46 protein-coding genes and 1 riboswitch (2 of these 47 running past the window's edge) are annotated in these 57,671 nt (G+C 61.7%); of the genes, 13 read left to right on the forward strand and 33 right to left on the reverse strand.

All coding sequences use genetic code 11. The annotated features are described in order from the left end of the window. On the forward strand, window positions 1–168 hold the final stretch of the coding sequence (locus PQG80_RS11150; protein ID WP_271751389.1) for a TetR/AcrR family transcriptional regulator. Its footprint begins 468 nt before the window's first position; 168 of the gene's 636 nt are visible here — the last part of the coding sequence; the start codon falls outside the window, past its left edge; the stop codon is at window positions 166–168. Between the two features lie 74 nt (window positions 169–242). Here the strand turns inward: PQG80_RS11150 and PQG80_RS11155 are convergent, their stop codons facing one another. The 8 genes from PQG80_RS11155 to PQG80_RS11190 all read right to left on the reverse strand — a co-directional run bounded on the left by PQG80_RS11155 (window position 243) and on the right by PQG80_RS11190 (window position 9,987). After that, the gene (locus PQG80_RS11155) at window positions 243–1,535 is read right to left on the reverse strand and encodes a 6-phospho-beta-glucosidase (protein WP_271751390.1); all 1,293 of its coding nucleotides are present in this window, start codon (window positions 1,533–1,535) and stop codon (window positions 243–245) included. Continuing rightward, the gene (locus PQG80_RS11160; RefSeq protein WP_271751391.1) at window positions 1,535–2,527 is read right to left on the reverse strand and encodes an N-acetylglucosamine kinase; all 993 of its coding nucleotides are present in this window, start codon (window positions 2,525–2,527) and stop codon (window positions 1,535–1,537) included. The genes PQG80_RS11155 and PQG80_RS11160 overlap by 1 nt, the downstream gene beginning before the upstream one ends. 89 nt (window positions 2,528–2,616) lie before the next feature. Next, entirely contained in the window at window positions 2,617–4,284 is a 1,668-nt protein-coding gene (locus PQG80_RS11165) for an extracellular solute-binding protein (protein ID WP_271751392.1), read from the reverse strand. Between the two features lie 104 nt (window positions 4,285–4,388). Beyond that, the gene (locus tag PQG80_RS11170; RefSeq protein WP_271751393.1) at window positions 4,389–5,285 is read right to left on the reverse strand and encodes a carbohydrate ABC transporter permease; all 897 of its coding nucleotides are present in this window, start codon (window positions 5,283–5,285) and stop codon (window positions 4,389–4,391) included. A 16-nt stretch (window positions 5,286–5,301) separates the two neighbouring features. Beyond that, window positions 5,302–6,237: an ABC transporter permease gene (locus PQG80_RS11175; protein ID WP_271751456.1), complete on the reverse strand. Its 936-nt coding sequence runs from the start codon at window positions 6,235–6,237 to the stop codon at window positions 5,302–5,304. Between the two features lie 139 nt (window positions 6,238–6,376). After that, the gene (locus PQG80_RS11180) at window positions 6,377–7,249 is read right to left on the reverse strand and encodes a helix-turn-helix domain-containing protein (protein WP_271751394.1); all 873 of its coding nucleotides are present in this window, start codon (window positions 7,247–7,249) and stop codon (window positions 6,377–6,379) included. A gap of 179 nt (window positions 7,250–7,428) precedes the next feature. Then, complete coding sequence (locus PQG80_RS11185) at window positions 7,429–8,100, reverse strand: phosphatase PAP2 family protein (RefSeq protein ID WP_271751395.1); 672 nt, start codon at window positions 8,098–8,100, stop codon at window positions 7,429–7,431. Window positions 8,101–8,124: 24 nt separating this feature from the next. Next, a complete protein-coding gene (locus tag PQG80_RS11190) occupies window positions 8,125–9,987 on the reverse strand; it encodes an LTA synthase family protein (protein WP_271751396.1) in 1,863 nt (620 codons plus the stop codon). A gap of 245 nt (window positions 9,988–10,232) precedes the next feature. Between PQG80_RS11190 and PQG80_RS11195 the strand changes: the two genes are divergently transcribed. The 4 genes from PQG80_RS11195 to PQG80_RS11210 all read left to right on the forward strand — a co-directional run bounded on the left by PQG80_RS11195 (window position 10,233) and on the right by PQG80_RS11210 (window position 15,417). Beyond that, complete coding sequence (locus PQG80_RS11195; protein ID WP_271751397.1) at window positions 10,233–10,535, forward strand: hypothetical protein; 303 nt, start codon at window positions 10,233–10,235, stop codon at window positions 10,533–10,535. Between the two features lie 205 nt (window positions 10,536–10,740). Next, window positions 10,741–14,028, forward strand: coding sequence for a DEAD/DEAH box helicase (locus PQG80_RS11200; protein ID WP_271751398.1), 3,288 nt, complete (start codon window positions 10,741–10,743; stop codon window positions 14,026–14,028). Between the two features lie 117 nt (window positions 14,029–14,145). Next, window positions 14,146–14,628 (forward strand): copper amine oxidase N-terminal domain-containing protein, encoded by a 483-nt coding sequence (locus PQG80_RS11205; protein WP_271751399.1) that lies wholly within the window; start codon window positions 14,146–14,148, stop codon window positions 14,626–14,628. Window positions 14,629–14,877: 249 nt separating this feature from the next. Beyond that, window positions 14,878–15,417, forward strand: coding sequence for a hypothetical protein (locus PQG80_RS11210; RefSeq protein ID WP_271751400.1), 540 nt, complete (start codon window positions 14,878–14,880; stop codon window positions 15,415–15,417). Between the two features lie 160 nt (window positions 15,418–15,577). Here the strand turns inward: PQG80_RS11210 and infC are convergent, their stop codons facing one another. The 11 genes from infC to PQG80_RS11265 all read right to left on the reverse strand — a co-directional run bounded on the left by infC (window position 15,578) and on the right by PQG80_RS11265 (window position 28,795). Then, window positions 15,578–16,069 (reverse strand): translation initiation factor IF-3, encoded by a 492-nt coding sequence (gene infC / locus PQG80_RS11215; RefSeq protein WP_271751401.1) that lies wholly within the window; start codon window positions 16,067–16,069, stop codon window positions 15,578–15,580. 64 nt (window positions 16,070–16,133) lie between these two features. After that, window positions 16,134–17,297 (reverse strand): acyl-CoA dehydrogenase family protein, encoded by a 1,164-nt coding sequence (locus tag PQG80_RS11220; protein ID WP_271751402.1) that lies wholly within the window; start codon window positions 17,295–17,297, stop codon window positions 16,134–16,136. A 20-nt stretch (window positions 17,298–17,317) separates the two neighbouring features. Further along, complete coding sequence (locus tag PQG80_RS11225) at window positions 17,318–19,285, reverse strand: ATP-binding protein (protein ID WP_271751403.1); 1,968 nt, start codon at window positions 19,283–19,285, stop codon at window positions 17,318–17,320. Between the two features lie 74 nt (window positions 19,286–19,359). Then, window positions 19,360–20,601: a DUF445 domain-containing protein gene (locus PQG80_RS11230; RefSeq protein ID WP_271751404.1), complete on the reverse strand. Its 1,242-nt coding sequence runs from the start codon at window positions 20,599–20,601 to the stop codon at window positions 19,360–19,362. A gap of 128 nt (window positions 20,602–20,729) precedes the next feature. Further along, the gene (locus PQG80_RS11235; protein WP_432432745.1) at window positions 20,730–22,652 is read right to left on the reverse strand and encodes an LTA synthase family protein; all 1,923 of its coding nucleotides are present in this window, start codon (window positions 22,650–22,652) and stop codon (window positions 20,730–20,732) included. A 397-nt stretch (window positions 22,653–23,049) separates the two neighbouring features. After that, complete coding sequence (locus tag PQG80_RS11240; protein WP_271751457.1) at window positions 23,050–23,772, reverse strand: amino acid ABC transporter ATP-binding protein; 723 nt, start codon at window positions 23,770–23,772, stop codon at window positions 23,050–23,052. A gap of 8 nt (window positions 23,773–23,780) precedes the next feature. Further along, window positions 23,781–24,386: an amino acid ABC transporter permease gene (locus tag PQG80_RS11245; protein WP_271751458.1), complete on the reverse strand. Its 606-nt coding sequence runs from the start codon at window positions 24,384–24,386 to the stop codon at window positions 23,781–23,783. A gap of 144 nt (window positions 24,387–24,530) precedes the next feature. Then, window positions 24,531–25,373: a basic amino acid ABC transporter substrate-binding protein gene (locus PQG80_RS11250; protein WP_271751406.1), complete on the reverse strand. Its 843-nt coding sequence runs from the start codon at window positions 25,371–25,373 to the stop codon at window positions 24,531–24,533. Window positions 25,374–25,630: 257 nt separating this feature from the next. Further along, on the reverse strand, window positions 25,631–26,953 hold the full coding sequence (locus tag PQG80_RS11255; RefSeq protein ID WP_271751407.1) for an ABC transporter substrate-binding protein: 1,323 nt from the start codon (window positions 26,951–26,953) through the stop codon (window positions 25,631–25,633). Window positions 26,954–27,065: 112 nt separating this feature from the next. Next, window positions 27,066–27,905, reverse strand: a complete 840-nt coding sequence (locus PQG80_RS11260) for a carbohydrate ABC transporter permease (protein WP_271751408.1) — start codon at window positions 27,903–27,905, stop codon at window positions 27,066–27,068. Further along, window positions 27,905–28,795 (reverse strand): carbohydrate ABC transporter permease, encoded by an 891-nt coding sequence (locus tag PQG80_RS11265; RefSeq protein ID WP_271751409.1) that lies wholly within the window; start codon window positions 28,793–28,795, stop codon window positions 27,905–27,907. The genes PQG80_RS11260 and PQG80_RS11265 overlap by 1 nt, the downstream gene beginning before the upstream one ends. Window positions 28,796–28,903: 108 nt before the next feature. On the opposite strand from PQG80_RS11265, the gene PQG80_RS11270 reads away from it, so the two are divergent. Further along, a complete protein-coding gene (locus PQG80_RS11270) occupies window positions 28,904–30,889 on the forward strand; it encodes a cache domain-containing sensor histidine kinase (protein WP_271751410.1) in 1,986 nt (661 codons plus the stop codon). After that, window positions 30,886–32,529: a response regulator gene (locus tag PQG80_RS11275; protein ID WP_271751411.1), complete on the forward strand. Its 1,644-nt coding sequence runs from the start codon at window positions 30,886–30,888 to the stop codon at window positions 32,527–32,529. Before PQG80_RS11270 ends, PQG80_RS11275 begins: the two co-directional genes overlap by 4 nt. A gap of 15 nt (window positions 32,530–32,544) precedes the next feature. On the opposite strand, the gene PQG80_RS11280 is transcribed toward PQG80_RS11275, so the two are convergent. After that, window positions 32,545–33,942 carry a hypothetical protein gene (locus PQG80_RS11280; RefSeq protein WP_271751459.1) on the reverse strand — a complete coding sequence of 466 codons (1,398 nt, stop codon included), beginning with the start codon at window positions 33,940–33,942 and terminating at the stop codon, window positions 32,545–32,547. Window positions 33,943–34,164: 222 nt separating this feature from the next. Between PQG80_RS11280 and PQG80_RS11285 the strand changes: the two genes are divergently transcribed. The 3 genes from PQG80_RS11285 to PQG80_RS11295 all read left to right on the forward strand — a co-directional run bounded on the left by PQG80_RS11285 (window position 34,165) and on the right by PQG80_RS11295 (window position 35,954). Beyond that, window positions 34,165–34,383, forward strand: a complete 219-nt coding sequence (locus PQG80_RS11285) for a hypothetical protein (protein WP_271751412.1) — start codon at window positions 34,165–34,167, stop codon at window positions 34,381–34,383. Between the two features lie 66 nt (window positions 34,384–34,449). After that, window positions 34,450–34,965 carry a L,D-transpeptidase gene (locus PQG80_RS11290; protein ID WP_271751413.1) on the forward strand — a complete coding sequence of 172 codons (516 nt, stop codon included), beginning with the start codon at window positions 34,450–34,452 and terminating at the stop codon, window positions 34,963–34,965. A 176-nt stretch (window positions 34,966–35,141) separates the two neighbouring features. Then, window positions 35,142–35,954 (forward strand): hypothetical protein, encoded by an 813-nt coding sequence (locus tag PQG80_RS11295; protein WP_271751414.1) that lies wholly within the window; start codon window positions 35,142–35,144, stop codon window positions 35,952–35,954. Between the two features lie 122 nt (window positions 35,955–36,076). Here the strand turns inward: PQG80_RS11295 and PQG80_RS11300 are convergent, their stop codons facing one another. The 13 genes from PQG80_RS11300 to PQG80_RS11360 all read right to left on the reverse strand — a co-directional run bounded on the left by PQG80_RS11300 (window position 36,077) and on the right by PQG80_RS11360 (window position 55,088). After that, a complete protein-coding gene (locus tag PQG80_RS11300) occupies window positions 36,077–36,280 on the reverse strand; it encodes a cold-shock protein (RefSeq protein WP_090118053.1) in 204 nt (67 codons plus the stop codon). A 420-nt stretch (window positions 36,281–36,700) separates the two neighbouring features. Next, window positions 36,701–36,916 (reverse strand): cold-shock protein, encoded by a 216-nt coding sequence (locus tag PQG80_RS11305; RefSeq protein WP_271751415.1) that lies wholly within the window; start codon window positions 36,914–36,916, stop codon window positions 36,701–36,703. Window positions 36,917–37,151: 235 nt separating this feature from the next. Beyond that, entirely contained in the window at window positions 37,152–37,622 is a 471-nt protein-coding gene (locus PQG80_RS11310) for a hypothetical protein (RefSeq protein WP_271751416.1), read from the reverse strand. 72 nt (window positions 37,623–37,694) lie between these two features. Further along, window positions 37,695–37,931, reverse strand: a complete 237-nt coding sequence (locus PQG80_RS11315) for a DUF6953 family protein (RefSeq protein ID WP_271751417.1) — start codon at window positions 37,929–37,931, stop codon at window positions 37,695–37,697. A gap of 41 nt (window positions 37,932–37,972) precedes the next feature. Then, on the reverse strand, window positions 37,973–39,031 hold the full coding sequence (locus PQG80_RS11320; RefSeq protein WP_271751460.1) for a LacI family DNA-binding transcriptional regulator: 1,059 nt from the start codon (window positions 39,029–39,031) through the stop codon (window positions 37,973–37,975). Further along, window positions 38,934–39,560 carry an NUDIX domain-containing protein gene (locus PQG80_RS11325; protein ID WP_271751418.1) on the reverse strand — a complete coding sequence of 209 codons (627 nt, stop codon included), beginning with the start codon at window positions 39,558–39,560 and terminating at the stop codon, window positions 38,934–38,936. Before PQG80_RS11325 ends, PQG80_RS11320 begins: the two co-directional genes overlap by 98 nt. Before the next feature lie 148 nt (window positions 39,561–39,708). Continuing rightward, entirely contained in the window at window positions 39,709–44,073 is a 4,365-nt protein-coding gene (locus PQG80_RS11330; RefSeq protein ID WP_271751419.1) for an RCC1 domain-containing protein, read from the reverse strand. A 202-nt stretch (window positions 44,074–44,275) separates the two neighbouring features. Next, the gene (locus PQG80_RS11335; protein WP_271751420.1) at window positions 44,276–48,142 is read right to left on the reverse strand and encodes a galactose-binding domain-containing protein; all 3,867 of its coding nucleotides are present in this window, start codon (window positions 48,140–48,142) and stop codon (window positions 44,276–44,278) included. Between the two features lie 575 nt (window positions 48,143–48,717). After that, window positions 48,718–50,535: an APC family permease gene (locus PQG80_RS11340; protein WP_271751421.1), complete on the reverse strand. Its 1,818-nt coding sequence runs from the start codon at window positions 50,533–50,535 to the stop codon at window positions 48,718–48,720. Between the two features lie 100 nt (window positions 50,536–50,635). Further along, a riboswitch (cyclic di-AMP (ydaO/yuaA leader) is annotated at window positions 50,636–50,797 on the reverse strand. Window positions 50,798–51,125: 328 nt separating this feature from the next. Then, entirely contained in the window at window positions 51,126–51,920 is a 795-nt protein-coding gene (locus PQG80_RS11345) for an ABC transporter ATP-binding protein (protein ID WP_271751422.1), read from the reverse strand. Beyond that, window positions 51,913–52,863 (reverse strand): ABC transporter permease, encoded by a 951-nt coding sequence (locus tag PQG80_RS11350; RefSeq protein ID WP_271751423.1) that lies wholly within the window; start codon window positions 52,861–52,863, stop codon window positions 51,913–51,915. The genes PQG80_RS11345 and PQG80_RS11350 overlap by 8 nt, the downstream gene beginning before the upstream one ends. A gap of 16 nt (window positions 52,864–52,879) precedes the next feature. Continuing rightward, on the reverse strand, window positions 52,880–53,962 hold the full coding sequence (locus PQG80_RS11355; RefSeq protein WP_271751424.1) for an ABC transporter substrate-binding protein: 1,083 nt from the start codon (window positions 53,960–53,962) through the stop codon (window positions 52,880–52,882). A gap of 163 nt (window positions 53,963–54,125) precedes the next feature. Then, entirely contained in the window at window positions 54,126–55,088 is a 963-nt protein-coding gene (locus PQG80_RS11360) for a catalase family peroxidase (RefSeq protein WP_271751425.1), read from the reverse strand. A 227-nt stretch (window positions 55,089–55,315) separates the two neighbouring features. Between PQG80_RS11360 and PQG80_RS11365 the strand changes: the two genes are divergently transcribed. The 3 genes from PQG80_RS11365 to PQG80_RS11375 form a co-directional block, all read left to right on the forward strand. Next, on the forward strand, window positions 55,316–56,104 hold the full coding sequence (locus PQG80_RS11365) for a glucosamine-6-phosphate deaminase (protein ID WP_271751426.1): 789 nt from the start codon (window positions 55,316–55,318) through the stop codon (window positions 56,102–56,104). A 129-nt stretch (window positions 56,105–56,233) separates the two neighbouring features. Further along, on the forward strand, window positions 56,234–57,013 hold the full coding sequence (locus tag PQG80_RS11370; protein ID WP_271751427.1) for an SIS domain-containing protein: 780 nt from the start codon (window positions 56,234–56,236) through the stop codon (window positions 57,011–57,013). 48 nt (window positions 57,014–57,061) lie between these two features. After that, window positions 57,062–57,671, forward strand: the 5' end (the start) of a protein-coding gene (locus PQG80_RS11375; protein WP_271751428.1) for a family 20 glycosylhydrolase. It continues 1,229 nt past the right edge of the window; the window shows 610 of its 1,839 coding nt (coding positions 1–610); it begins with the start codon at window positions 57,062–57,064; the stop codon falls past the right edge of the window.

Consider the following 57,671-nt stretch of genomic DNA (forward strand, 5'->3'; position numbering starts at 1 on the left):
TCCCCGGCAGCCGCCGAATCGGACGACGGTCTGCGCGCCAGGTGCGCGGCCCAAGCGCATATCATGCTCTGCTCGCTCCAACCGGCAGGGGTCATCCATATGCGCGAATCGCTCGGACTCAGCGTTCAGGAGATCGTAGACCAATACCGCGGACTGTTCGCCCGATAAGAGCGGTCCGCGACGCAAAGAGGACGGCGCATGCATGGCTGCGCCGTCCTCTTCGATTTTTTCATCCGATCCGCTTATCCGCGGAAAAACGAAGGCAGATACGCCCGGTTCGCCGCGAGCATCTCGTCCAGCATGCGTTCCGCGTCGTTCGCGCACGGCACGAGCGGGTGATGGGCCAGGGCGAGCAGCGCCTTGCCCTTGTCGCCTTCGACCGCCGCCTCGATCGCGAGCCGCTCATAGGTCTTCACGGCATGGATCAGGCCGACGACCGAATGCGGCACGGTCGCGAGCGGCACGGGCACCGGCCCCCCGGCGCCGACGACGCAGTTGACCTCGATGCAGGCGTCGTCCGGCAGGAAGTCCAGAATGCCGTCGTTGCGGACGTTCAGCGTCTGCACGTCCCCGGCGTCGTTGTGCAGGGAGACCATCAACTTGACGGCGGCTTCTGAATAATAGGCGCCGCCGCGCTGTTCGAGCTGCTTGGGCTTCTCCGATAGATGCTCGTCGCGGTAGATCTCGAACAGCTCGTTTTCCAGCCGCTTAACCGTCTCCGCCCGCGTCTCTCCCTTGGCGGCCGCAGCCTGCTGCTCGGCCAGCATCTCCCGGTGCAGGTAAAAATACCTCAGATAATACGACGGAATCGCGCCGAGCGAGCGCAGCAGCGATGCGTTCCAACCGAATTGCGGCACGTTCTTGGCGGAGTAGCCTTCACGGTCGCCCAGCAGCTCCGGCAGCTTCGGTACGCCGTCCACCTGAATGACGCTGATCCAATGCAGATGGTTGAGACCCACGAATTCGCAATGAATCCGGTCTGCCGGCACGCCGTAGAGGCCGGACAGCCACTTATAGGCGCCGATCGGAGAATTGCATAGTCCGACGGAGCGGATGCGGGAATGCTTCAGAATCGCTTCCGTCACCATCCCCGCAGGGTTGGTGAAGTTCAGCAGCCAGGCGTCCGGGCACAGCTCCTCCATGTCGCGCGCGACATCGAGCAGCACGGGGATCGTCCGCAGCGCCTTCATCATGCCGCCGGGACCGGTCGTCTCTTGCCCGATCATCCCGTAACGGAGCGGGATCGTCTCGTCCCGCGCGCGGGCGTCGAGCAGACCGACCCGCATCTGGGTGGATACGAAGTCCGCGCCGTCCAGGGCCGCTCTCCGGTCCAGGGTCAGTTCGACCTTGATCGGCAGTCCTGCGCGCTCCACCATCCGCCGCGCCAGGCTGCCGACGATGTCCAGCTTCCACTTACCTTCCGGAACGTCGACCAGGACGATCTCCCGGACCGGCAGCCGGTCGTAATTGGCAATGAATCCTTCGATGAGTTCGGGCGTGTAGGACGAGCCTCCGCCGATGACCGCTACCTTCATCAGTCCGATCCTCCCTGGACGGCGGCCGCCTGAACCGGCAATGCCTCCGTCAGATTGTCGTATACCTCCGGCGGGATCTCGAGCCCCGACCGGTCCATCGCGAGCAGCAGCGCGCCGCCCGCCGGCTCGATCGTCAGCACGCGCAGGCTGCACCTCGGCGCGATTGCGCGCGCCGCGTCTTCGATATACGGCACCACATAGCGGCTGTCCCCGCGGGTCAGCACGCTGCCGACCAGCACGACGTCGAAGCGATCCGCTTCCATGCCGAGCCGGCGGATCGTCGCCTGAGCGGACAAGCCGAGCTCGACGCCCTGGCGCCGCAGAATCGCCCGGGCCGACTCGTCGCGGTCCGCGACCTCGAACAGCAGCTTGACGAGATCGCGCGGGATGCGCGCGTCGCGGTCGAGAAAGTCGTGGAACATCGCTTCGACCGAAGGGAAGCCGAGCGCGGCCGGCACCGCCTCCGCGAGCAGCGTCGGCTCGCTCCGGCCCTCCCATGCCCGGATCGCGGTCCTGAACGCCTCTACGGCCAGCTCCCCGCCGCCGCCGAAGTCGCCGTATTCGTAGCCGAAGCCGCCGCACTGGAACGACTCGCCCCGCTTGTTCACGCCGTAGCAGTTGGTGCCGCTGCCGCATACGAGCACGACGCCGTCCGGCTGCCGCGTACCGGCGCGAAGACCGATGACCGTATCGCACACGATATCGTGCGCATCGAGCCCCAGATCGGCCATCATCGGGCGCAGCACGCGGAAGTCCGCTTCCCTGTCGGCGCCCGCGAGCCCATAGACGGCGTACGCCACCTCGCCGCGCGATACGTTCGCGCGAGCCAGCGCTTCATCCACGGCGGCGCGTATATTCGCCTTGGCAGGCTCCGGGCCCAGCTGATGGTTGCCGCATCCGCCGTAACCCCGGCCGACGATCTCGCCCCGCTCGTTGCAGACGAGCGCGAGCGTCTTGCTGCCGCCGCCATCGACGCCCAAATAGTATTTCAAGCCGTTTCTCTCCCCTGAATGCGGGCCGTAACCGGCCGCCGCGACGCGGGTCGCGGGACCGGGCCCGCAACTTCTGATATGAATTCGGATTATTTTTGCAGCTTGCTCCGGTTGTCCTGCCACTTCTTCGTCTTGTACGCCAGCAGCTTGTCGTAGCCTACCGTCTTGGCGTCTGCGTTCGCTTTATCCAGAATCGCGTACACGTCTTCGTCGCTCTTCCCGTTCAGAATCGCCTGCGCAAATGCCTTTTCGTATATCTCCTTCACGCTCTGCGCCACGATGCCTTCCGGGGAATCGCCGGCCGGATCGAGGTTGACGTACTCCGTCGTGTTGAACTGCGTCTTCCAAGTGATCTCCGACTGCCATTTGGTCTCCCAGCTCTTCAGATCCTCGGGCAGCGTCGACTCGAACTTCATCTTCGCGTTGTCCACGTACACGGTGTTGCCTACCCATTGGAGATTGACCGTGTCGTTCATCAGCTTGTCGCGGCCCTTCGTATCGCTCGTGAACTTGTCGGTGAACTTAGGCTTCTCTTCTTCGTCCGTGCCGTCCCAATACAGCCCTGGCGGCCCCCACATGATGACCCGCTGGCCCTCCGGCCCCGTCATCCAGTCGAGGAAGGCGAAGATCGCTTCGGGGTCCTTGGCTTTCTTGGTGATGACGCTCACGTTCCAGCCGAGCTGGTTGTAGGAGCCGGTGAAGATCTTGTTCTTGTCCAAGCCTTCCTTGTGCACGGGCCAGATCATGATGTAGCCTGCATCCGGATCTTCCGCCTTCAGCAGGGAGTTGCCGATGGCGCCGAATTCGGTCGGACTCGACGCGGCGTACACCGCTACCTTGCCGGTCACGATATTCTGCTCGACCTGATCTAGAGGCTGCGTGAAGGTGTCCGCGCTCATCAGCTTCTCTCGGTACAGCCGGGAGCCGAACGCGACGCCTTCCCGGAACGCCGTGTCCTCGAATACCGACGCCAGCTGGTCGCCTTTGGGCGAGGCCAGCATGGCGACGCTGCTGAAGTCGTACGGATGATTCTCCGCGAAGGCCGAGGACAGCACGGTGATCGCTTCGGCCTTCTGGCCGCCTTCGAACGGGATGACCTCCGGGTACTTCTCCTTGACGAGCTTCAGATAACCGTAGAGATCCTCCGTGGTCTCCAGCTTGGGGGCGCCCAGATCGTTGTAGATTTTTTTGTTGACCAGGTAGCCCGCGTTGCCGTTCGGCTGCGTCGTATACCAGTTCGGGAATTGATAGATCTTGCCGTCCGGGGAGCGGAGCATCTCGAGCGTAGACTCGCCCGCCCATTTCTTGAGATTCGGATACTTCTCGAGGTAATCGTCGAACGCGACGAGCATGCCGGCCTCGCGCAGCTTCTCCACGTCGGCGCCCCGCTCCATCCAGATCACGTCGGGCAGCTCGTTCGAGACGATCATCGTGCTCAGCTTCTGCGCCGCGTTGCCGCCCGAGCTGACCGGCACCACGTCGACCTTTTTGTTCGCCTTGATCCACTTGGAGGCTTCGTCTTCGCCCCAATTCGGCATCGTATACCAGTCGTAGTGCCCGTAGAAGGAAAACGACAGCGGCTTGTCGCCCAGGTTGTAGACGCCGCCCTCCGCCTTCGCGGTACTCGATCCTCCCGCGGAAGCTTCGCCGGACGAAGACGCCGCGCCCTCGTTCCCCGAAGAACACCCCGACGCGATCAGCGCGGCCGCCAGCACGCCGGACAAGGCGAGCGAAGCGCGTTTGTTGAGACTTTTCATATGGATCCCCTCTCCCTTCGAACCATGTGATCTATGCGGCACCCGCCCGCAGACGGGAGCGCGGCCTAGGCGACGATGCGCCGTTAACCCTTCCCTAGCGACAGCTATTCCTTCAGCGAGCCTACCAGGACGCCCTTGACAAAGTACTTTTGCACGAACGGGTACACGCACAGAATCGGGAGCGTCGCCACCATCATCGTCGCCATCGAGAGCGACTTGGTGGTGACCGTCCGCATCTTGTTCAACCGCCCCTGGGCGGCCGAGTTCAACTGCGACATCTGCTCGCTCATGATGTTCGAATTCAGGATCTGCTGCAGCTTGGTCTGTATGGGCAGCAAGTCCGCATTGCTGATATAGATGCTCGGCGTAAACCAATCGTTCCAGTGGTAGACGGCGGTGAAGAGCGAGAGCGTCGCAATGACGGGACCGGACAGAGGCAGCACGATCCGGAACAGCACGCCCCAGTTGGAGCTGCCGTCGACCTTGGCCGACTCCTCCAGCCCGGGCGGCAGACCGAGGAAAAAAGTCCGGAAGATAATCATGTCCCACACGCTGATCAGCCCCGGCACCACCATCACCCAAAACGAATTGAACATGCCAAGCTCGCGGATGAGCAGAAACGAAGGAATCAAGCCGCCGCTGAAGTACATCGTGACGATGCAGAACACCATGTAGTACTTGCGGCCGATGAGCTCCCGCCGCGTCATGCCGTAAGCGAATATCGCCGTTGCCAGCATGCCGCAGAAGGTGCCCGTTACTGTTCGCAATATGGAGATGAGGAAGGCATTCACCAGGCGCGTGTCCTCAAATACGATCCGGTAATTCGCGAGGGTGAATGCTCGCGGCCAGAACGTCACCCCGCCCTTCACCGTGTCGATGCCTTCGTTAAAGGAGATGACGGCCGCATTCCAGAACGGATAAAAAGCGGCGAAGCCCAGTATCGCGAGCAGCGCGTAAATGACGGCGAGCAGCGCGCGGTCGCCTGCGGTTAACTTGATCATGACGAACCCCCTCGTCCTACCATAGGCTGTTCCCCGATCTGCGGGCCAGACGATTGGCGGCCACGAGCAGCCCGACGCTGATCAGCGCCTTGAACAAGCCGGCGGCCGTCGCGTAAGAGTAGCGGGAATTCTGGATGCCGATGCGGTATACGTACGTGTCCAGGACGTCGCTGACGTCCCTCAGGACGGGATTCGAGGCGAGCAAGAGGATGTTCTCGAATCCCGCGTTCAGCAGATTGCCGATGGCCAGGATGAGGAAGACGACGATGACCGGCAGGATCGCGGGCAGCGTGATCGAGAACATCTGGCGCAGCCGGCTCGCGCCGTCTACGGCGGCGGCCTCGTGCAGATGCGGATCGACCCCGGCGATGGCCGCGAGGTAGACGATGGAGGAGAAGCCGATCTCCTTCCACACGTCGGTGGCGACGAGGATGGTCCAGAAGTATTCGGGCAGAGAGAGGAAGTTGATCGGCTCGCCGATGAGGTTCAGCCGCTGCAGCAGGATGTTGAGGCTGCCATTCTCGGTCGACAGAAGGGATGCGACGAGACCGGACACGATGACCCAGGAGAGGAAGTGCGGCAGGTAGCTGATCGTCTGGATCGTCCGCTTGAAGACGCGTCCGCGGATCTCGTTCAGCATGAGCGCCAGCAGGATCGGCGCGGGGAATCCGATCAGCAGCTTCAGCAGGCTGATGACGACCGTATTGCGGATGACCGTCCAGAACTCGGGGGCGCCGAAGAACATCTCGAAGTGCTTGAGGCCGACCCACGGACTCCCGAAGAAGCCCTTGAACAGGCTGTAGTCCTGGAACGCCATCAGCACGCCGTACATGGGGATGTAGCTGAATATCAGCAGAAAAGCCAGGCCCGGCAGCACCATCAGCTGGATGTCCCACTGCCGGAGAAACCGCGCAGGTCCGGACGGCTTGCGGTCTCCGTCCTGCCGCGCCATGCGGGTGTCGGTAAGCGCCATACGCCATCATAGCCCCCCGTCGGTGATTTCCTTTATCTTACCTGCCGGGGGGCGGCGCCTCTGCGCCAAATCGACCGAAAACTGATACTATCTTACTGTTTTGACCGCGTGCCGGAGATCAGGACATCTTGCAGCGGACGGTCCGGGGGGAGCAGCCGTATTGGCGATTGAACAAGCGGTTGAAATTGGACAGCGTGCGAAAGCCGCATTCCAGGGCGATATCGAGGATCTTCCGGTCGGTGGATTCCAGCAGATTGACGGCCTGTTCGAGCCGGAGCTGGATGAGATAGACTTGCGGGGGCACGCCTACCGTCCGCCGGAAAACGTCGCAGAAACGGGACGGGCTGAGATAAACGCGTTCGGCCAATTCCTGAAGCGTCCAGGGATGGGCCAGATCGGTCTCCATCGCGTGGATGACGCGGCGGATCTTCTCCAGCTTGCCCGCGCCGAGCGCCGCCCCTCCGCCCTGCCGGGGAGCGCGGAAGTCGCGGTTCACGTAAGCCAGGAATTGATGCAGGCAGGCATAGACGAGCGAGGTATGCGAGCGCTGCGCGCCGATATGCTCCGCCTGCATCTCCAGCAGCAGCGAACGGAGCGTGCCGATCCGGGGATGCGCGCGATCGAGCAAATTCGAGAAGCTCACGCCCATCTCCTTGAAGGGAGCCAATATCTCGGGGTCGTACCGGAGCGTGCCGGTCAGCCAGGAGCCGTCGAACGACACGACTTGAAGCACCAGATCGCGGGTCTCGTAGGCGCAGTGCAGATCGTTCGAATTAATGAGGAGGATATCTCCCTGCCGGAATTCGAACCGTTCTCCGTTGATGATGTAATAACCCGCGCCGGACTTGATCATGTTGATCTCCAGCGCGTCATGCCAGTGCATCCGCTGATAACCGGAGTCCACGCCGACCGTGTCTTCGATGAAAATCGGAAAGCGCCGGTTCAGATTCGTCTTTTCGCGCGGAATATCGGATGATTCAATCAGTGTCATTTTAGCTCCCTCCTCTTAGATTAATCCCTTCGCTTTACTATTCTTAGAATAATTTGATGTTAGGTTATCTGTCAAACACCTGTCTTTCCGTTCCTTCAATCCATATGTAAGCGCTGTCTATATAAGACGAAAAAAAACGCCAATCCTTTTGGATTCGCGTTCGCTTCATGATTTTCCTGCTAAGAGCCGTACATCGCTTCCTCGGAACGTCCGCCGACCGACGTCCTCCCCGTCATCCAGCTCTCTGCCGCGATGACCGCACGCAGCACGAGCTCGACGAGTACCACGGCCGCGATGAGATCAAGCAGCACGTGCTGCTTGATGAACTGGGTCGAGAGCATGATCAGCCCCGAGCCGATGCCGATCAGCGACAGGCTAAGGCGCGTCTTGAAGCGGCTGCCCGCGAGAATGCGGAATACCATGTAGCTGGAGAAGCAGTGGATGCTCGGAAAGCAGTTGAACGGCCGATCCCGATGATAGATGTAGGCGACAAGCCGCGTCAGCGGGTCGTGACCGACGAGCGCCGGCCGCGGCACGGTCGTCTGGAAGACGCTGTAGACGAAGTAGCAGACGAGCGCGCATAACGTGTACGTCGCGATCGCGCGGTAGAATGTCAGCACGTCCTTGGAAAAAAAGTAGAGCAAGCACGCGTAGATGAACACGATCCACACGGCATACGGAACGGCAAACCACTTGACGAAAGGCACCGCGCGGTCGAGCGGCGTCGATAGGTGCCACACGCGACCGTGCACCCGGTTCACGGCCGCATAGATCATCCCGAGCACCGGGAAGATCAGCATCGCGAGCAGCGGCGCGAACCTCTTGCCGTATGCCCTAGAATTCGCAAGCATAGCCGTTCCCTCCTCCCCGATCCGTTACTTCCGGTCCGGCAAGGATCGGATGTATCCGTCGGACATGCTGAGCAGCTTCATCGCGTTGTCGTAGTTCGCGCGGCTGTCGCCCCCCGGCGTCTCGCCCGCGCCGCCGAATCCGAGCGTGCGCCCGTCCTCGAAGCCCGTGCCGGAGATGAATATGCCGCTGTCGTCGACATAAGAGCCCGTCGGCAGATAATATCGTTCCGGCAGCAGATTGCCGGTTGAATTGAGCAGATCTTGGCCAAAATGAAGATGATCGGACATCGGCAGTCCCGCTAGATTCGCGATCGTCGGAAAGATATCGGATTGCCCGCCGACCGTGTCGATCGTGCGGTGCTCGGCCGCCCCTGCGGGCAGCTTGATCAGCAGCGGGATGTTGAGCATGTCGGTCAGCTCGTAATCCCGGCCCAGCAGCTCCTTCATGAGCTTTTTCTCCCCGGACGTCAGCGAGTAGATCGGCAGACCTTGATGGTCTCCGTACAAGACGATCGCGGTATCGTCCCACAGCCCGCGCGCCTTGAGGTCGGCGATCAGCTGGCCGAGGGCGAAGTCCGCATAGTTCTGCGCGCGGATATAGTCGCCGACGAGCGTGCCCTTGAAGCGGTCCGGCAGCTCCATTTTGTACTTGCGCGACGGAATCTTGTACGGATGGTGGCCCGACATGGAGATCAGCTGCGCCAGGAACGGCTTGCCGCCGGCCGCCATCTCCGCCAGCTTCGCCGTGGACTTGGCGTACAACACTTCGTCGGAGGCGCCGAACATCACGGTATCCTCGTCGCCGAACAGCTTTTTATCGTAATAGTTCTGCCAGCCGAGCGCCGGATACAGCTCCGTGCGGTTCCAGAAGACGGCGTCGTTGGTATGGAACGTAGCGGTGTCGTAGCCGTTGGTCCCGAACAGGCGCGGCATGCTGGGCAGCTCCTTGCCTGCGTACTCCTGCGAGGCGGCCCCGTGGCTCGGCACGAAGTACGACGTGTTCACGACGAACTCGGCGTCCGCCGTATTGCCTTGGCCGACCTGCTGATAGAAGCGGTCGAAGTAGAGGCTGTCGCCGACCAGCGCATTCAGGTTGGGCATGATGACCTGGCCGTCCACGGACTTGCCGATCAGGAAGTTCTGCAGCGCCTCGATCTGGACGACGAGCACGTTTTTGCCGCCGGCCTTGCCCCAATAGAGCGGCGTTCCGGATGGCGGCGCATAGCCCTTGAGCTCGTCGATCCGCGCCTGCGTGAGGCCCGAGACGTCGACGTCCTTATCCTTGGACGGCGCGAACGCGGCATAGACCTCGTAGTTGATGATGCCCATCTTCTCGGCCTGCACGACCTCGTTCATGCTGTGCCGGTACGGCCAGACGGTAAAAATGCAGGCGGCCAGCGACAGCAGGCCGATCACCGCAAGCACGCTGCGCCGCTCGCGGTTCTTGAGCCCGCGTCCCCAGGCGCGGAATCGCTTGCTCGCGCAAAGCAGAATCAGCAGCGCGACGAAGTCGGTGTAAATGAGCAGGAAGTACGGATGGAGAAGGGAGAACACGCTGCCCTTGACCTCCGTCACCTGGTTCACCTGCTGAAGCGCATGGTAGGTGACGATGACGCCGAAATATTTGTAATACATAATCACGGCGAAATAAACCGACGTCAACACGCCGTTCGCCGTCAGGTACAAACCGAGCTTGCGCCGGGGCGCGAGCAGCTCGATCAGGCAGAATACGACCCAGACGGACGGAAGCCCCGTCGCGAGCGGCGGCCAGAGCCTCCAGCCCTCGAAGATCACATACCCTGCGAGGTACATTTTCAGAATCATCAAGAGGGAAAAAAACACGAACGGCTTCATAAGCCAGTACCGCACCCGCTGCCACGCCATCATAAATATAAGACCGTCCCTCTATTTAAATGTAAATTATAAATTTAAATGTAAACGCGGAGAAATCAAAATATAAACGCAAAGTCAAATTCGCCGGCCCAAATCAACTTCATCATTATAGTCTTTTGCCGCCTCCAAATAAAGCGATGCATGCAATTGCCAGCCGCCGCCGGGACGAGGACGCTCGCACGCTTCGCGCTTGGTAAAAATAAGCTATAATGTGGACATACGAAAGGAAGTGAGCGAACGTGGCCATTCGGTATACAAGACCCTACGACGAGATTCTGGATGAGCTGTCCGAGGCGCTGGCGACCATCCCGGACTGTTACGATACGTTCGAGATGGATGAACAGGATTGGGCGGACCTGACCCAGGCGGAAAAGGACGTGTGCATCCGCACGCTGGCCGACGACCTCTTCTACGTACTCGGCGCCGAGAAGTCGGCGAGCGCGGGCTCCGGCAGCGTCGAGTACGACAAGGCGCATCACGTCATCAAGGTCGTCTCCACGCCGCAGCTCGTGCATATCGTAGGCCTCAGGGAAAAAGCCTGACCACGCGCGACTGCAGCGAGAGCCCTCCGCCCGATCCGGCGCGAAGGGCTATTTTTATGGAGGCTTCGTCCGTTCTGCCGAGGACGGAAACGCCCCAAATAGGGACAAGCGGCGACCGCTGCAGGCCGACTAAAAGCGCTTGGGGCTGTGGTATAATGAAATATTACCATTCGCGATCCCCTGTCGCGGGGAAGGAAACATTCGCATGATTTATCATCCGTCCCTCCAGCAGATCAAGCTGCTGTGCGGGCAAACCGCGTACGAACGCGGCATGAAGCTGGATAAAGCGGGCAAGGCGATCGCCGCCGAAGAGCAGAAGGACGAACGCCGGTACGACGCGTACGTGTGGGGCGCCGAAGGGCGCAGGAGCGTGCGCGTCGATCTGGGCGACTCCGGCATCGTAGACGCCCGCTGCGACTGCTCGGCCGCGCATTCGCAATATTACTGCGAGCATATCGCCGCCGCGCTGATCCATCTCCACCGGGAGCGGGCGCCGGAGCCCGAGGAGCATCCTTTTGCCGCCGTGCCGGCGGTCAAGCGCGATGCGCTGATCCCGACCCGCGACCTGCTTTTCACCAAAGGGCTGATCTCGCTGTTCGACGGCTTCGCCGGATTGCCGGACGCCATCGAAGAACGCGAAGCCGAAGCGGGCGAGTCCGTGCCGCTGGACGTCGAATTCATCTGCAAGGCCGTGACGGAGAATACCCGCTCCCCGCTGCTCGCGATCGAGATGAAGGTAGGGCCCAAGCGGCTGTACGTCGTGCCAAAGCTCAAGGAGTTTCTCGACCGGATCGAGCTCGGTCAATCCTGCGTCTTCGCCAAGCACTTCGTCTACGATCCTGTCGTCCATGTGTTCAAGCCCGAGGACCGGGCCGTCATCGACAGGCTGGTCGTCATCGCGCGGAGCGAGGCCGCTTACCGGGACGCCTTCCGCGCGGCGCCGGGCGGCATGGCCCTCGCCATGGACCGGCTGCTCATCCTGCCTCCGCTGGCCTGGGAGGATCTGCTGCCGCTGTTCGCGCGCGCGAGCGTCCGCTTCGAGTACGGCATGCGCACCGCCGATCGCGTCGAGGTGACCGAGGCGCCGCTGCCGCTCGTCTTCGAGCTGGACAGCGCCGAGGAGCTCGAGGGGTATCGGATGGACATCCGCGGTCTCGAGAAGCTCGTCATCCTGGAAAACTACGGCTACGTGCTGGCGGACGGCACCCTGCACCGCGCCGGCGAAGCCGCGATCCGGCGGCTGGAAGAGCTAAAGCGGATGTTCGCCTACAAGCCGGCCAAGCAGGCGCTGATCGCGCCCGCCCAGATGGAGTCGTTCATGGACCGCGTCGTGCCCGCGCTGAAGCGGATCGGCCAGGTCGATATCGCGCAGCCGATCGCGGACCGCATCGTCAGCCCCCCGCTCGCGGCGAGGCTCGACCTCGACTGGCTGAACGGCCGGCTGCTCGCCCGCCTGACGTACCGCTACGGCGATACGGAGATCAACGCCTTGCAGGCGGACAGTCCCTTCCGGCGGGACGCGGGCGACCGGGAGGCCATCCTGGTGCGCGACGTCGACACCGAGCACCGGATCATGGCGCTCATCGAGCGCGCCTCGTTCAAGTACAACGGCAGCGAGCTGTATCTTGAGGAAGAGGACCTGATCTACCGCTTCCAGTACCGGCTGCTGCCGGAGCTCGAGCGGTTCGTCGAGGTGAGCGCGACCGCGCCGATGCGGCGGATGCTGCAGGACCTGCCTCCCGCGCCCCGCATGACGATCGACTATGACGCGCACGCCTCCTGGCTTGAGGTGCGCTTCGACGTCGAGGGGATCGACGACGAGGAGATCCGCGACATCCTGCGCAATCTGGTGGAAAAGAAGCCTTATTACCGGCTGTCCGGCGGCGGCCTGCTCTCGCTCGAGGACGGCGGCTATGCCGAGATCTCCCGGCTCATGGACGAGATGGGCATCCGCAAGTCCGAGATCAAAGGCTCGCGGCTGGATCTCGCCGCCGTGCGCGGCCTCCCGCTCATGGACGCGGACATCCGCGGCGGCAGCGTCAAGCTCACCCGGGCGCTGCGCGAGCTGCTGGACAATATGCGCAATCCCGACAATCTCGACTTTCCGATTCCCGAGGGGCTGACGGCGACGCTGCGCGACTATCAGAAGTTCGGTTACCAATGGATGCGCACCCTCGCGCAGTATCGGTTCGGCGGCGTGCTCGCGGACGACATGGGCCTCGGCAAGACGCTGCAGAGCATCGCCTTCATCGAGTCGGTACGCGAGGAGATCCGCGCCACCGGACGTCCGGCGCTGATCGTCTCCCCGGCTTCGCTCATCTTCAACTGGAAACACGAGCTGAGCCGCTTCGCGCCGGGGCTCCGCGTCAGCATGGCCGCCGGAGACAAGCAGGAGCGCGCGGACACGCTCTCCGGGATCGAGGACGCCGACGTCGTGATCACGTCCTACCCGCTGCTGCGGCGCGACATGGAGCTGTACGCGAAGCTGCAGTTCTACTGTCTGTTCCTGGACGAGGCGCAGGCGATCAAGAACCATGCGACCCAGACCGCGCAGGCGGTCGGGCAGATTCAGGCGGGCATCCGCTTCGCGCTGACGGGCACGCCCATCGAGAACTCGCTCGACGAGCTATGGTCGCTGTACGACTCCGTTTTCCCCGAGCTGTTCGGCAGCCGCCGCGAGTTCGCCGCGATGTCGCGGGAGCTCGTAGCCCGGCGCGTCCGTCCCTTCCTGCTGCGGCGGATGAAGCGGGACGTGCTCAAGGAGCTGCCGGACAAGATCGAGACGCTGCAGCATTCGGAACTGACCGAGGATCAGAAGAAGCTGTATGTCGCCTATCTCGCCAAGCTCCAGGCCGAGACGCTGCAGCATCTCGAGCAGGACGGCTTCCAGAAGAGCCGCATGCGCATCCTCGCCGGACTCACGCGGCTGCGCCAGCTCTGCTGCCATCCCGCGCTGTTCGTCGAGGGCTACGAGGGCAGCTCGGGCAAGCTCGACCAGCTGCTCGAGATCGTCGGGGACGCCCTCGACAGCGGCAAGCGGATCCTGCTCTTTTCCCAGTTCACGTCGATGCTGGCGATCATCCGCGAGGAGCTGTCGCTGCGCGGCCTGTCCTTCTTCTATCTGGACGGCCAGACGCCGTCGGCGGAGCGCGTCGAGCTGTGCCGCAGGTTCAACGAGGGAGAGAACGACGTCTTCCTGATCTCTCTCCGCGCGGGAGGAACGGGACTCAATCTCACCGGAGCCGACACCGTCATCCTGTACGACCTGTGGTGGAACCCGGCGGTCGAGCAGCAGGCGGCGGACCGGGCGCACCGGATCGGGCAGAAAAACGTCGTGCAGGTCATCAAGCTGGTTGCCGAAGGCACCATTGAGGAGAAGATGGTCGAGCTGCAGCAGCGCAAGCGGGACCTCATCGCCGAGGTCATCCAGCCGGGCGAGGAGAGCCTGTCCGCCATGACCGAGGAAGAGCTCCGCGAGCTGCTGAATATTTAATCCAATATTTGTTGTCCCTTATTGATTGCATTTCGATCGTTCGGGGTATAAAATTCATGAAATATTCGCCACTAACACTGGCGCATTACATATCATCCTACTAAGGAGTGATCTTTCATGAACAAGCCCATGAAGAAGACCGCCTCGCTGCTGCTCGGCGCCGCCATCGCCCTCTCCGCTACCGGCGCGGCTGCGTACGCGGAAGAAACGCCAGCGCCTATGCCGTCGAAGCTGTGGTTCCAGATCGGCAACTATAACATCGGGATCGACGACGCCGTCGAGACGCTCGACACGACGCCTTTCATCCAGAACGGCGTAACCTTCGTGCCGTTCGCGGTCATCGCGGAGAAGTCCGGCGCGCGCATCAACTACAACGGCAAACAGACGATCTACATGAAGAAGAGCAACAACAAGGACACCTACACGTTCACGATCGGTTCCGACAAGTACGTGTTCAACGGCGAAGAAAAGAAGCTGGCCGCCAAGCTCATGGTGAAAAGCGGACGCGTCGTCGTCCCGCTCCGCGACGTCGGCACGCTGCTGGGCTGGAAGGTCGTCTCGTACGATAACCAAAAGAAGATCGTGCAGATGACGATGTAACGTCGTTTACCGAGTTAAAAACATATGTGGTTAAAGACGCGCATCCGCGGATGCGCGTCTTTTTCGTACGGGAGGCAGCGCCTTCCTCGCGATGGTCCGAGCTTGATGCGTCGGCGAACGTTCGGCGAACGGTAGACGAACCCTCGGCGTCACGGGATAAGGTTCTGGTCCCGTACCGTGAGCACATAAGATGAGAGAGGCGGCTTGTTCGGGTCGATAGGACATCGTTAAAGGAAAGCTGGTGCAGACATGACGGGGACACGGGAGGCGGACTCGGACCGGCGGCAAGCGTATCAGGAGGACCTGCGCCTCGCGCTGCTCCGCCAGGAGGAGGCCATAGGCGGGTTTATCCGCGCCGCGGCGATGCATCTGGCGGACTGCGCGCAGTCCGCGGGCGGAGCCGCGGAGGCGCCGGGAACGGAGGCCGTGCGCCGTGCAGCGGCGTCCGATACGGGGGAAGCGGCCAGGCTGGCGGCGGCCGATACGGGAGGCGCAGCCAGGCCGGCGGCGGCCGAGCCGTACGCGGCCGCGCTGGCGGATGCGGCGCGCATGGCCGAGGCGCTTGCGGAGCTGCAGCGCCTGACGCTGCAGCTCGCCCGCACGCTAGGCGCGGGGGCCGCGCAGGGCAAGCAGTCTCCGGGCGGCGACGGGGCTGCCTGCCCCTCCGTCCGCATCTCGCCTCCGGCTAGAGCGGCGCCGGCCTGGTTCGCGGCTGCGCCCGGCAAGCCCGGCGGTGCCGGCCGTTCCTCCAAGGCGGCTAGCGTGCGAGACGAGGAGTTTGATTCATAGTTCGACAGGCATGCGGGCATGCGGGGCGGATATACGGGACGGGCAATCGCCGCACAGACAGCTGGAGCGCATGGTTTAAAAACGCCAACGCGAAAAAGAGCGCCGCTCACCGAAGAGACGCTCTTTCATATGGACGCATGCCTGCCATGGTGTTGCGCCTTCACCGCGGCTTCACCTTCACCGCAACCTGTTTGCCGCTGACCTGAATGCCGGTCTCGCGCTCGCCGAGCGAGGCGAGCGCCTTGAGCATACGCTCGAGCAGCTCCTTGGCCATCGCGCCTTCCTTGGCGCCGGCCAGCTTGACCGTCAGCAGGACGGCGTGCCCCGACGCCAGCAGCTTCTCGGACTGCCGCAGCTTGGTGTCATAGTCGTGGTCCTCGATCTGCGCGGTGAGCCGGATTTCTTTGGTCTTGACCGCGCCCTCTTGGACGCGCTCCGCCCGCTTCTCCTGCAGGGCCGTCTGCTTGGCGGCGCCGCGAGCGGTCAGCCGGCAGGGCGGCGGACTGCTGAGCAGCGAGGTGCAGACCAGGTCCGCCTTCGCTTGCCTGGCCAGGGACAGCGCCTCGTCCCGGCTCACGATGCCGAGGTCCTCGCCGTCCAGTCCGGTCAGCGCGACTTCGGAAGCTTTTATTTTCTCGTTCATCAGCAGCATACAGCATCTCTTCCTTTCTTCGTGCGCAGATCATGCGCAGCCGCTCTTCGACTCGGCGTCGGGCTTACAGGTTCAGCACGCCGTGCTGAGCGGCCGTATGCAGATCCCGCCAGGCCCGGTTCACGGGCTCATGCTCCATCAGCGCGGTCATGCCCAGCAGCGGCCACACCACATGCGCAGCCGCGATCGCCGATCGCGCGCCTTCGCGGCACGCTTCGCCGACCCGGCTAATGTCCTCTCCGGATAGCTCGCCGCCGCCGGCAAACGTCTCCCAGGACGATTCCGCCTCGCCGTAGAATCGGTCTGCCGCCGCGGCCACTCCCGACTGCCTCTCCCCGATCACGCCGGACACCCGCTCATATCTGCCGGCATAAGCGCGCTGCCACTCGCCGCGCCTCGCCCCGGCCAGCGCAGCTGCCTCGTCCAGGAAGCGCCGTCCGAGGCCCAGCACGACCGCCGCGAACGAGACCTGCGCGAACGGGATAAACGGATAACGATAGATAGGATCGTCGTATCGCGGCACGGTCAAGATGTCGAAGGTTCGCTCGTCGGGCACGAATGCGTCGGTCACGCGAATCGTATGGCTCTCCGTGGCCTTAAGCCCCATGGCCGACCAGTCCCGCACGATCTCGACCTGCTCGGGGAGAAAAGCGAAAGAACGAATCTCGGTAAGCGTGCCTGCATCGAAGTCCTTCTCGCCGCCGCCCGGACGCGCCGCGTCGATCGCCGCCTGGCCAGATCGTTCATCGCCTCCCGCCATCCCCGACAGCCCCTCGCGCTCCACGACGCAATTCGCCGTATAGAAGCTGGCGTAGCCCGACCCGCTGCAATACTTCCAGCTGCCGCTCACCCGGTACCCGCCGCCCGGCACCGCCCTGGCGACGCCCGTCGGATGGCCGCTGCCCGCGATGACGGCCCGCCGATCGGCGAACAGCGCCGCCGTCGCCTCGGGCAGCGTCGCTGCGAAGAAGCCGCCGCCCGAGCCGATCGTCACGAGCCAGCCGAAGCTGCCGTCGGCATAAGCCGCCTGCTCGAACAGGCGCGCCGCCTCAGGCAGCGCGGTCATCCGGCCGCCCAGCTCGTCCGGCACGAATAGCTTGAATAGCCGCTCCTCGTAGATCGCCTCCAACAGATCCGGCCCCAGTCTGCCCGCGCGCTCGGTCGACGCAGCCGTCTCCCGCACGCTTGCCAGCAGCGCCTCCGATATTCCCTTTTTGATCCCCATCATTCGCCCGCAACCCCTCTCCCTTATTTGCCGCCATCCGGCTGCAAGCGACCCTTGCGGATATGCGCCTCGATCTCGCGCACCAGCTCGCTCAGATTCACCGGCTTGCTCATATAGCCGTCCGCCCCTGCCCTCATGCACGCTTCGCCATCCTCCGCGAACGCCTTCGCCGTCAAGGCAATGATCGGCAGCTCCCCGCGGCCCGGCAGCTGACGGATGCGTCCGATCGCTTCGAGCCCGTTCATCCCCGGCATCATGATATCCATGAGCACGAGATCGATCGTCGCATTGCCGGACAGCACGCCCAGCGCCTCGCCGCCGGAGGAGGCGGTCACCACCCCGTACCCCTTTGCCGCGAGCGCCACCCGGAGCGAATACACATTGTGCTCGTCGTCGTCCACGATGAGCAGCCGATGCGTCTGGGCGACGCTCGCCCGCGACCGAGCCGTCGCTAAGGCGTCAGGCGGGACCGGCGCCGTGACTGCGGACGCCGCCGCCTGCTCCCGCGCGGCCGGTTCGGTGGCCGTCCGCAGCCATGCGCCCGCTTCGGAGGTGATCAGCGCCGGCCAGGGGAGCAGCAGCGTGAAGCTGCTGCCCTGGCCGGGCTCGCTCTCGAGCCGAATATCGCCGCCCAGCAGCACGGCGAACTGCTTGGCGATGGACAGCCCAAGCCCGGTCCCTCCGTACGAGCGGCTGATCGAGCCGTCCGCCTGGAAGAAGGCGTCGAAGATGGCCTCCTGCTTGTCCGCGGCGATCCCGATGCCGGTATCCTCCACCGTAAACGCCAGGCCTCCCTCGGGCAGCGGACCGCCCTCGGGAACGCGCGATATCGCCAAGCTCACATGCCCTTGATGCGTGAACTTGAGCGCGTTGGACAGCAGATTGTTGACGATCTGCTTCAGCCGCTGCTCGTCCGTATGGAGGTACTCCGGCACGTCCGGCTCGCTGCGCAGCGTGAACGTCAGCCGCTTGCGCGAGGCGATCGGCCGGAACAGCTCCTCCATGTGGCCCAGCAGCTCGCGGATGCTGAATATCGACCGGTCGAGCTCGAGCCGCCCCGCCTCGATCTTCGCCAGGTCCAGTACGTCGTTGATGAGACCGAGCAGCTCCTTGCCGGAGTGATGGATGATCCGCGCGTAGCCGACCTCCTCGTCGCTCAGCCTCCTCTCGACGTTCTCCTCGAGCAGCTGCGCTAGTACGAGCACGGAGTTCAGCGGGGTCCGCAGCTCGTGGGACATATTCGCGAGAAATTCCGTCTTGTAGCGGGACGCAGACTCGACCTGCGCGTACATGATCTCCATCTCCTGCTTCGCGAGCTCGAGAGACCGCCCCTTTTCCTCGGAGATGCGGTATTGCTTTTCCAGACGGGCCGCATAGAGCTTCAGCTTGTGCTTGCGCCGGTCCTCCGTCATGAACTCCTGCAGGATGAACATGAAGCCGAAGCTCAGGATCAGGCTGAGGAGGAAGGTGCCCGGGGCGATATCGACCAGGTAGTGCCTGCGCGGAATGATGCCGAACAGCGCGATGAACAGCACGTTGCCTACGTTGACCGCGACGACCACCGTAATCATCTTGCGAAGCTCGGGCCAACGCCTCCGCCGGGCCAGCCAGAGAATAAAGATGACGAGCAGACTCATCGCGAGCACGTTCAGGCAGCCGACGAGCGCGGCCGCGTCCACGCCGAAGGACAAGCGCCCCAGGCCGATGCCGAGGCCGATGATCAGGATCGACAGCCGGCTGCGCACGAACAGCGGCGCCACGATGACTGCCAGAAAGCGCAGGTCGAACAGCGCCGCGTCGGAGAAGCGGAACCCGAACCGCATGGTCGTCCAGCCGCAGGCGATCGCGAGCGCGACGAACAGCGTCTCCTTCCACGCGGCGCTCCAATTATAGATGACATATTTATAGAGCAGGCTGGCGAGGTAAAGGAGCGTCAGCATCGTGCTGACGTTGATAAAAAAGATGCGCAAAAAGGAGCTGATATCGTTCATGTCGCACCGCCTCTTGTGGAGCTTACGTCCATTATAACAAATCGCTCCAGGCGGCACGTTCATGAATCCGACGCCTAGGCGAGCAGGTTGATCCCCTCGAGCGCCAACCCGATCAGGAAGCCGCAGACGGCGCCGTTGACGCGAATCCACTGCAGGTCGCCGCCGATCTTTTCCTCCATCATCTCGATCAGCGATGCGTTATCCAGCTTGTCGATATTCTCCTTTACGAGCTTGCCGATCTTCCAGTGATTGCGCTCGACGAAGCCCGTAATCCGGTCCTGCACCCAGGTCTGGAACGTCTCGATCACCTGCGGATTGGCGCGCAGACTGGCGAGCAGGCCCGCGATCGCCGGGAGGACGTACGCCTCGGCGAACCGGGGCTCGCGCACGAAGACGAGCGCCTTGACGCGCAGCGACTCCAGCCAGTCGCCCAGATAGCGCTCGATCGCGCCGCCGTCGGCCAGCCGCGCCTTCCAGCCGTCGATCTCGGCCAGCACGGACGCTTGCTCCGGCAGATTGCGCAGCGCGCTTCGCAGCGACTCCAGCAGCATCCCGCGCAGCGGGTGATCCTCCCGCGCCTGCATCTCCGCCAGCGTGCCGACGATCGCGTTCTGCAGCAGGCCGCCGATCTTCTCCTCGTCCATGAAGGAGATGAACGCATTCACCGCGAAGCCCATCAGTCCGCCGACCTGCAAGTTCTGCAGCGCCGCCGCGCCGATGATGCCGAGCTGCCGCCGCGCCTCCTCGCGGGAGGCGAGGCCGCCGGCTTTGTCGATCAGGAACGCCAGCGCCCGCTCCTCGTAGCCTCGCGCGAGCGCTTCCTCCGACAGCTTGCGCAAGAGGCCCGCGGCATCCAGCTCGCGGAGCTTCGACTCGAGCGCGCGCGAGAGCATCGGCACGATGCGATCCATCGGCAGGCGCTCCAGCGCGTACTCGCTCACGCGCACTGCCGCCGCGGCGGCATCCTCGCGATGCGTCTCCAGCAGGTCGAGCAGCCGTTCGCCGATCTTGAACTCGGCCGTCTTGGTGACAATGCTCTCCTTGGTGAGCAGCTCCGTCTCGATCGCCTGGATGAGCGAGCGCACGACCTTGTCCCGGTTGCGGGGCAGCAGCGCCGTGTGAGGGATCGGGATGCCCAGCGGATGGCGGAACAGGGCGGTGACGGCGAACCAGTCGGCGAGTCCGCCGACAAGCCCGGCTTCGAAGCCGCCGTGCAGCAGGGCGCCGCCCCACCCTCCCATCGGGAATGTGGCCAGAAATCCCGCTCCCATGACGCCGAGGGAAATGGCGGCCGTATGTTTAGCTTGTCCGGGCATGTTCGATTGGCTCCTTCTGCATCGTTGAATTCGAACTTTAAGTCGTATGTATATAATAATACCCAAAAAAGAACGGACGGGGAAAGGCGGGCTCTCCCGCCAATCCGCGTCCGTCCTTCGGATGCTTATTATTTAGATGCCGCGCCCGATACGGGACCGCCGCTCTCCGGCAGCTCCGGCAGCTGCTTGACGTAGCTGTCGGACATGTTCAGCAGACGGAGCGCCGCGTTGTACTGCGCCTCCGTCGAGCCGTCCGCGTTCACGCTGTTGTCTTGGACGTCGTAGTTCGTGCCGTCCTCGAAGCCGACGCCAGGCAGGAACACCGAGGTGTCGTTGACGAACGAGCCGGTCGGCAGGAAGTGGCGCATCGGCAGCAGATTGTTATGACGGTTCATCAGGTCTTCTCCGAAGTGGATCTGATCCTTCACCGACACGCCGAGCAGATTGGCAACCGTAGGCAGAATGTCAATCTGGCCCCCGGTCTGCTCGAACGTCTTGGGCGAGGTCACGCCCGGCGCGTGCACGATAAACGGAATGTTGAACATGTCCGTATAGCCGTATTCGCGTCCGAAGATCCCTTCCATCAGATCCTTTTCCTTGTTGTCCAGCGAGTACAGCGGGAGACCTTGGTGGTCGCCGTAGAATACGATCACGCTATCGTCCCACAGCCCGCTGGTCTTCAAGTCCGCGAGGAACTGTCCCATCGCGTAGTCGGCGTAGTTCTGCGCCAGAATGTAGTTGCCGACGAGCGTGCCTTCGTATTCCTTGGGCAGCTTGATCTTATCCTTGCCCTCGGGGATCCGGTACGGATGATGCGCGCTCATCGAGATGACCATCGCATAGAACGGCTTATCCTGCGCGTCCATCTTGGCCAGTTCCGGCACGGTCTTGGCATACAGCACCTCGTCCGAGGAGCCGAAAGCGATATGGTCGTCATCGCCGTAGAACTGCTGGTCGTAGTACTTGTCGAAGCCGATTGCCTTGTAGAGCGCCGTACGGTTCCAGAACTCCACGCTGTTGGTATGGAACGTTGCGGTATCGTAGCCGTTCGACGACATGAGGCGAGGCAAGCTCGGCAGCGCCTTGTCCATGTATTCGGAAGAAGTGGCGGCCTCGTGGTGCGGGACGTACAGGGACGTGTTCACCACGAACTCGGCGTCCGACGTCGTACCCTGGCCCACATTGGTGTAGAAGTTGTTGAAATAGTAATCGCCCGCGGCGAGCTTGTTGATATTGGGCGTGATCTCCTGTCCGTCGATCGAGAGACCGATCAGGAAGTTCTGGAACGACTCCATCTGGACGACGATCAGGTTCTTGCCCTTGGCCGCGGCCCACAGCGCCGGATCGGCGGCAGGCGGCTGCCCGCCTTTAAGCGCATCGATCGAATCCTGATTGATTTCCTTCATGTCGATGACTTCTTCATGCTCCGTGCTGTCCGCGAAGATGGTATAGACCTCGTAGTTGAGAATGCCCATGCCCTCTGCCTTTTTATTCTCGTTCATGCTGGCGTGATTCGGCCAGATGTTGAAGATGCAGAGCGCGGCGGACACGATAAAGGTCGCGAGCAGCGCGGTTCGGTTCACGCGGCGCATGCCGATGTTGCGGAAGCGCGCGATGTACTTCGGACGGAACATGTAGAAGGCGAAAATGATGATATCGATAAAGATAAGCAGATAGTACGGGTCCAGCAGCGAATAGGTGCTCTCTCCGACCTTCGTGACCTTGTCGGCCTGCTCCAGCGCATGGTAGGTGACGATGACGCCGTAATACTTGTAGTACATAAGCACAGCGAAGTACAGCAGCGTGATCGACAGGTTCACGATCATGTAATATAACAGCTTACGCTTGGTCGCGAACCATTCGATCAGGCAGAATACGATGAGGATAAACGGAATCTCGGTGAGCACCGTACCCCATGACGGGCCGTCGTCGAAAATCACGAACCAAGCCAGAGCGCCTTTAACGAGCAAGATCAATGAAAACCATAGGATCGGCTTGGATTTAATCGCATTCCACAGTCGCACCTTAAGCACTCTCCTTCCTTGCAGCATTGCGGTTCAATTCAGTTGTATCAATGCGCGCAATCTCTATATTTTGTAATCTGGCTGTAAACAACGTTTCTAATTATGCAACGAATGAAGCCGCATGTCAAAAGACATCAGCCGCTAAAAAAGCTGAAATTCCGGCTTTAGAAGCGTTATTTGCGGCCAAATCGGGCCAAAATGACCGCGTTGGATGGAAGTAAATTGAAAACGCCCGGAATAAATAGGCCTCTCCCTTATTTACGCTCCTTTAATACTAACGAAGCAGGGCGGGACGAGGTTCCCGAATCGCTTCCTTAAATGTAGGTAAAATTGCAGCCGACACGACGCAACGCCGCATAGCGCCGCGGACGTCCGCGCGCAAAACCGCCCTCTCCCGGTCTCGGACCGGCAAGAGGGCGCTGGCTTACAGTACTTTGGATAAAAACATCCGCGTGCGGTCCGTCCGGGGATTCTCGAAAATCTGCGCCGGCGGACCCTCCTCCACGATCGCGCCCGATTCCATGAACACGATCCGGTCGCCCACCTCGCGGGCGAAGCCCATCTCGTGCGTCACGACGACCATCGTCATGCCTTCCGCGGCGAGCTCCTTCATGACGGCGAGCACCTCGCCGACCATCTCGGGGTCGAGGGCCGAGGTCGGCTCGTCGAACAGCATGATCTTGGGATCCATCGCGAGCGCGCGCGCGATCGCCACCCGCTGAGCCTGACCGCCCGACAGAGAGTCGGGATAGGCGTCGGCTTTGTCCTCGAGACCGACCTTGCGCAGCAGCGCCATCGCCTTTTCCTTCGCCTCGGCGGGCTTGCGTCCGCGCACCTGCACCTGCGCGAGCGTCAGGTTGTCCAGCACTTTCATATGAGGAAACAGGTTGAAGCGCTGGAACACCATGCCCGCTTCCGTGCGGATGTCCGCAATCTTCGTATCCTTCGCCATAAGCGAGTGCCCGTCGATGACGACGTCGCCCTCGTCCGGCCGTTCGAGGAGATTGATGCAGCGCAGCATCGTCGACTTGCCGGAGCCCGACGGTCCGATGACGACGACGACTTCGCGCGGCGCTACGTCGAGATTGATGTCTCGCAGCACCTGGTTGCTGCCGAACGACTTGGCGATCCCGCTCATTCGAATGATCGGCTCCATCACTTCACCCTCCTCTCGACCCACTGCAGCAGCTTGCTAAGCGAATAGGTGAGTACGAAATAGATCACGGCAGCCGCGAGATACGGCTCCCATATATGATAGTATTGGCTCTTGGCGGCATTCGCCCAGTACATGATCTCCGGCACGGCAATCCACGCAACGAAGGAAGAATCTTTCACGAGGACGATAAACTCGTTGCCGAAGGCCGGGATCATGCGCCGGATCGCCTGCGGCACGATAATGTGGCGCAGCGTCTGCGCATGCGTCATCCCGAGCGAGTAGGCCGCCTCGCGCTGGCCGACGTCGATCGACTGGATGCCTGCGCGGTAGATCTCCGCGGAGTACGCTGCGCAGTTGAGTCCCAGCGCGACGATGGCGGCTACGATCCCGTTCGTCGTTCCCAGAATCGGCGGGATGACGCCGAAGTGGATGATGAGCACCTGCAAAATGAGCGGGGTTCCCCGGAAAAGGTTGATATAGCCGCTCATCAGCCACCGGATCGGCCAGAAGCGGGCCATTTTGCCGAAACCGATGAACAGTCCCAGAATAACGCCGATGACGATGGCCGCGAGCGAGATGCCGATCGTCAGCAGCGTCCCTTTCATCAGCAGGGGGAAATATTCCTGGATGATCTCGAATTTAAACGCGTAATACACGCATGCACCCTCTCTCATCAAAGAGAGCATGCGTCCGGTCAGTCCCGGGCCGCATGCCCTCTGCATCCTATCTTCGCTTGATTATACCCTCAATTACTTGGCCGTAACCAAGTTGGTCGTGTCCGGCTCGACGCCGATCCACTTCTTATAAATTTCCTTGTATTCGTCGCTCGCGCGCACCTTCTCGACGGCGGCGTCAATATTGGACTTGACGGTCTCGTCGGTGCCTTTAGGGAACAGAATTCCGTAATATTCCGAGGCGAAGTTCGTGCGGTCGTAGATCGCGTTGAACTTCTTCTCCGGATTGCTCTGGACATACGACTGCACGACGGCGAAGTCCGCCACGACGGCATCGACGCCGTTGCTCTCCAGCTCCATCAGCGCCAGCGTATTGCTGTCGAAGCGCTTCAGGTTCGGGTTCGTGTCGCCCATGATGCCCTTCATCAACGTCTCGGCGGTCGTGCCGCCCTGTACGGCGACCTTCTTGTCCTTGAGCTCGAGCGCGTCCTTGACCGGCTTGTCTTCCTTCGTCAGAATCATGTTGACCGACTCGAAGTAAGGAATAGAGAAGTCGAACGACTGCTTGCGCTCATCCGTAATCGAGATCGACGAGATGCCCGCGTCGTACTTGTGATTGCCGCTGCCCAGATCCGCGAACAGCGGGTCCCAGCCGGTATTGTCCAGCTTGTAGTCGTAGCCGGCTTCCTTCATAACCGCGTCGAGGAAGTCGACGTCGAAGCCGACGATCTTGTCCTTGTCCATGTTCTCCATCGGCGCGTAGCTCGCATCGGTGGCGAACTTAAGCGTAATCTTGGACGCTTCGCTCGCAGCGGCGCTGCCGCCCGCACTCGCATTGGAATTGTCCTTCGCGCCGCAAGCCGACAGCCCTACCGCAAGCGCGGCAATTAATATAGTAGATGTCAATTTTCTCAACATGAATAACCTCCCGCTTTCTAGTCAGCACTCATTCTACCAGCTAGAATGATAGACTTGCAATGGAAAAAATTAATTTCCTCTATTAAAGTTGACATCAAAAGGAGGTTTTTATTAAACAAAAGTATAACACTCCGAATACTCCACTCCCTTCATAAAGCAAAGGAGCTTCAAGGGAAAAATCTCGTCCCCCTGAAGCTCCGGCTGTTCCGCGGACCTTTTATCGCACCATCCGCCGTGTTTCTACTATATATAAAGCTTTATTTGCTCACGATATCCTTGACCGCTTGGTCGAACTTCTCGAACAGTTTGTCCTTGTCGATCGAACCGCCCTGATACTCTTGCATCGCCGCGCCCCAGCCCTGGATGACGCCGTCCGGGTACCGCCCCCAATTCCAGCCGCCCGCATCCTTGGCGAGCTCGGATACGGCAGCGCCGATCTGTCCGATATCCTCGGGCGTAGCGGGGATCGTGGCCAGTGCCGGGATGAACTTGAACTCCTTGGTGATGTAGCTCTTGCCGGTCTCCGACGTGACCATCCAGTCGAGGAACTTCTTCGCCTCCTCGGCGTTCTTGGATTTACTGTTGACGATCCAGAAGTTGGCCGGACCGGTGTAGATATGCGCCTTGCCGCCGTCGTCGATCGGGATCGGCAGCACGCCGAGGTTGAGCTTGGCGACCTTGTCGACGTCGCCCTGGATCCAGTTGCCCTGTTGGATCATCGCGGCCTTGCCGCTGGCGAAGGTGGCTACCTGCGTCGCGTAATCCGTCGTCAGCTTATCCTTCTGGGCATACTTGAAGACAAGATCGACGTAGTTGATCCACTTGCCGAATACTTCGTTGCCCTTGAAGGAAGCGGTGCCGGCCTTGTTGTCTTCGATGAACTTGACCGGGTCTGGCTGCTCGGAGAGTCCGACGTTGATCGTATGCTGTCCGATCGACCACCATTCGTTCGTCGTGGAGAACGGCGTGATGCCGGCTTCCTGCAGCTTCTTGGCCGCCGCTTCGAGCTCGGTCAGCGTCTTCGGCAATTCAGCGATGCCCGCCTTGGCGAAGAGGTCTTTGTTATAAATGATGCCGTAGCCTTCGATGTTCATCGGCATGCCCAGCAGCTTGCCGTCCACGCGGGCCGGAGCCGCGGCGGAGTTGATGACGTCCTTCGCCCAGCCCTCTCCCGAGAGATCCGTCGCGCGGTCGTAGTAGGGCTCGAGCGCCGCGTAGCCTTCGGAGTTGAAGATCTCGGGCTCCGAGCCGGACGCAATCTCCGCCTTGAGCAGCGCGTTATAGTCTTCGCCGCCGCCGTGCGTCTCCACGTCGACCTTGACGCCGGTCTCCTTTTCGTACGCTTCGGCCATCTTGTTGAGCGCGTCCGCGATCTCGACCTTGAATTGGAACACTTTGATCGTGACGTCCTTCTTGGGCGCGTCCGAGGAAGCGGCCGCGGTGGATGCCGGCGCCGAGGAGGACGATCCGGAAGAGGCCGCAGAAGATGCGGGCGCGGCGTTGCCGTCGTTATTATTGCCGCAGCCTGCGGCGACCGTCAAGAGCGATGCGATCAGAATGCCTGCGGAAATGCGTTTCATTAGGTAATGACCTCCCGTGTAATCGTTGTTCTAGCTACAGTGTCGAGTATAGAGGGGAAATCGTCTGCGCAAAACCGACGATGTTGATCTCAAAAGTGTAACATATTGTCGCTCAGCCCTTGACCGAGCCCGAGGTGATCCCCTCGACGATATGCTTCTGCAGCAGCAGAAACAGGAGGATGATCGGCGTCACGCTCATGGCGAGGCCGGCGAGCGCGAGATCCCACTGCTTGGTATATTGTCCGAAAAACCGCGTGACCGCGAGCGGAATCGTCGTGAGGTCCTTGTTGGAGCCGATGATGAGCACGGGCAGCAGATAATCGTTCCAGATCCACAGCGTGTTCAGAATGACGACAGTCACGGCGATCGGTTTCAGCAGCGGGAAGACGATCCGCCAGAAGACGCCGTACGGCGAACAGCCGTCCATGACCGCGGCCTCCTCGATTTCGAGCGGCACGCCTTTGATGAAGCCGTGGAAGAGGAATACCGACAGCGCCAGGCCGAAGCCCAGATAGCAGACGACGATGCCCAGCAGATCGCCGCGCAGCTCGAGCAGGCTCGTCACGCGAACCAGCTGCAGCATGACCGACTGGAACGGGATGATCATCGACGAGATGAATGCCAGGAACAGCAGGTTGTTGAAGCGCGAAGGCCTGCGGACGAGACGGTAGGCGGTCATCGAGCTGATGACGACGATGCCGGCGACGCTGATCGCGGTGATGACGACGGAATTGCGCAGCGCGGTCGGGAAGCGGATCATGTCCCATACCCGTGTGTAGTTGTTGAACTTGTATACTTCAGGCAGCGAGGCCGCGTCGACGAGAATCTCGCCCAGCGTCTTGATCGAGTTGACCAACACGAAGTAGAACGGAGCGACGAACAGCAGAGCCAGCACAATCGCGGCGATCTCGATGCCGGCCAGGCGGTAGCGCAGGGCGCGCACGCGGTTCATCAGGCCTCCACCTCCTTGCGCTTGGTGAGCCATACCTGCGTCACCGCGATGAGCGATACCGCGAGGAAGAACAGCATCGCCTTCGCCGTGCCGAGGCCGTAACGGTTGTTGACCAGGGCCTCCGCGTAAATGTTGTAGGCGAGCGACTGCGTCGACGTGCCCGGACCGCCCTTGGTGAGCGACAGATTCAGGTCGAACATCTTGAAGGCGTTGGAGATCGTAAGGAACAGGCACACCGTGATTGCCGGCATGATGAGCGGCAGCGTCACCTTGCGGATGCTCTGCCAGTACCCTGCGCCGTCTATGGTCGCCGCCTCGAGCATGTCCTTGGGCACGCCGGTCAGCGCCGCGATGTAAATGACCATCATGTAGCCCGCCGATTGCCACACGAACACGATGACGAGGCCCCAGAACCCGGTACCCGGCGTGCCGAGCCAGGGCTGCTCGAAGAAGGACCAGCCGGTCATTTCACCGATCGTCTTGAAGCCCTTGGTAAAGATAAACTGCCAGATATAGCCGAGAAGTATGCCGCCGATGACGTTGGGCACGAAAAAGACCGTGCGCAGCAGGTTGCGCGTCTTGAGCGCCCGCGTCAGCATAAGCGCGAGCAGGAACGCCAGCAGGTTCGAAGCCAGCACCGTGACGGCGGTGAACCGGAGCGTGAAGCCGAAGGCCGCCCAGAACTTGTCGTCGCGCGTGAAGATCCGATCCAGGTTGTCCATGCCCGTCCACTGCGCCTTGTTAAGGTCGAGGCCGTTCCACTCGGTGAAGGAGTAATAGAAGCCGAGCAGGAACGGAACGAGCACGATGATCGAAAACGCGATCAGCCCCGGTCCCACGAATACGAGCTGCTGAAGCCATTCTCCGGATCTGCCGTTGCGTTTATTCATGAAGTACACTCCCTTCCGATAGCTAAAATATAAAGAGTTATTGCGGCGGGAACCACCGATAGATATGATGGGTTTGGTGTAATATATTGACCTCGGGGGAAAACCGTCTTGAAAAAAAGCATCCGCACGAAGCTGATGGCGCTCCTGCTCGCCGCCACGATCGTTCCGATGGCGCTGTCCATGATTTTCTCGGACTTTTATATCAAAAATCAGGTGACGGATAAATCGATCTTGGAGAACCGGAGTCTCCTCGAGGTCGGCAAAGACAACATCCTGAACTACATGAACACGCTCAACCGCAATTCGTTAAGCGTTTACAATTCGATCAATTCGCCGGCTTCACTGTACGCGATCATCGAGCGGTTCACCGCTCCCGGCTCAGACGCAGCGGCCGTAGACTTGTCCTATCGCACCGCGATCTACCAGCATCTGCTCAACATGTACCAGTCGAACAAAGAGATTCATCAGATCCACCTGCAGATCGGACGAGGCGAGGACAGCTGGTCTTATCTGCTCGCGCGAGGGCTATTCCGGAGCGGTCGCGAAGCGGACGGCGGCTGGCCCCGGGGACGTGCAGATAATCCGGTGCCGTTCGTAGAACCCGTCCACAAGAGCGCGAGCTACGAGCTGGATTCGAGGCGGGCCGTGTCCGCCCAGGACGTCATCACTCTGCGCAGGCCGATCATCCGCACGCCGAGCGATCAGGTCATCGGCTACCTGTCGATCGACGTGCGGATGACCGTACTTGGCGATATATGCGGCAGGCTGACGCAGTCGGACGAGGAAAAGCTGTACGTGCTGAATCGCGAAGGGGACATCGTATGCGGGGCGCAGCCCGAGGACGGCTCATCGCTCAAGGAAGCCGGTTGGACGCGGCAACTGCTCGCAAGCGACGGCGAGAGCGGCGACTTCAAGTGGTCGGATTCGGCTTTTGCCGGCTATATCATCTACGACACGCTGAACACGCAGTTCATGGACTGGATCGTCGTGAAGCAGCTCCCCTACTCGTACTTGTACCAGAACGCGCAGGGCATCCGCACCATCAACTCGCTGATCATCGCGCTATCGCTCATCGTGGCCGTCATCGCGACGCTGATCGTATCCGTGCAGTTCACCAGCCCGATCAAGAAGCTGATCGCGCGCATGAACCTGGTCCAAGCGGGCAAATGGAGCGCGGGCGCCGAAGCCGGTCCTGCCCAGCGCAGCGACGAGTTCGGCGTGCTCGAGCGGCGCTTCGGCACGATGGTTACGACGATCGAGGAGCTGATCAACCGCGAATACAAGCTGGCGCTCGCGAACAAAACGATTCAGCTCAAGGCGATGCAGGCGCAGATCAATCCCCACTTCCTCAACAACGCGCTGCAATCGATCGGCACGCTCGCCTTGCAGTCCAATGCGCCGAAGATCTACGGGCTCGTCGCGGCGATGGCCCGAATGATGCGCTACAGCATGAACACCGAGGAGAGCGTCGTGCCGCTGTCCGCCGAGCTCGCCCACGCCAAATCCTACCTGGAACTGCAGAAGCAGCGGTTCGGCGAGGATCTGGCCGTCTTCTACGAGATCGACCTGGATGCGATGGACATCCCCGTGCCCAAGATGCTGCTCCAGCCGCTCATCGAAAATTACTTCAAGCACGGGTACGAACCCGGCGCGGCCGGGGCAACGCGTCAGAGCGAGGCGGGCGGCGGGAGCGGCGCTGGCGGCAATGACGCGGACCCGGCGGATACGGACGGGAGGAACTTGGGCGGGGAGCTCCGCATTGTCGCCAAGCTGGAGGATGAGCGCGAGTGGCTGCGGATCGAGGTCGAGGACAATGGCAAAGGGATGGCGCCGGACGCGTTCGCGGGCTTGCGCGCGCGCCTGGCCCATACGGGCGGCGAGGGCGGCGTCGGCGGACCGATCGGGCTCGCCAACGTCGCCATGCGCCTTCGCCTATACTTCGGCGACGAGTCGGACATGACCGTGGCCGCTTCGGACAGAGGCGGCTTCAAGGTCGCGCTGCTCATTCCGCTGCGCCAATCGCCGCTCGCGGAGGGCGGGCGCCAACGCACGGCAGATCGGACTTTCGACATCGATAAGGAGGAAAAGCTATGAGAGTCGTCATCGTGGACGACGAGCGTCATGTGCGGGAAGCCGTCCGACTGCTCGTCGATTGGCGTGCGATTGGCGTCGGCGAGATCCATGAAGCGGCCAACGGGGAAGAAGCGGCGGCGCTCATTGAACGCGTGCGGCCGGGAATCGTCGTCACCGACATGATGATGCCGATCCAGGGCGGGCTCGATCTGCTCGCATGGCTCCAGGCGCATCGGCCCGAGATCCAGAAGATCGTCATCAGCGGCCACGACGACTTCCACCTCGTGCGCGGCACGATGCAGCACGGCGGGCAGGATTACCTGCTGAAGCCGATCGATCCCGAGCAGCTGACAAGCGCGCTTGAACGCGCGGTCGCCCGCTGGAACGAGCAGGATCAATCGCGCAAGCAGGAGCTCGCGCGCAGCATGGAGATCAACCAGCTGCGGCCGGTCATGCGCGACCGCATCTTCTCCGACCTGCTCGGCGGCGGCGACTCTTACGGCAACGCGCGGAGCGCGCTTCAGGGCGAGCCTGTTTTCCGGACGGCGACGTCCTGCCTCGTCGCCGTCCTCGACCTGGAATCCGCTTCGTCCGAAGTGACGGAGCGGTACGCCGGCAATCGGGATCTGCTGTTTTTCACGCTGACCAACATCGCCGACGAAGTGCTTCAGCGCGGCGACCGTGGCCTCGCCTGCCGCAATCTTCGCTCGGAGAACGAGATCCTCCTGTTTTTCTGGACCTCGCCCGGAGCGGCGCGGCCCGACGCGGAGGCGCAGCGCCTGTTATCCGAGATTAACGCGTGCTGCCTTTTGACGCTCAAATGCCGCTTCGACTTCGGCATCGGCACCGTGCAGCCTTTTCCCAAGGGGGCGGCGCATTCGTATCGCGCGGCCCAGGCTGCGCTGCGGGAGCGCGATCTGCTGGCGGAGCGCGCCCATTATTATCCCAGCGAAGCGGCTGCGATTCACGCAGCCGGTCCAGCGCCGCGGCTCGACGACTACGAGGAGAGCCTGCGCCTCGCCGTCCTTAGCGGATCGGACAAGCAGATTCGGGATGCCGTCGGCCGCTGCATGACCGAGCTGCGCCGCATGCCCCGGATCAGCAGCGAACAGCTCGATCGGTGGCGGACCGCGTTCGAGGAGATGCTGCAGCGATGGCAAGAAGCCGGCGATTCGAGAAGCGCGCCTTCCGCAGCCGGCTGGACGGACACCGCGGCCCCTGCCCCGACCGGCGTTCTGCCGCTGGACGATCGCGGCCGGCTCGATCTGAACGGTCTGGAGACCGTGCTCCGCGACTTTCTGATCGCTTGGTCGCGCAGCCGCCCGTCCGCGGGCCAATCGTCCCTGAGCGCGATCCCTGCCGTGGTCCGCTACATCGAGCAGCATTACAACCAAGAGCTCACGCTGCAGGAGATCGCGAACCAATTTTACTTAAGCCGGGAGTATATTTCCCGCAGGTTCAAGCAAGAGACGGGGGAGAATATGATCGATTTCCTCACCCGCATCCGGATCGACAAAGCCAAACTGCTGCTTGCCAATCCCAACTTCAAAATCGCGCAGGTCGCCGAGATGGTCGGCTACCAGGACGAAAAATACTTCAGCAAAGTGTTTAAGAAGCTGACCGGGGTGTCGCCGAACCAGTATCGCAAAAAGTCCCCTTAACCATTCGATGAGGCCTCATACGAGAAGCATGGCGACCAGCGTCGTGACGGCGAGACCGATGAGCACCGGCGGCAGGTTGCGGCGCGCCAGCTCGAACGGGCTGACGCCGCAGATCGCCGCAGCGGGGATGAGCGCCCAAGGGATCAGCGTGCCGCCTCCTACCCATATTCCCGCGACCTGCCCGAGCGCCGTGAGCGTATCGGTGCCGCCTACCGACGCGCCGAACATGCCCGCGATCGAGCCTACAAGCGACAGCCCCGAGAAGCCCGATCCGTCAAGTCCGGTGATGGCCCCTACGATCGTAAGCGTCACAGAGCCGACCGCGCCGCTCAGCGGCACCGCGTTCGCGAGCGCGACGCCCAGATCGTTCACGATGCCGTGCGAGCCTTCCGGCAGATGGCCGATCAGGTCAGCGAAGGCCGCGTCGCCCAGGTAGAAAAAGGCGGCGATCGGGATCACGGGCCCGAACACCCGGAAGCCGAACTGCAGCCCCTCGATCAGGTAATCGGTGGTGGCCTCGAGCCCCCGGTTCCCATGCGCAAGCAGCGTCACGGCCATCAGAATCAACACGGCCGTCCCCCCGATCAGGGCGGTCGCGTCGCCGCCTTGCAGGTCGAACACGATCATCGCGCCGACGTCGGCCAGGAACAGCAACGGGATAACCACTGCGAGCACCCGCTTCAGCGTCGGCGCCATCGGGATGACGTCAGCCTGCCCGGCGGAGCCGCCTCCCGCCGCGTTCTCCGCCACCAGGCCGTCGCGGAAGGTACCGCGCTTCAGGTCCCTTCGCATGAACCAGTACGCCGCCGCTGTCGTGACGATGCCCATCACTGCGACGAGCGGTATGCTCGCCTCCATGACTTGCGTCACGGGAAGCCCCGCCGCGTCTGCCGTCAGCTTGGGCGCCCCCTGAATGATATAGTCTCCCGACAGCGCGATGCCGTGCCCGAACAAGTTCATCGCCATGGCGGCGCCGAGCGCCGGCAGACCGACCCGGACCGCGACCGGCAGCAGCACGGCTCCGATCAGCGCGACGCCCGGCGACGGCCAGAAAAACCAGGACGTCACCATCATGATGATCCCGATCCCCCAGTACGCCATCGCCGACGTACGGATAAACCGGGTCAACGGCGCGACCATCGCTTCGTTAATGCCCGTGCGGATCAGGATACGGCTCATCGAGACGATGATCGAGATGATCAGAATCGTGCCGATGAGCTCCTTAATCGCATATATAAAGCTGTTGAAAATGCCCGATACCGAGCCGCCCAGGCTGTCGGTCGCGATCAGGCCGAGCGCGAGAATCCCGAGCACGCACACCATCATCGTATCCCGGCGCATCACGAGCATCGCCATGATAAACAAAATAAAAGCCAGGTACACCCAGTGCAAGGATGTCAGGGCTATCTCCATATTCTTCACCCTCTGCCTCTCCTCGAAGACTGCTTCATCTTATGCGAAGAATCGGGCGGGCGTTCGCCCGGGGCGCGCCGCGCGTTGCCTTTCCTGACATTTTAACGATATTCCCTTAAGTCAGGCGATCCCGGGAACGAATGCGTCATGCAGGAGTGGTTTTTTACCGGATCACGCATTATGATGAATACAGCGTTTGTCCACACAGAAGGGATTGAAGAGATGTCGATCAACCGCAGATTGACGACCGACGCGGATTTTCAGGAAGCGATGGAGCGGCAGCTCCGCATGCGCGTTTTTAAGGACGACCATATCGTCGACAGCGGCGGCGTGATTCTTCGCTTCGACGATCGTACCGTCGTCATCCAGACCAGCGTCAGCGAGCTGGCCTACCATTCGAGACAGGCCTGCGAGTTTTTCGAGTTAAGACGAAGAACCTGAGCTCATCCACCCATAATCGCCTCCTCTCGCGCATATTCATGGAATAGCGCTAGGAGGCGATACATTTTGAGAAAAGCATGGATCGTACTGCTCGGCTTGGCTGTTCTGGTCATCGGCTTAATCCCGCTGAATGCCGCGTCGGCGGCGTCGGCGGCGCAAATCAAGCTGGACGCGAAGTACAAGACGTACGAGAGCTTCATCGTTATCGACAAATCGCTCAACAAGCTGGCCTACTTCAAGGAAGGCAAGCTGGTCAAGACATTTCCGGTCGCGACCGGCGCCAAACCCTCTTATACGCCCGAGGGTCTGTTCGTCATTCAGGAGAAGATCAAGAATCGGCCCTACTACAAGGAGAAGATCAAAGGCGGCGATCCCAAAAACCCGTTGGGCGATCGCTGGTTCGGCCTGAAGGTGCCGCTGAAAAACGGCCAGGTCTCCTATGCCTACGGCATCCACGGCACGAACAACGAGAAGTCGATCGGTAAATACGTGTCCGCCGGATGCATACGCATGCACAACAAAGATGTCCGGTGGTTGTATGAACAGGTGCCCCGCAAGACGCTGGTATTGATTCAAAAATAGAGCGAAACGGAACAAACGTTCTCAATAAGGGATTGACTTCCATCGAGGATTCCGTGTATATTGAACGAACAGAACCAATCGAACATCCGACAGGGGAAGCACCCGTGAGTCAAGGCCGTAGCCTTGCTTACCGGTGCTTTTTTGCTGTCCAAATCCATTTTGGGGAGGAAGAAATTATGCGATGGGGATGTAAATTAGCGTTGGCTGCGGTACTGACATGGTTGGCGATGGTGCCGGGGATATCCGAGGCTGCCTCGTTCACCTTCACTGCGGCGGCCAAGACCGCGTACGACAAGATGAACGCCGCAGCCGAACCGACACTGCGTACCAAGATTCAGTCGCAGTATGCGGAGCTAAGCGTGCTGGAGGCCAAGGGAGATCAGACAGAGTCGGCCACTACGGCGCTGCACGACCGCAACGAGCTGCAGCTCAAGACGGCCAAGCTGCGGATCAAGGAGATCGACGCGGCCGATATAGCCAAGCTCGATGCGCAGGTCAAGGCGGCGCAGACGAAGTATAAGCCGCTCTTCGACTCGTATACAGCGCTCAACAAGCGGATGGAAGCTGTGCGCAAGCTAAAGAACAAGGATCTGAACGCCATGCTGAAGCTGCAGGCGGATATCCTGAAGGTCACCGTTCAGCTGGCCCGCGACGACATCCGCGCCAAGCAGGACAAGCTGAAGCTGGCGAAGACGGCCGCGGCCGCGAAGGCTAAGCGGGCCAAGGAACCGCTTGAGGCGATCGACGCGCTGAAGACGCGCATTCAGGCCGAGAAGCGGGCAGCGTCTGCCGCGAAGCAGGCCGGCAAGGCGCTGTGGAGCAGCTTTAACGCCTCCGCCAAAAAAAATGCGGCCCGCGATGCTTCCGGCGATCTGGCGAATCTGCTCAAGCTGGCAGGCCAGATCAATACGGCGAAGCAAAACCAGCTCTCGCTCGAGCAAAAAATCTCGGATTCCATCGCGCGGGCTTCGGCGCTGGCTGCCGCTTAAACGAGACCTAAATAAGAGCGCCGCCCACTATCTCGACGGCGCTCTTTTCCCGTTGACGCGCAAAAGCCCGGCCTAGGGCCGGGCTTCGCTATTTAAGGGCGTCTCCGCCGCTTAAAATCAAATTACAGCTTTACAACGTTTTCAGCTTGCGGACCGCGGTTGCCTTGAACAACGTTGAATTCAACGCGTTGGCCTTCGTCAAGCGTCTTGAAGCCTTCGCCGACGATTGCGGAGAAGTGAACGAATACGTCGTTGCCGCCTTCAACTTCGATGAAGCCGAAACCTTTTTCTGCGTTGAACCACTTAACTGTACCTTGTTGAGCCATTTGGTATTACCTCCAAAAATGTTTTTTCTACATGACCTTTATTTTGCGTTGAAAATAAAATTCACATATTGTACAAGGTTATTAAAGCTTCTAAAATAATAACCCTCTACAATATGTGAACTCAGGTCAAGATTTAGATTAAACTCATCTTATCACATCTTGTCCTGGAACGCAAATGCAGATACGGTCGATGTACGGCAAGACAACAAAACGCCAATCCCGCCGGCTACACTCCCCTCGGCAGGGCAAAGCGTCGCTCGAATATATCTTAACCAATCGAATCCGGTTTTAAACAGGCAATGCCAACTTTTCTTGCGGAAGCCTGCGGCAGACTAAGAACCAGAATGCCGCCCTCCCGTGCGGAGGCGCGGCATAAGTCGGGCGCGGCAAGACGCGGCTCCGTCCGTCCTGGTCAGGCGTTCAACTGCGGCTCGACATCGACAGGCTCGTGTTCACGATGGCGGGCAGCATGCGCTCGGTCTTCTCCATCGGCGATCCGCATAGCGTGCATGCAGGCTCGGCCGAGAACGCAAAATTCTCGCGGATCCATCCGTTGCAGCTGTCGCTGGCGCAGGACCATACGGTAGTCGGTTCCAGCGGAACCTCTTCAAGCGGTTTTTTGCGGGAATTGTACATGCAGCGCTCCTCTCCAAGGCTTAAGCCTTGTTCCTTGTAATGGGCGTGACGAAGCAGCCTGGAAACCGTCAAAATCAAAAAATCATATACGCGACAAGGCTCGCTGACTACCATAAAACCTTGGCGATATATGATTCTCCACGTACATGCATTATATCCATCATAGCCCATAAAAGACCGATTGGCAATACCGCCATGCTATCCGGACGCGAATGCGCCTCTCCCGGGGTCGCTATCAGGCCTTGGAGAATCCCTCTTCCTTCAGGTATTCCGCGGCTTCCGCATAGGATTCGAATGCGCCGTCCAGATTGAGACCCGCGTAGACGTACCACATCAGATCCTCTTCGTCGTACTTCAGCTCCAGCGTCTGCCGCTTCTCGTTCCGCCAGATCTCCTCGCGCCCGGGCTCGGCATCTTCCTCCCCTTCCTCGCCTCTAAGCGATTCGATGGACGCGGCGATAATCGTCCGAAGCTGGTCTTCCGAAAAATCCGCAATGTTCGCGAAGCCTTTCTCGTCGGTCTCGTAGCCGTCGAGCCTGCCGGCATAAACAAAGCCGTTGCCGCTGCGGTGCAGGTGATAAACGACGTTTTTCTTGTCGTAGGCGCTGCCGTCGAATTGATAATTAACGCGCCCGAGCGACACGTCCTTGCGCGTCAGTTCCTTGAATTCGTCGGCGATGGCCAACTTTTGCTCCAAACTCAGCATGCCCGCACGCTCCTTTTCAATTTCTGTCTATGTTATTGTATATGCAATATTGACGTCTTTTCCCTAACGACTCTAGGTCCAGCCCCAGAAAAACCCGTCGCGGTCCCATGCGACGCGCCCGCCGTGAAGCTTGCGGAAGGCTTTGACCACCTCGCGGTCGAGCCCGGTATGGCCGCGTTCGTTCTCGAATACGAATCTCTCGCCGAAGTGCTCGCGAATGTGCGCGACGGCTTCCTCTTGCTTCAACATGCCCCGGTGCCGAATCTCGGTCACCATCCATGCCGCGACGTCCTGCGCCGTCTTGTCCATGACTCTGCCTCCTTGATGCCCTCAATCAGCCGGCCGCTCCCTCATTCGCTCCGAAACGACTCCCGCAGCAGAAGCGCGCCGCCGATCAAGGTCTTCTCGACGGGCCGATCGGGGTCCGCCAGCCTCGTAAACAGCATCTCTACCGCGCGCCTGCCCAATCCCTCTCTCGGCACATGCACGGTGCTGAGAGCCGGTAGGGACGCGTCTACGCCCTCGTCCGTATGATCGAATCCCGTAACCGCGACTTGACCGGGCACGTTCACGCCGTTGCGCGCGAGCGCCTTGAGAATCAAGTATCCCATAAAATCGTTGGCGCATACAAACGCCGAAGGGAGCTCGCCGCGGGCGCACAGCTCGTCCACGACGAGGTCCACGGTCAGATGGGGATGCTGCTCCTCGAGCCGCATGAGCGGATCGGACTCGGGGTCGGGCACCTCCAGCCTCGCGTCCTCCAGCACCGTTCTGAAGCCTAGCCAGCGGTCGCGGAAGCTGGAGGCATAGCGCGGATTGCCGACGAATCGCAATCTCGTGCGTCCCGTCTGCAGCACCAGCTCGGTCATCGCGCGGACTGCCTCGAAATTGTTCATAAACACCGAATCGGCCGGAACGAGAGGATCCTCGTGATCGATCAGCACGCTCGGAATGCCGAGATGCCTGACCTCCAGCAAAAGCTGGGTGGACATATAACCGACGCCGACGAGCCCGAGCAGTGCCTGCGGATTGATGCTCTTGAGCGACCTCTCCGAATAATTCTCGGTGACCATCAAGACGCCGATATCCCGTTCGGATAGCGCCACGGCGACGCCGTCGACGATGCGCCCCCAGAAATGCGATTCGCGGCTCTGAAAGCGCACGTTCGGCATCAGGATGACGACCGTGCCTTTGTAGGCGGACGCGCCCCTGCCTTTGCCTCTTCCTCTGCTGCGGCGCGGACCCGGCGCGGCCTCGCGACTTTTCCCCTTCGAGTCGTACCCTAGCTCATTGGCAGCCTGCAAGATGCGGTTACGCGTCTCCTCGGCTACGCCCGGCTTGCCGGACAGCGCCTGGGAGACGGCGAACTTGGACACGCCCACTCGCTCGGCGATTTGCTGCATGGTCACTTTTTTCAACGACGTTCACTCCGTTACCCCTCAACTGTCTCTCATTGTACCAATTGTCGGGAAGCGGCGGAAGCCGATCGTCCTCGATAAATCGAATACCCGCCTGGTTTGCCGCGTATTGCCGAATTTGAGGCGCGATGTTCGGGATCAAGAGGACGTCTTCCAACCGGTCCAACCGAACCCATTTGATGGCGGTCTGGTTAGGATCGGGCCTGTCCGGCATGCGGGGGCGCGAACCAGGCTTCAGCTTGCAGTCGAAGATGAGGTGCAGGCTGTGGGTATCCGCATCCAAATAGTTGCCGGATTGCTTGTGGGGGGCCATCTCGTATACGAGCGCGAGCGGACCGACCTCGACCTCTGCGCATGTTTCTTCCGCGACCTCGCGCGCGACGCCGTCGACGATCGTCTCCCCAGGCTCGAGCCCGCCGCCGGGAAGATTGTAATGGACGCCTCGCTCGTCGTATTCGACCAGCAGCACTTCGCCGTTTTCGATGATTAATCCCGTGCACCTGATCCGTACATGCGCCATCCTGCATTCGCTCCTTGATAAGCATCGTTTTCGCCATCTCTTGTCATTCATTTGCCGGGAAATGGCCAATCCCTGCAACGAGATGCTTATCCATGCAAATAAAAAGGGAGGGAGGCGCCGCGGCGCCTCTCTCCCTCGTCTAGCATCGTTAACCGTCGATTAGCCCCGTCTCGATGAGCAAGCGCCGGAGCATAACGGCCGTCTCCGCGCGAGTCACCTCTCCCGCGGGCCGAAGCCGGCCGCCGGAGCCTTGAACCAGGCCGGCTTGCACGGCGGCGGCCACGTCTTCGCGCGCCCAGCCGCGAATCGCGGATTCGTCCGCGAACGCGGTCAGTACGCGCCCGGTCCCGCCCGCCGCAGCGGCCTCATAACCGACCAGCCGCGCCGCGCGCACAAGGACCGCGAACGCTTCCTCGCGCGTGATGGTCTCTTCCGGGCGGAAGCGGCCGTTGCGGTCCCCGCGCAGCAGACCGTATGCCGCCGCTTGCTCTACGGCATCGGCATACCAGGCATCCGTCCTCAGATCCGCAAAGGAGGTGGCCCCGCCCGCAGACTGCGGCAAGCCGAGCGCGCGCGCGAGCATAGCCGCGAACTCGGCGCGGCTGACGGACGCATCCGGGCGATACTGCCCGCCGGCGTAGCCATTCACGATCAGCCGGGCCGCCATGTCGGCGATCGCCCCCTGTGCCCAATGGCCGTTCAGATCCGAGAATTCCTGCGCTTTCTGCCGGATCACCGCGTATGCGCTGTTCGTCAGGCTGCGGACGACCGCATAGTATTTGCCGTCGCGCGCGACGATCTCGGTCGGAACCGGCCGGAGCGTGCCGTCCTGCTCCACCACGACCGCGGTCACGCCTGCGGGATCGGTATCCTCAGGCAGCGGCAGCTCACGTTTCACATAAGATTGAAAGCTGTCGATGACCGTCGTGCGCCCCGCCTCGCTCGCCGACAGCTCGAACGTCACAGGCATTACGATGATGGCGAAGCCGGAGTCGGATGCCGCCTGGGACAATCGCAACGCCGTGCCCTCTCCCGCCAGGCTCACCGTCAGGCTGAACGTCTCGCCTTCGCCTGCCGTCGTGGCCGGAATCTCGGCGACTGGCAGCGTGTAGGTTCCCTGGGCGGTCACGAGCTCGAGAGCGGCTTGCTTGGCCTTCATGGCGTTCAGCGCAGCAGCATCGAATCGCACCCTCAGGCTATGGGCATCGTCGGGCGCCGTGATCGTGATCGCCGTGCCTGAAGGAGCGTCCGAGAGGCCTGCAGCCAATTCGGTCGGGCGCAGGATCACGTTCAGATCTTGCCCGGTCATGGTTGCCGTGCCCATGCGGGACTGGTCCGTTCCTCCGATCGTAAGCTTGAACGGCGGCGGCGTCTGGGCCGTCGCATCCGGCGTTGGCGTCGGATCCGGCGTTGACGTCGGTTCGGCCGGTTCCTGCGCTTTTTCTCGTTGCACATGCAGCGAGTAGACAAGGCTTTTGCCGTCTTCGGCGATCACCGCAATCTGGATCGATGCCGCGGAATCGTAAAGCGCGATGGCTTCGGATTGGACGCCGCCGGTCAGATTAACGGGACCGCTCAGCCGCGCGTTGTCCTCGGCATAGACGCTCGCCGCGACGGACTGCCGCTCGTTCGCGGCCGCGGCCGTCAAGCGGATCGATGTAACATCGGTAGCCAGAGTAATCGTGTAATCCGTCGTGTCTGCAGCAAATGTCTTGTTCCAGGCGCCGGCCGAAAGATGCAGCGCGGTTAATTTTGGCGCTGCCACGGGCTCCGGATCGGGATCCTGGCCCGGGTCCGGATTGCCGCCGGCATCGATTTGCCACTTGGCGAAGAGCGTTAAGGGAGTCGCCCCCATCGTCAGCTTGTCTCCGGCTTGGTAAGCCGTGCCGCTTCCGTCCGCTGCTAGCGTCCAGCCTGCGAAGGTGTAACCGGCCTTGACCAAGCCGCCGGTGTTGCCCAGCACCGTCAACTCGGCGCCTTCCTCGTACGCGCCGCCGTCCGTCGGCACGTTGCCGCCGTCTGCGCCGTTGGCGTCGTACGTCACGCTATACGTCGGGTTCTGCGTCCACTTGGCGTACAACGTGACCGCGGCGGCGCTCATCGTCAGCTTATCGCCCGCTTGGTACGCCGTGCCGCTGCCTTCCTCAGTCAGCGTCCAGCCTGCGAAGGTGTAGCCGGCCTTGACCAAGCCGGTGTTGCCCAGCACCGTCACCTCGGTGCCTTCCTCATACGCGCCGTCCGTCGGCACGCTGCCGCCGTCGGCGCCGTTGGCGTCGTATGTCACGCCGTACGTCGGGTTCTGCGTCCACTTGGCGTACAACGTGACCGCGGCGGCGCCCATCGTCAGCTTGTCGCCCGCTTGGTACGCCGTGCCGCTGCCGTCCGCAGTTAGCATCCAGCCTGCGAAGGTGTATCCTGCCTTGACCAGCCCGCTGTTGCCCAGCACCGTCACCTCGGCGCCTTCCTCGTACGCGCCGCCGTCCGTCGGCACGCTGCCGCCGTCCGCCCCGTTGGCGTCGTATGTCACGCCATACGTCGGGTTCTGCGTCCACTGCGCATACAGCGTGACGTCGGCTGCCGCCAACGTGAGCAGAGCGCCCGCCGCATATGGCGTACCGTCTCCGTCCGGCTCCGTATTCCATCCGGCAAAGGAATAGCCGCTCTTCACGAAGCCGCCGGCATTGCTCAATACAGTCGCGGTTTCCCCAGCCTCGTACGCCTCGCTGTCGCTTGGACCGGTTCCGCCCGTTTCCCCGTTGCCGTCATACAGCACCTTGTAAGTCGGGTTCTTCGACCATTGCGCATAGAGCACCAGGTCCTCCTGCCCGATCGTCGCCCGGTCGCCTTCCGCATACGCAGAGCCCGACCCGTCGGCCTCCGTATTCCAATCCGCGAACGTGTAGCCGGCACGTGTCAGCCCTCTGGTATTCCCCAGAATATCCGCCTGTTCGTCTTTGTAGTAATAGTAATCGTCGACGGGCACCTTTCCGCCTGTATGGCCGTTCCCTCTATAGATGACGCTATATGTCGGAATCGCCTCCGTCACGACCTGCTGCATCGCGTATGCGGTCTTATTGCCCGCCTTGTCCTTGACGATGACGTTAAAGTAATAGGGCATGCCGTCTAACAATTCAATGAGCTGCAAGCTCCCGATATCGGTCGTATAGTTGTTGACTGCGATCCCCTTGGACTCGATATCCGCAACCGTCTGAATGTTGCTCTTGAAGGAGCGGTAAACGCGGTATTGCAAGCTTGACTGCTCAGACATAAGATCGGTTGCCTTTTCCCAGGTCAGGGTCGCGCTGTTCGTCGTCACCCCGGTGGCCGAGATCGTGCCTGCGGAGACATCCGGCGCCGTCCCGTCCAGCCATCCGCCCTGGACCGGAACGACGGAATCCGAATAATTGCCGTTGCCGAGTTGTCCGTAGCCGCCGAAGCCCCAGCTCCAGATCGAACCGTCCTTGCGCAACGCCGCGGCGTGAAAGGACCCTGCCGCGATCTGCGTCACGTCTTCAAGGCCGCTCAGCTGCACGGGCGCGTTGCGCTGCGTCTTGGTGCCGTCTCCTACCTGACCGTAATTGTTGTGGCCCCAGCCCCATACCGTCCCGTCCGCCTTCAGCGCGACGCTATGCCAGCCGCCTGCGGACACCGCCTTGACGTCGCTCAACCCCTGCACCTGAACCGGCACGATCCGCTTGGTCGTCGTACCGTCGCCGAGCGCGCCCCAACCGTTGTCGCCCCAAGCCCACACGGTGCCGTTTTCCTTGATGGCCAGATTGTGATAGTTGCCCGCGGAGATCGCGACGACGTGATCTAGACCCGCTACCTGCACCGGCGTCGACTGCGCGGCTGATTGCGTGCCGTTGCCCATCTCGCCGGCCGTATTGAGCCCCCAAGCCCATACCGTCCCGTCCGCCTTCAACGCGATGCTGTGATAGCCGCCAGCCGATACAGCGATTATATCCGCGAGTCCGGGAACCACGCCTGGCACCGACCGGCTCGTCAGCGTGCCGTCGCCGAGCTCCCCGCTCTCATTGTCTCCCCAAGCCCACACCGTGCCGTCCTTCTTCAGGGCCAGCGTGTGATAGCCGATCCCGCCCGACAGCGACGCGACGTCGCCGATCGCGATCTGCACGGGCAGCCATTGATTCGTCGTCGTGCCGTCTCCCAGCTGTCCGTGGTTGTTCGAGCCCCAGGCCCATACGGTCCCGTCCTGTTTGACCGCGAACGACTGGCGCACACCTGCCGCGATCGAAGCGATACCGGTCATGCCTTTAGCCGCCACAGGCGCGCTCCGGTTCACATTCGTGCCGTCCGCCAATCCGCCGAACTCATTGCCGCCCCAGCCCCATACCGTGCCGCCGGTCGTCAAGCCCGCGCTATGATAATAACCCGCGACCAGCTGTGGTTCGGCCGCAGGCACGGCTGCATGGACGGTCCCTTCGTTTCCGTATATAGGAATGAGCCCGAACAGCAGCGCCAGACACATCAGCACACTCGTCTTCCGTCTCAACTTGATTCCTCCCCGTTGGCCGGCGCGCAGTCCGGCTTCTGCCGCTATTCTAAGGGAGAACGCCGGACCAAGACGATTATCGAAAGTTAATTCGGTTAATGGAACACGACGTTAATGCAATAACGTCAAACGCAAACGGAAAACCGCAAACGAAAACTGCAAAAATCCCGCCCGCCGGATGGCGGACGGGACGTGAACGGCCTCAAGGATTGACGTTGATCGTAAACGTAGAAGTCGTGTTTTTGATCGGCGTCGCGACGTTGTTGAAAGTCAGGTTGTTGAACGTAACGGAACCGACCGCGGGGCCTTGGCCCGGCTCGGGCATTTCGTTCGCCCAGATGCCGACGCCGCTCTTCGCGTCGAACGCGTCGCCGCTCTTTTGCGCCCCGGAGATCGTGATGTTGGTGAAGATCGTGTCGGTGACCGGATTTTCCGGCGTGCTGCCGTTGTACTTGGTCTGGAACATGATGCCGTGATACGTCGGATCGACGATATCCACGTCGCTCACCCGGATGCCCTGGAACACCTTGGACGCCGAGAACACCCAGATCGCCGGGAACGTCTGTTGGCCCCAGAAGTGGCCGCCCGCGCGCACGATCGAGATGTTCTCGAGCCGGGTCGGCGGGTTCGCGCCGAAGCCGTTCATCGGATAGCCGAAGTCGAGCGAGCTGATCGTGATGCCCGAGTAGCAGAGCGTATCCGCGATATAGATGTTGCGGAACGTGTTGGCGTACCCGCCGTAGACCGCGAGGCCCGCCGCGCGCCAGGTGAGGATGGACGTCAGATTTTCGAAAATGTTATCCTTCTCGTCCGCGCCGCCCGCGTCGATCGCCGAGAACAACGCGAAGCTGTCGTCGCCGGTCGCGCGCGCCTCGTTGTTGGAGATCAAGTTGTTCGTGCTGCCGTTGGTCATGTTGACGCCGTCGGCGAACGTGTTGCGGATGCGCGAATTTTTGATCGTTACGTAGTCCGTGTTCGCGCCCCAGTACATACACACCATGTGCTCGGTCCAGATGTTGTCGATCGTCATGTTCGCGACGTTGGCGAAGTCGAACACCTTGCCCGGCCCGTCGATGCGGGACGTGTAGTTGCCGAAGTAGGCGAAGTTGGCAAAGGTGGAGCCGTTCGCCGTGGACGTCGCGGAGAAGCCGATGTCGGTATTGGTCTGGCCCGCAGGCGCGACGAAGCGCGTGTACCAAGGACCCGCGCCGACGACCTTAATCGGCTTGCCGTACACCTGGAACTTGTTCGAAGTCGTGTACGTGCCGGCCGGCAGGTACACGCCGACGTAGGTGCCGGTCGCGTCCATCCGCACCTTGTCGAGCGCGTTCTGCACGTCCTGGTGCGTGAAGCCCGTCGGCACGACGTACTTGGCCGGATCGGGATTGGCGATCGGCGATACCTGCTCTAGGCTGACGAAGTCGATCGCGTAGCTCGTCGTGTTGGCCGCGTCCTTCTGCAGGCGGATCGTGCTGCCCGCCGGGATCGACGTATCGAACATCAGGTTCGCCTCGTCGTAAATATGGCGTGGCGATCCCGACCCCGGGCTGTTGCCCGGCGAGGTCTCGGAGCCGTACAGCCAAGCGTACTTGGACGTCAGGTTGATTGCCTTGGCGAAGGTGCCGTTGACGTAGACGTTCAGCGTCGCGTCGATGCCGTCGCCGCCCGGCGCGTCCGGGATCGAGAAGCGGGCGACGAGCGTATTGGTGCTCGCCTTGGTCGTGAACTGCACGTAGCTGCCGGTCGCGTTGAGCGTGACCGCCTTGCGGCCGGACGCTTCGCCGGCCAGGTCGCCGATATTGCGGTTGGGCCCGACGATCGCCGCGCCGCCGCCTACGGTGCCGTCCTCGGCCTCGTACATGTCGAACGGCATGTTCGCGCCGCGTCCGACGAACAGCGGCTGCGTCGAGACGTTGTTCGCCTGCTTGACGGGCAGCTCGTTGCCGTCGGCGGCGACCTGGATCTTGACGTTGTACTTGCCGTTCGCCGCGGTCCAGCTGCCGAGCGCGATCGAAGGGCTCGATGCGCCTGCGGAGAGCGTGCCCGCATAGCTGGCGGTCAGCGTCTTCACGACCGCGTTCGTCGTAGCGTCCGTCAGCGTCAGCGTGACGGCGTGCGCGCCGGCGGCGGAGGCGACGGTGCCCTGGTTTTTAAGGATGACTGAGAAACTCGTCGTATTGCCCGCAGCCGGGTTGCTAGGGCTCCAGCTCGCCGACGTGGCGACCAGGTCCGAGCTCTGCACCGGGCTGACCGTCAGGTTGGAGGGGCTGGCGTAGCTGTTGTTGTTCTCGTTCTGCTCGATAACGGCGTTGGACTCGTCGACCTTGGCCGAGAGCGCGTAGCTGCCCGCGTCCTTCGTGCCGACGCTGACGGCGACGTTCGTCTGGGCGCCTGCCGCGAGCGCGCCGACGCTCGCCGTGCCCACCTTAGTCGCGCCCAGGTAGAAGTCGACGCTCGTCGCGGCGGACGACAGCGAACCGGCGTTTTTAACGGTGGCGGTGAGACTGATGCTGTCCGTCTCGACCGGAGCGGCCGGCGTCCAGGACAGGCCCGTCACGGTTAGATCCGGATTGGGCGCGGGTACGCCGATGACCTGGAACTCCGCCACCTGACCGCCCGTCGCGCCGGTATTGGCCGTGAACTTCAGCTGAATCTCGCTGGCCGTGGCGTTTACGGGTATGGTGACGGTATTGCCGGTTGCCGGGTTAAACGTGTACTGTGCCGAAGAGACCAGGCTGGCGAATGCGGTCGCGTTCTGGTCGTGACCCAGCACCTGGATCGTCTGGGTCCGTGTCGCCCAGGCAGCATCCGGATTCAGCTTCAGCACGATGGCGGAGATGCCGGCGTTCGCGCCGAGCGAGACCGTTAACGTTGCGGGATAGCTGTTTGCGCTGCTTTCCCAGTAAGTCGCCGTACTGCCGTCATTGGCATTCGCCGCCGCATAGGTCCAATTCAGGGAGGAGGCGGTGATCGGCTTGCCCTGCGCTAGATTGGATCCTTGCGGCGGAGGCGTGGCGGTCGGCGTGGCCGTTGGCGTCGCGGTTGGGGTAGACGTTGGCGTCGCTGTTGGCGTCGCCGTCGGCGTGGCCGTTGGGGTCGCGGTCGGGGTTGCCGTCGGCGTTGGCGTCGGCGTCGCGGAAACGGAAGTCAGCGCGATTTGGTCCAGATTGACGTTACCCGAGTCGGTCGCTTCGTATTTATAAGCGATCGTGTTGCTGCCCGCGTTCAGCGCGAGCGTCTCGGACTTCGTTCCCCAAGCATCCCAGTTGGCGAGGCTCGCCAGCGTCGTCTGAGTGACCTTGGTACCATTCACGTAGACGCTCAGCGTTCTGGCCGCGCCGTTCCCGTTGCCGTACTTCAGCGCGACCGCATAGTTGCCCGCGGCGGCAGCATTTACGGTGAACTGAGTCTGCGCGCCCTGCGTCCAATAGCCGTCCACGAACCCTGTTCCCGTATACCCGGTATGGTCCGTGTTCACCTTGGCCCCGCCGGACAGCGCCGCGGCCTCGGCTTCATACACATTGCCCGCGGGCGGCGCGACCGTTCCGTACACCTCGAGCTCGGAGACCTGACCGGCAGGCCAGGCGCTATTGGCCGTGAAGTTGACCTTCACGTAGCGCGCGCTGGCGGCGGAAAAGCTAATCGTCACGACGTTGCCCGACGTTGGGTTAAAGGAATACGAGGCGGATGCCGCCAGCGTACTGTAAGCCGTATCGTTCAGGCTGCCCTGTACGGACAGCGTCTGAGAACGGGTCCCCCAGCCGGGCGGCAGCTTCAGCACGACTTGATTGACCGTGACCGCTGCGCCCAGATCGACGCGAATCCACTGCGGCCATGCATTGTTCGCGCTCTCCCAGTACGTGCCCGCATTGCCGTCCACGGCATTGCCCGCCTGGTATACGTCGGCGTAAGAGCTCGCGGTGACGGGCTTGTTGGCGGCCAGGTTCGGTCCGTCCGCATAAACCTTGGATAGCGGCAGTCCCGCCAAGTTGGCGAACAGCCCGGCCATCAGCGCAAGAGCCAGCAAAGAAGCCGCCCACGGCTTCCGTTTCCCCGTATGCAGTTGCATGAACATCATCTACCTCCTTTAATTGGTTGAAGCTGAAGCGATTGCCCTCGGTTCCTTGCGGCTTGAACGGCTGCTAGACGAGACGACGGTGCTTCACGGTCCTTGTCGGCGCGGCGACCTCCTCCTCCCGGATATGGATGATGCTTCCTTTTTTATTATAGGCGCTTACATTTTTGCGGACGATGTACATTCCTATGGGATGTGTGTGCGTAATTACGGTCTGTGGCGGAGGAGGAAGTTCCGGGCAAAAGCGTTCGGTCGGGGGACGAGACTGCGCGGCGGAATAGCGATGCGGCACATTCTTATTCTGCGGGATAGGGGGCCGCGCAGCGGAATAGCGATGTGGCACATCCTTATTCTGCGGGATAGGGGGCTGTGCGGCCAAATAGCGATGTGGCACATTCTTATTCCGCGGCAAAGGGAGCTGCGCGGCGGAATAGCGATGCGGCACATTCTTATTCTGCGGGATAGGGGGCCGCGCAGCGGTCCATGCCAAAAAAAACTCGCCCGCCTAATCGCGGACGAGCTTGGATATTAATCTTCGTTTAGCCGCCGACGACTCGCGCCTTTAAGGATTAACGCCTTAAATGGTAAGGCACGGTCGCGATGATGACGTCCTTCTGATTGTACAGATACGCGCGCAGCAGCAGGCTCGACTGGTTGTGCAAAATATGCTGCCACCAGTGCTTGGCGATGAACTGCGGAATGAGGACGGTGATATGGTCGGTCTCGGCGGTTTTCCACTCGATCGTATCGATGAACTTCATGATCGGCCGGATGATGCTGCGATAGCTCGACCTGAGGGTGATGAGCCGGACACCGGGGTCCCACTCCGCCCACTTCTTCTCCATCCGCTCGATCTCTTCGTCGTCGAAGCCGACGTACACGGCCACCACGTTGTCCGTGAGCGACTTGGCGTAGCTGAGCGAGTTCATGACCACGCGGGTGATGCCGGCCACGGGCACGACGATCGTGCTGCCCTTGATGCAGGGCTTCTCCTTGGACGGATCGATGCGGAGCTCGTCGGCGGTATTCCTGTAGTGCCGCGCGATGGCGAAGAACGTCCACATGACGACGGGCAGGAAGACGAACACCATCCACACATGACTGAACTTGGTGAAAATGAAGATGAGCGTGATGCTGAGCGTGGTCAGCATGCCGATCGTGTTGACGATCAGGCGCGTCACCCAGCCCTGCGGGCGGAGCCGGATCCAGCGCACCATCATGCCGAGCTGCGACAGGGTGAACGGGATGAAGACGCCGACCGCGTACAGCGGGATCAGGTTCTCTGTGTTGCCGTGGAAAAGGATGACCAGCAAGGCCGAGAACACGCCAAGGAAGATGATGCCGTTGGAATAGCCGAGCCGGTCGCCGCGGACCATGAAGGCGTGCGGCATGTATTTGTCCTTGGCCAGCATGAAGGCGAGCAGCGGAAACGCGGAATACGCCGTATTCGCCGCCAGGACGAGGATCAGCGCGGTAAGCGCCTGAATGATGTAATAGATCGTGCCCCGCCCGAAGGTCGACTGGGCAATCTGCGAGACGACCGTCTGCTTCTCGTCCGGCGTCACGCCGTACCAGTACGCGAGCAGGCTGATGCCGATGAACATCGCGCCCAGGATCGTGCCCATCATGACCAGCGTGGCGGCTGCGTTGCGCTCGGCCGGCTTCTTGAAGTTGGGGATGGCGTTGGATACGGCTTCGACGCCCGTGAGCGCGGAGCAGCCCGAGCTGAACGCCTTGAGGAGCAGGAAAAGGCTGACGTTGGATACCGCCGCGCCGAACTCCGGCACGTGGGCGTCCGCTCCGCCGGCGGCGTACTTCACGATGCCGGTGGCGATTAGCACGAAAATCGCGACCACGAACAGATAAATCGGCGTGGCGAGCACGGAAGCGGACTCCGTGACGCCGCGAAGGTTCATGACGGTCAGGATGAGGATGATGATCAGGGCAATGGCGACCCGGTGGTCGTGCAGCGACGGGAACGCCGAGGTGATCGCGTCCGTGCCGGCCGACGAGCTGACCGCCACGGTCAATATATAGTCGACCAGGAGCGAGCCGCCTGCCAGGAGCCCGGTCGATACACCGAGATTGTCCTTGGCTACGATGTAGGCGCCGCCGCCTGCCGGATAGGCATAGATCGTCTGACGGTAGGAGAGGATGAGTACGAATAAAAGTCCGAGCACCGCAAGCGAGATCGGCACCGAGTACCAGACGGCCGCGAAACCAGCCGCCATCAGCACGAGCAGAATCTGCTCCGTGCCGTATGCGACCGACGACAGCGCGTCGGACGACAAGACGGCCAGCGCTTTGAATTTGCCTAGCTTTGCCCCTTCGATCTCCGCGCTTTTCATCGGTCTTCCGATCAATAACCGCTTTACCTTGCTGACCATGGTTAATCTCCTTTGTCGTTCCGGAGCACCCCGCGCGCATCAAGAAAAAGCCGCAGGAAAGAATCTCCCGCAGCTTATTCGGCATACGAATAGCGGCGCAGGTTCCTCTTCCGGACGCTTGCGAGGTTAGCTGTCGGATTCGGGCTCGGTAAGCAGCCCTACGCTCGGCCAGGCCAAGCGATTCACCCCGGGCAGCGCAGTTCATGCGGCTGCCGGTTGGTTCCCCCGTTCCCGCTCCCGCGGGATTCAGCGATTAGGATGTTGAATCACGAATTGAATCATACGTCACGTTCCCCGTTGATGTAAACTGCCGCTCAAGGGGATGAACAGCGGAGCGAGCGGCAAGTAAGCCATGGGAGCGATTACATTGAAGCGGCTCTTGCATTATCGCGGCCGTGCACCCCGGCGCGCGTTTTTTTGCCGTTTTTGCATCCACTTTCGGGCCGATCCCGGAACGAAGGATATAAAAAAACCGCCCCGTCTCCCGGCAAGCGGGCGGACAGGGCGGAAACCTTGAAAAACAAAACCGGCACCGCGCAGGCGCGATGCCGGTCATTCGTTACCTTAGAGCTTATCCGACGAGGACGCTGTCAGCCCAGGACAACCCGGTCGTCCGCGAGCTTATGGCCGCTGATGCGCTCGAACTCGCCGAGCAGCTTCTGCACGGTCAGGTCCTGCTTGCGGTCGGCCTGGATGTCGAGGATGATGCGGCCTTTATCCATCATGATCAGGCGGTTGCCGAGGCGGATCGCCTGCTCCATGTTGTGCGTCACCATGAGCGTCGTGAGCTTCATGCTGCGGACGATCTCCTCGGTGAGGCGCGTGATCAGCTCCGCGCGCGCCGGATCGAGCGCTGCCGTGTGCTCGTCGAGCAGCAGGATGCCCGGCCGCGTGAAGGTGGACATCAGCAGGCTGAGCGCCTGGCGCTCGCCGCCGGACAGCAGGCCGACCTTGGCGCGCAGCCTGCCGTCGAGGCCGATGCCGAGACGCTGCAGCTCCTGCTTGAACAGGGCGCGCTTGCGGCCCGTCACCGCCCAGCCGAAGCCGCGCGGCTTGCCTCGCGCGTACGCCATCGACAGGTTTTCCTCGATCGTCATGTTAGGCGCGGTGCCCGCCATCGGATCCTGGAATACGCGCCCGACCCATCTGCTGCGCTCGGACTCCGACTTGGCCGCGACGGATTGCCCGCCGATGAGCACGTCCCCGATATCCGGCTGCATGACGCCCGAGATGATGTTCATCAGCGTGGACTTGCCCGCCCCGTTGCTGCCGATGACCGTGACGAAGTCGCCCTCGTTCAGCTTCAGGTTAATGTCCATGAGCGCGATCTTCTCGTCGGGCGTACCCGGGTTGAACAGCTTGGATACTTGCTTAAGCTCAAGCATCGGTTCTCGCCCCCTTGCCGCGAATGCCGGCCATCAGCTCGGCCGTGCGCCGCTTGGCTTGCTGCTTCTGCTTCGCCGACCGGCTCGCCGTCGGAATGACGAGCGCCAGGATGACGATGACCGCGGTAATCAGCTTAAGGTCCGTCACCTTGAGATGCAGCCACTCGGCGCGCAGCGCGAGCGCGTAGACGATCCGGTACGCGATGGAGCCGACGACCACGGCGAGCGTCGCCCAGAAGACGCGCTTGGGCCCGAGCAGCGCTTCGCCGATGATGACGGACGCGAGCCCGATGACGATCATGCCGATGCCCATGGAGATGTCGGCAGAGCCGCCGTCCTGCGCGATCAGCGCGCCGGACAAGGCGACGAGGCCGTTGGACAGGCTGACGCCGAGGATCGTCGTCAGGTCCGTGTTGGAGCCGAAGCTGCGGATCATGCGCTTGTTGTCGCCCGTCGCGCGCAGCGCGAGCCCGAGGTCCGTATGGAGGAACGCGTCGAGCAGCAGCTTGACCGCGATCGCGACGACGAACAGAATCGCGATATAGGCGAGACGGGTATCATGCCATTCGTGCGAGGCGATGCCCGAGAACAAGGTGCTCTCGCCAAGCAGCGAGATGTTCGGCTTGCCCATGATGCGCATATTGATCGAATAGAGCGCGATCATCATGATGATGCCCGCGAGCAGGCCGTTGACCCTGCCCTTGGTGTGCAGCAGGCCAGTGCAGACGCCCGCCGCCAGACCGCCGCCGAAGGCCGCCAGCGTCGCGATCCAGGGCGCATGGCCGTGGGAGATCATCACGGCGGCGATGCCCGCCCCCGTCGTGAAGCTGGCGTCTACGGTCAGGTCGGGGAAGTCAAGGATGCGGTACGTGATGTATACCCCGAGCGCCATCAAGGCATACATGAAGCCAAGCTCGACCGCGCCGGTCAGGGAATGGATCAATGATGACACCTACTCTTTATTGGATGATATTGTTGGTCGGGTCCTGCACCTTGCTCTTCATGCCGTCCGTGACCGTGATGCCTTGAGCTTCGGCGGCCTTCAGGTTCAGGATCAGGTCCAGCTTCTCCTGCATGCCGACCTTCAGATCGCCGATCTTGGCGCCGTTCTTGAGCACTTCGACCGCCATCTGGCCGGCTTGGTAGCCGTGATCATAGTACTTGAAGCCGTAGGTGGCGAAGGCGCCCTTCTCGACGGTGTCGCGATCGCTGGAGAAGAAAGGCAGGTGATTGTCGTTGGCGACCTTGATGACCGCGTCGACGCTGCTGACGACCGTGTTGTCCAGCGTGATGAACAGCGCGTCCGCGCGGCCTACGAGCGACTCGGCGGCTTGCTTCACCTCGGAGGTGTTCGTCACCGGCGCCTTAACCAGCTCGATGTTATGCTTCTTGAGCTGCTCCTCGGCGTTCTTGGCCATGACGACGGCGTTGGATTCGCCCTCGTTGATGACAAGGCCGACCTTCTTCACGTTCGGGAAGTCGGAAGCGATGAAGTCCATCAGCTGCTGAACCGCGACCGGATTCGTGTCGGAGATGCCCGAGATGTTCGCGCCCGGCTTGTCCAGGTTCGGCACGAGCTTGGCGTCCAGCGGATCGGTAACGGCGGCGAACAGGATTGGCGTGTCCTTGACGTACTGCGCCAGCGCGACCGCGGACGGCGTCGCGATCCCGAGGACGAGGTCGTATTTCTCAGACGCGATCTTCTGGCCGATCGACAGGTTCGTGTTCTGATCTCCCTGCGCGTTGTTCAGCGAGATCTTGAGGTTCTTGCCTTCTTCGATGCCGGCATCCTTCAGCGCGGCGATGAAGCCGTCGCGCGTCGCGTCCAGCGACGGGTGCTCGACGATCTGCGAGATCGCGATCGAGTAGGTCTTGTCGTCGGCAGCAGGCGCGGACGCGCTCGCGGAAGCGCTGGCCGACGGCGATGCCGAAGGGCTGGCCGCACCGCTGTTGTTGTTGCCGTTGTCGTTCTTCGCGCCGCAGCCTGCAGTCGCCAACATCGCCAGCGAGAGCAGGGCGGATGCCCAAATTCTCTTTTTCATCGTCATAGCCCCTTATCCTATTAGTCGTTTAAATAACAGTTTAAATGTCGGGGCGTTCATTCGTCAATTAAAGCGTAAGCGCAGCGCTCCTATGGAGGGACAACGCGTCGAACGGACGCATCGCAAAAAGCCCCGGGGACCGGGGCTAGCAGCAGCCGCGCATTTACTCGCCGCTGCTTCGTCTTCGCAGCGACTCTCCGTATACGGGGCTGCGGAACCGCAGGATCGGATCGTCAGACGGCTCGATGCCCGCCCCCGTTACGGTCGGGTCCATCGCTAGACCGTCCGCTTCCCCGGCGACATCAGTAATGGAGAGTACGCCGGCATCGATCCGCTCCCGGTCTTCGGGCCACGGGCGAGTCGGATCGTCCGTCGGATCCTCCTCCCGTCCCAGCACGATATCTAAGCGGAAGCGAAGCGGCCCGTTCCGCAGACGCTCGGCGACATCGCGCTCGAGATAGTCCTCCGGCAGCGACCGCAGGTCCGCGAGCGACAACGTCTCTACGCCCAGTTCCGGCACCCACTCGAACTTAACCGGCCTGCGCACTCCGGCCTCGTCCACCAGCAAGAAGGCATGGATCGCGTAGTACCTGCAGGTCGCGTAGCTGGCCGGCGGCCGCAGCTTGCCTACGTGCATGAAGGCGTGACGCGCTTCCGGGAAGTGCGTCGCGAGCTCCGCAGCGGCCGCGATGGCGCCGATGCCGCCCCCCTTCAACCGGTTCGCTTCCTTAATAAGGTCGAAGAACGACTCGGGCGTTCTGGCGAAAAAAACCGGAACCGTCACGGCGGTCAGCGCCGAAACATCGCCGCCCGGCGGCCGGAACCGCACGGCCAGCCCCTTGCCCGGCGACAGGATGTCGGCCAACGAAGGATCGGTCGAACTGCCGGAGAAGCGGACGAGCGCTTCGATCCCGATCCCCGCCTCGCGCAGATGCGGCGCGGTCGTGAATCCGGCCGCCAGACCGCTCGGCGTAAATACGGCGCGACAGCAAATGCCTTTCGCATGCGCGCGTCTCTTGCCTGGATGTACGCCCGACAGTCCCTCGAGCGCGTCGACGGTTCGGTCCGTAAGCTGCGCATCGCCGTCTTCCGCGGCGGCCGCTTCGGCTCGGGTACGATCTGCCATAGGTTCATGCATCCGGAATTCACCTCCCGTTCGGAATGTCGTCAGACCGTGCAAGCCGGCAATTGTTATATTTACCCGCCGCACGCGTTGTTAATCGACTCCCGTCAGCCATGAAGGCCTCGTCGCCGATGGTCAAATCAGGCCCGGTAACGGTCAAATTATTTTTGAGGCGCCTTGCTATATTGGAGTGGCAATCGACTGGGCTTCATCGAATGGAGGAACGCAAGATGAGTCAATCCACGCTTTTCCCCGTCTATTCTCTGCTGAAGGATAACCTGCGCACGCACGTGTACGCGGACAGACGTCAGCTGGGCCGGGCGGCCTGCGACGACTTCGTCGCCAAGTTGAAGCCGCTGCTCGCCATCGGCCGCGGCGCTCGCGTCGTGTTCGCGGCGGCGCCTTCGCAGAACGAATTTCTGGACGCGCTCGCCGCCGAGCCCGGCATCGACTGGAGCCGCGTCACGGCCTTCCACATGGACGAGTATCTGGGCTTGCCGGCGGGCGCACCGCAGCGCTTCGCGCAATACTTGGGTGAGCGCCTGTTCGACAAGGTGAAGCCGGGCCGCGTTCATCTCATGAGGCCCGAAGAAGACGCCGAAAAGGAAGCGCTTCGATACGAAGGCCTGCTCCGCGAAGCGCCGATCGACATCGTCTGTCTCGGGATCGGGGAGAACGGACACCTGGCCTTCAACGATCCGCCGGTCGCCGACTTCAACGATCCTAGATGGGTCAAGCCCGTCGAGCTCGACGCCGCTTGCCGCGCGCAGCAGGTACATGACGGCTGCTTCGGATCGCTGGCGCGCGTACCGACGCATGCGCTCACGATGACCGTCCCGGCCTTAATGTCCGCGATGCATCTGATAGTCATCGTACCCGGTCATCGCAAGCGCGAAGCGGTGCGGCGCACGATCCACGGACCGATCGACGAGGCTTGCCCCGCCACCGCGCTGCGCCGCCATGAGAGCTGTACGTTGTATACGGATGCGGACAGCTTCGGATACAAGCAGGCCGATTAAAACTAACGATGCGAAGGAGGGAATTCACGGATCGACTCGCGGCGGGCATCAGCATGCTGCGCGCCCCGCGGAAATCGCGTTACGCAGGAAAGTCTTGCCGCAGCTTATTATGACGAGGAGGTTACGGATATGGAGCAAAGACCGCTATCCGCGCAAGAAGACATTATGGGAGCCTATCTGAACTACATAACGGAATTGCTCGAAGAGATCCGGAGCGAGCCGCGCGAGCGTCTGCTCGAGGTCGCCGGCCTGCTGGCCGATCATATCGCGGAGGATAAGCTCGTCTATCTGTACGGGCCCGGCGGACATTCGAACATGAACGCCACGGAGATCTTTTTCCGGGCCGGCGGCTTGATGCACATCAGCGCCATCCTCGACGAGGGCACTATGATCTCGAACGGCGCGCTCCGCTCGATGGCCGTCGAGCGCACGCCGGGTTACGGCAAGCTCGTCATCGAGGACAACCGGCTCGGCGCCGGCGATATTCTAATCCTGGCCAATGCCTATGGCATCAACACCGCCTGTATCGACGCTGCGCTCGAAGCGAAGCGCAGAGGGGTCGTCACCATCGCCGTCACCTCGGTCGGCCATGCGGACGCGACGCCCAAGGACCACCCGGCGCGCCATCCGTCGAGGCTTAACCTGTACGAAGCGTGCGATTATTACCTGGACAGCAAGGTGAAGCCCGGCGATTCGGCGCTGCCGATCCAGGGTCTGGAACCTAGGATGGGATCGACGTCCACGTTCGCCAACGCCTTCTTGCTCAACTCTCTGATGATGACCGCCGCCGCCCTGCTCGCCGAGAAGGGTATCGAGGTGCCCGTATGGAGAAGCGCCAACGCGCCCGGCGGAGACGAATGGAATAATCGGTTCATCGACAGGTTCAAGGGCCGCGTAAGATGGCTGTAGAGCCGGCGCGCAAGCCGGTTATATCATAAACGCCGAGGAGGCATCGCCATGAAGCTGGACCTGATTCCGCAACCACAATACGTGCGCCTGTTGACTGTAGACGGGGACGACACCCTCCCCTTGCCCGCCCATCTGGACGGCATGCGCGTCAAGCTGCTGATGCCCCGGCCGGACGACAGGCTGTCGCGCGCGGCGCGGGAACTCTTCGGCGGCGCGAATGTCTCCGAGGAGACGTCGCCGGACACATACGCCCTCCTGTCCGAGGGCCAGCCGCTGCTTAGTCAAGCAACCGATCGGCTGGCTGGCCGTCACGACGGCTATGTGCTGCGCGTCGGCGACGGCGGCCTGTCGCTGCATGCCCGCGAGGCGTCCGGCTTGTATTATGGACTGAAGACGCTGCTCCAGCTCATGCGCAGATACGATCCGCTGCCGGCGCTCGAGATCGCGGACTGGGCCGATCTGCAGCTGCGCAGCGACTACCTGGATCTTCGCACCGTTTATCCGACGTTTCCCAATCTCCTCGCCTATATCGCGGAAATGTCCGACTACAAGCTCAACACGCTCGTCGTCGAGTACGAGGACAAGCTGCCGTTCGAACGTCATGCCTTCCTGCGCCATCCCGAACTGGCGATGACCGAGGCGGAGCATGCCCGGCTGC

Source organism: Cohnella rhizoplanae (genome assembly GCF_948329515.1).
In the GTDB taxonomy this organism is placed as follows: domain Bacteria; phylum Bacillota; class Bacilli; order Paenibacillales; family Paenibacillaceae; genus Cohnella; species Cohnella rhizoplanae.

What these genes read in the sequence shown, in the direction of transcription:
- PQG80_RS11255 (WP_271751407.1), bottom strand. Translation starts at nt 26,953, where the DNA reads ATGAAACGCATTTCCGCAGGCATTCTGATCGCATCGCTCTTGACGGTC.
- PQG80_RS11250 (WP_271751406.1), bottom strand. Translation starts at nt 25,373, where the DNA reads ATGTTGAGAAAATTGACATCTACTATATTAATTGCCGCGCTTGCGGTA.
- PQG80_RS11170 (WP_271751393.1), bottom strand. Translation starts at nt 5,285, where the DNA reads ATGATCAAGTTAACCGCAGGCGACCGCGCGCTGCTCGCCGTCATTTAC.
- PQG80_RS11235 (WP_432432745.1), bottom strand. Translation starts at nt 22,652, where the DNA reads ATGCTGCAAGGAAGGAGAGTGCTTAAGGTGCGACTGTGGAATGCGATT.
- PQG80_RS11340 (WP_271751421.1), bottom strand. Translation starts at nt 50,535, where the DNA reads ATGGTCAGCAAGGTAAAGCGGTTATTGATCGGAAGACCGATGAAAAGC.
- PQG80_RS11310 (WP_271751416.1), bottom strand. Translation starts at nt 37,622, where the DNA reads ATGCTGAGTTTGGAGCAAAAGTTGGCCATCGCCGACGAATTCAAGGAA.
- PQG80_RS11260 (WP_271751408.1), bottom strand. Translation starts at nt 27,905, where the DNA reads ATGAACCGCGTGCGCGCCCTGCGCTACCGCCTGGCCGGCATCGAGATC.
- PQG80_RS11300 (WP_090118053.1), bottom strand. Translation starts at nt 36,280, where the DNA reads ATGGCTCAACAAGGTACAGTTAAGTGGTTCAACGCAGAAAAAGGTTTC.
- PQG80_RS11185 (WP_271751395.1), bottom strand. Translation starts at nt 8,100, where the DNA reads ATGCTTGCGAATTCTAGGGCATACGGCAAGAGGTTCGCGCCGCTGCTC.
- PQG80_RS11345 (WP_271751422.1), bottom strand. Translation starts at nt 51,920, where the DNA reads ATGCTTGAGCTTAAGCAAGTATCCAAGCTGTTCAACCCGGGTACGCCC.
- PQG80_RS11230 (WP_271751404.1), bottom strand. Translation starts at nt 20,601, where the DNA reads ATGCCCGGACAAGCTAAACATACGGCCGCCATTTCCCTCGGCGTCATG.
- infC (WP_271751401.1), bottom strand. Translation starts at nt 16,069, where the DNA reads ATGCTGCTGATGAACGAGAAAATAAAAGCTTCCGAAGTCGCGCTGACC.
- PQG80_RS11155 (WP_271751390.1), bottom strand. Translation starts at nt 1,535, where the DNA reads ATGAAGGTAGCGGTCATCGGCGGAGGCTCGTCCTACACGCCCGAACTC.
- PQG80_RS11210 (WP_271751400.1), top strand. Translation starts at nt 14,878, where the DNA reads ATGACGGGGACACGGGAGGCGGACTCGGACCGGCGGCAAGCGTATCAG.
- PQG80_RS11365 (WP_271751426.1), top strand. Translation starts at nt 55,316, where the DNA reads ATGAGTCAATCCACGCTTTTCCCCGTCTATTCTCTGCTGAAGGATAAC.
- PQG80_RS11245 (WP_271751458.1), bottom strand. Translation starts at nt 24,386, where the DNA reads ATGAAAGGGACGCTGCTGACGATCGGCATCTCGCTCGCGGCCATCGTC.
- PQG80_RS11315 (WP_271751417.1), bottom strand. Translation starts at nt 37,931, where the DNA reads ATGGACAAGACGGCGCAGGACGTCGCGGCATGGATGGTGACCGAGATT.
- PQG80_RS11180 (WP_271751394.1), bottom strand. Translation starts at nt 7,249, where the DNA reads ATGACACTGATTGAATCATCCGATATTCCGCGCGAAAAGACGAATCTG.
- PQG80_RS11275 (WP_271751411.1), top strand. Translation starts at nt 30,886, where the DNA reads ATGAGAGTCGTCATCGTGGACGACGAGCGTCATGTGCGGGAAGCCGTC.
- PQG80_RS11335 (WP_271751420.1), bottom strand. Translation starts at nt 48,142, where the DNA reads ATGCAACTGCATACGGGGAAACGGAAGCCGTGGGCGGCTTCTTTGCTG.
- PQG80_RS11280 (WP_271751459.1), bottom strand. Translation starts at nt 33,942, where the DNA reads ATGGAGATAGCCCTGACATCCTTGCACTGGGTGTACCTGGCTTTTATT.
- PQG80_RS11165 (WP_271751392.1), bottom strand. Translation starts at nt 4,284, where the DNA reads ATGAAAAGTCTCAACAAACGCGCTTCGCTCGCCTTGTCCGGCGTGCTG.
- PQG80_RS11265 (WP_271751409.1), bottom strand. Translation starts at nt 28,795, where the DNA reads ATGAATAAACGCAACGGCAGATCCGGAGAATGGCTTCAGCAGCTCGTA.
- PQG80_RS11295 (WP_271751414.1), top strand. Translation starts at nt 35,142, where the DNA reads ATGCGATGGGGATGTAAATTAGCGTTGGCTGCGGTACTGACATGGTTG.
- PQG80_RS11370 (WP_271751427.1), top strand. Translation starts at nt 56,234, where the DNA reads ATGGAGCAAAGACCGCTATCCGCGCAAGAAGACATTATGGGAGCCTAT.
- PQG80_RS11200 (WP_271751398.1), top strand. Translation starts at nt 10,741, where the DNA reads ATGATTTATCATCCGTCCCTCCAGCAGATCAAGCTGCTGTGCGGGCAA.
- PQG80_RS11220 (WP_271751402.1), bottom strand. Translation starts at nt 17,297, where the DNA reads ATGATGGGGATCAAAAAGGGAATATCGGAGGCGCTGCTGGCAAGCGTG.
- PQG80_RS11305 (WP_271751415.1), bottom strand. Translation starts at nt 36,916, where the DNA reads ATGTACAATTCCCGCAAAAAACCGCTTGAAGAGGTTCCGCTGGAACCG.
- PQG80_RS11360 (WP_271751425.1), bottom strand. Translation starts at nt 55,088, where the DNA reads ATGGCAGATCGTACCCGAGCCGAAGCGGCCGCCGCGGAAGACGGCGAT.
- PQG80_RS11190 (WP_271751396.1), bottom strand. Translation starts at nt 9,987, where the DNA reads ATGATGGCGTGGCAGCGGGTGCGGTACTGGCTTATGAAGCCGTTCGTG.
- PQG80_RS11285 (WP_271751412.1), top strand. Translation starts at nt 34,165, where the DNA reads ATGTCGATCAACCGCAGATTGACGACCGACGCGGATTTTCAGGAAGCG.
- PQG80_RS11225 (WP_271751403.1), bottom strand. Translation starts at nt 19,285, where the DNA reads ATGAACGATATCAGCTCCTTTTTGCGCATCTTTTTTATCAACGTCAGC.
- PQG80_RS11355 (WP_271751424.1), bottom strand. Translation starts at nt 53,962, where the DNA reads ATGAAAAAGAGAATTTGGGCATCCGCCCTGCTCTCGCTGGCGATGTTG.
- PQG80_RS11325 (WP_271751418.1), bottom strand. Translation starts at nt 39,560, where the DNA reads ATGGCGCATGTACGGATCAGGTGCACGGGATTAATCATCGAAAACGGC.
- PQG80_RS11175 (WP_271751456.1), bottom strand. Translation starts at nt 6,237, where the DNA reads ATGGCGCGGCAGGACGGAGACCGCAAGCCGTCCGGACCTGCGCGGTTT.
- PQG80_RS11205 (WP_271751399.1), top strand. Translation starts at nt 14,146, where the DNA reads ATGAACAAGCCCATGAAGAAGACCGCCTCGCTGCTGCTCGGCGCCGCC.